The sequence below is a fragment of the Devosia rhodophyticola genome (assembly GCF_028816475.1).
Taxonomy (GTDB): domain Bacteria; phylum Pseudomonadota; class Alphaproteobacteria; order Rhizobiales; family Devosiaceae; genus Devosia; species Devosia rhodophyticola.
Window position 1 is genome coordinate 1,768,758 of the sequence record NZ_CP118247.1, and the last position, 56,243, is coordinate 1,825,000.

Annotated in this window: 56 protein-coding genes and 4 pseudogenes (2 of these 60 cut by a window edge); 43 read left to right on the plus strand and 17 right to left on the minus strand. The window is 57.9% G+C overall.

From position 1 onward, the window contains the following. The 3 genes in view from PSQ90_RS08695 to PSQ90_RS08705 are tightly spaced (each overlapping or abutting the next) and all read left to right on the plus strand, a layout consistent with a single transcriptional unit that may run on beyond the window. A protein-coding gene (locus tag PSQ90_RS08695; protein WP_282209950.1) for a heme ABC transporter permease crosses the window boundary here: on the plus strand, positions 1–542 show its 3' portion. The gene continues 217 nt to the left of window position 1, outside the view; the window shows 542 of its 759 coding nt (coding positions 218–759); its start codon lies off the left edge, out of view; its stop codon occupies positions 540–542. Beyond that, positions 539–706 (plus strand): heme exporter protein CcmD, encoded by a 168-nt coding sequence (ccmD, locus tag PSQ90_RS08700; RefSeq protein ID WP_282209951.1) that lies wholly within the window; start codon positions 539–541, stop codon positions 704–706. The genes PSQ90_RS08695 and ccmD overlap by 4 nt, the downstream gene beginning before the upstream one ends. Beyond that, positions 706–1,248 (plus strand): DsbE family thiol:disulfide interchange protein, encoded by a 543-nt coding sequence (locus PSQ90_RS08705; protein ID WP_282209952.1) that lies wholly within the window; start codon positions 706–708, stop codon positions 1,246–1,248. Before ccmD ends, PSQ90_RS08705 begins: the two co-directional genes overlap by 1 nt. Here the strand turns inward: PSQ90_RS08705 and PSQ90_RS08710 are convergent. Next, positions 1,245–1,442: a DUF1674 domain-containing protein gene (locus tag PSQ90_RS08710; protein ID WP_282209953.1), complete on the minus strand. Its 198-nt coding sequence runs from the start codon at positions 1,440–1,442 to the stop codon at positions 1,245–1,247. The two genes, PSQ90_RS08705 and PSQ90_RS08710, sit on opposite strands and share 4 nt — an antisense overlap. Before the next feature lie 85 nt (positions 1,443–1,527). Between PSQ90_RS08710 and htpX the strand changes: the two genes are divergently transcribed. The 8 genes and pseudogenes from htpX (at position 1,528) to leuC (ending at position 10,595) form a co-directional block, all read left to right on the plus strand. After that, a complete protein-coding gene (htpX, locus tag PSQ90_RS08715) occupies positions 1,528–2,511 on the plus strand; it encodes a zinc metalloprotease HtpX (RefSeq protein ID WP_282209954.1) in 984 nt (327 codons plus the stop codon). Between the two features lie 10 nt (positions 2,512–2,521). Continuing rightward, entirely contained in the window at positions 2,522–3,823 is a 1,302-nt protein-coding gene (locus tag PSQ90_RS08720) for an RsmB/NOP family class I SAM-dependent RNA methyltransferase (protein ID WP_282209955.1), read from the plus strand. Positions 3,824–3,939: 116 nt separating this feature from the next. After that, a complete protein-coding gene (locus PSQ90_RS08725; RefSeq protein ID WP_282209956.1) occupies positions 3,940–5,589 on the plus strand; it encodes a heparinase II/III family protein in 1,650 nt (549 codons plus the stop codon). A 107-nt stretch (positions 5,590–5,696) separates the two neighbouring features. Continuing rightward, positions 5,697–7,288 (plus strand): annotated as a pseudogene (purH, locus tag PSQ90_RS08730) (bifunctional phosphoribosylaminoimidazolecarboxamide formyltransferase/IMP cyclohydrolase). A 116-nt stretch (positions 7,289–7,404) separates the two neighbouring features. Then, positions 7,405–7,833, plus strand: a complete 429-nt coding sequence (locus PSQ90_RS08735) for a YciI family protein (RefSeq protein ID WP_282209957.1) — start codon at positions 7,405–7,407, stop codon at positions 7,831–7,833. Between the two features lie 18 nt (positions 7,834–7,851). Next, entirely contained in the window at positions 7,852–8,865 is a 1,014-nt protein-coding gene (locus PSQ90_RS08740) for an RNA polymerase sigma factor (protein ID WP_328517491.1), read from the plus strand. Next, positions 8,834–9,121 (plus strand): hypothetical protein, encoded by a 288-nt coding sequence (locus tag PSQ90_RS17035; RefSeq protein ID WP_328517492.1) that lies wholly within the window; start codon positions 8,834–8,836, stop codon positions 9,119–9,121. Before PSQ90_RS08740 ends, PSQ90_RS17035 begins: the two co-directional genes overlap by 32 nt. A 67-nt stretch (positions 9,122–9,188) precedes the next feature. Then, entirely contained in the window at positions 9,189–10,595 is a 1,407-nt protein-coding gene (leuC, locus tag PSQ90_RS08745; protein WP_282209958.1) for a 3-isopropylmalate dehydratase large subunit, read from the plus strand. Between the two features lie 42 nt (positions 10,596–10,637). On the opposite strand, the gene PSQ90_RS08750 is transcribed toward leuC, so the two are convergent. Continuing rightward, positions 10,638–10,937, minus strand: a complete 300-nt coding sequence (locus tag PSQ90_RS08750; RefSeq protein ID WP_282209959.1) for a hypothetical protein — start codon at positions 10,935–10,937, stop codon at positions 10,638–10,640. 116 nt (positions 10,938–11,053) lie between these two features. On the opposite strand from PSQ90_RS08750, the gene PSQ90_RS08755 reads away from it, so the two are divergent. Then, positions 11,054–11,818, plus strand: a complete 765-nt coding sequence (locus PSQ90_RS08755; RefSeq protein WP_282213018.1) for an SDR family NAD(P)-dependent oxidoreductase — start codon at positions 11,054–11,056, stop codon at positions 11,816–11,818. 20 nt (positions 11,819–11,838) lie between these two features. Here PSQ90_RS08755 and PSQ90_RS08760 read toward each other — a convergent pair whose 3' ends face one another. The 4 genes from PSQ90_RS08760 to deoD all read right to left on the minus strand — a co-directional run bounded on the left by PSQ90_RS08760 (position 11,839) and on the right by deoD (position 15,545). Further along, the gene (locus PSQ90_RS08760) at positions 11,839–12,114 is read right to left on the minus strand and encodes a hypothetical protein (RefSeq protein ID WP_282209960.1); all 276 of its coding nucleotides are present in this window, start codon (positions 12,112–12,114) and stop codon (positions 11,839–11,841) included. A 122-nt stretch (positions 12,115–12,236) separates the two neighbouring features. Further along, entirely contained in the window at positions 12,237–13,052 is an 816-nt protein-coding gene (locus PSQ90_RS08765) for a COG3904 family protein (protein WP_282209961.1), read from the minus strand. Next, positions 13,052–14,410 carry a hypothetical protein gene (locus PSQ90_RS08770; RefSeq protein ID WP_282209962.1) on the minus strand — a complete coding sequence of 453 codons (1,359 nt, stop codon included), beginning with the start codon at positions 14,408–14,410 and terminating at the stop codon, positions 13,052–13,054. The genes PSQ90_RS08765 and PSQ90_RS08770 overlap by 1 nt, the downstream gene beginning before the upstream one ends. Positions 14,411–14,834: 424 nt before the next feature. Continuing rightward, positions 14,835–15,545 carry a purine-nucleoside phosphorylase gene (gene deoD / locus PSQ90_RS08775; protein WP_282209963.1) on the minus strand — a complete coding sequence of 237 codons (711 nt, stop codon included), beginning with the start codon at positions 15,543–15,545 and terminating at the stop codon, positions 14,835–14,837. 129 nt (positions 15,546–15,674) lie between these two features. Here deoD and argC point away from each other — a divergent pair, with 129 nt between their 5' ends. From argC to leuB, 3 genes are all read left to right on the plus strand, one after another. After that, a complete protein-coding gene (gene argC / locus PSQ90_RS08780; protein WP_282209964.1) occupies positions 15,675–16,625 on the plus strand; it encodes an N-acetyl-gamma-glutamyl-phosphate reductase in 951 nt (316 codons plus the stop codon). Positions 16,626–16,709: 84 nt separating this feature from the next. Continuing rightward, positions 16,710–17,315: a 3-isopropylmalate dehydratase small subunit gene (gene leuD / locus PSQ90_RS08785; protein WP_282209965.1), complete on the plus strand. Its 606-nt coding sequence runs from the start codon at positions 16,710–16,712 to the stop codon at positions 17,313–17,315. A 186-nt stretch (positions 17,316–17,501) separates the two neighbouring features. Beyond that, entirely contained in the window at positions 17,502–18,599 is a 1,098-nt protein-coding gene (gene leuB / locus PSQ90_RS08790; RefSeq protein WP_407648104.1) for a 3-isopropylmalate dehydrogenase, read from the plus strand. Between the two features lie 48 nt (positions 18,600–18,647). On the opposite strand, the gene PSQ90_RS08795 is transcribed toward leuB, so the two are convergent. Continuing rightward, on the minus strand, positions 18,648–18,854 hold the full coding sequence (locus tag PSQ90_RS08795) for a DUF1737 domain-containing protein (RefSeq protein ID WP_282209966.1): 207 nt from the start codon (positions 18,852–18,854) through the stop codon (positions 18,648–18,650). Between the two features lie 74 nt (positions 18,855–18,928). On the opposite strand from PSQ90_RS08795, the pseudogene PSQ90_RS08800 reads away from it, so the two are divergent. Further along, positions 18,929–19,571 (plus strand): annotated as a pseudogene (locus tag PSQ90_RS08800) (carbonic anhydrase). A 372-nt stretch (positions 19,572–19,943) separates the two neighbouring features. Continuing rightward, entirely contained in the window at positions 19,944–20,183 is a 240-nt protein-coding gene (locus PSQ90_RS08805; RefSeq protein ID WP_282209967.1) for an EF-hand domain-containing protein, read from the plus strand. A 43-nt stretch (positions 20,184–20,226) separates the two neighbouring features. On the opposite strand, the gene PSQ90_RS08810 is transcribed toward PSQ90_RS08805, so the two are convergent. The 3 genes from PSQ90_RS08810 to PSQ90_RS08820 form a co-directional block, all read right to left on the minus strand. Next, positions 20,227–21,111 (minus strand): EamA family transporter, encoded by an 885-nt coding sequence (locus PSQ90_RS08810; RefSeq protein ID WP_282209968.1) that lies wholly within the window; start codon positions 21,109–21,111, stop codon positions 20,227–20,229. Next, positions 21,111–21,995 (minus strand): EamA family transporter, encoded by an 885-nt coding sequence (locus PSQ90_RS08815; protein WP_282209969.1) that lies wholly within the window; start codon positions 21,993–21,995, stop codon positions 21,111–21,113. Before PSQ90_RS08815 ends, PSQ90_RS08810 begins: the two co-directional genes overlap by 1 nt. 102 nt (positions 21,996–22,097) lie before the next feature. Beyond that, on the minus strand, positions 22,098–23,138 hold the full coding sequence (locus tag PSQ90_RS08820; RefSeq protein WP_282209970.1) for an aspartate-semialdehyde dehydrogenase: 1,041 nt from the start codon (positions 23,136–23,138) through the stop codon (positions 22,098–22,100). Positions 23,139–23,523: 385 nt separating this feature from the next. On the opposite strand from PSQ90_RS08820, the gene PSQ90_RS08825 reads away from it, so the two are divergent. Continuing rightward, complete coding sequence (locus tag PSQ90_RS08825) at positions 23,524–24,702, plus strand: BaiN/RdsA family NAD(P)/FAD-dependent oxidoreductase (protein ID WP_282209971.1); 1,179 nt, start codon at positions 23,524–23,526, stop codon at positions 24,700–24,702. Here PSQ90_RS08825 and PSQ90_RS08830 read toward each other — a convergent pair. The 3 genes from PSQ90_RS08830 to PSQ90_RS08840 form a co-directional block, all read right to left on the minus strand. Beyond that, the gene (locus PSQ90_RS08830) at positions 24,699–25,262 is read right to left on the minus strand and encodes an acyloxyacyl hydrolase (protein WP_282209972.1); all 564 of its coding nucleotides are present in this window, start codon (positions 25,260–25,262) and stop codon (positions 24,699–24,701) included. The two genes, PSQ90_RS08825 and PSQ90_RS08830, sit on opposite strands and share 4 nt — an antisense overlap. A gap of 92 nt (positions 25,263–25,354) precedes the next feature. Further along, positions 25,355–25,942, minus strand: a complete 588-nt coding sequence (locus PSQ90_RS08835; RefSeq protein ID WP_282209973.1) for an acyloxyacyl hydrolase — start codon at positions 25,940–25,942, stop codon at positions 25,355–25,357. 143 nt (positions 25,943–26,085) lie between these two features. Beyond that, on the minus strand, positions 26,086–26,640 hold the full coding sequence (locus PSQ90_RS08840) for a fasciclin domain-containing protein (RefSeq protein WP_282209974.1): 555 nt from the start codon (positions 26,638–26,640) through the stop codon (positions 26,086–26,088). A 155-nt stretch (positions 26,641–26,795) separates the two neighbouring features. Here PSQ90_RS08840 and PSQ90_RS08845 point away from each other — a divergent pair, with 155 nt between their 5' ends. Continuing rightward, entirely contained in the window at positions 26,796–27,809 is a 1,014-nt protein-coding gene (locus PSQ90_RS08845) for an LLM class flavin-dependent oxidoreductase (protein ID WP_282209975.1), read from the plus strand. Here PSQ90_RS08845 and PSQ90_RS08850 read toward each other — a convergent pair. Then, complete coding sequence (locus tag PSQ90_RS08850) at positions 27,806–28,390, minus strand: NUDIX domain-containing protein (RefSeq protein ID WP_282209976.1); 585 nt, start codon at positions 28,388–28,390, stop codon at positions 27,806–27,808. The genes PSQ90_RS08845 and PSQ90_RS08850 overlap by 4 nt on opposite strands. A 199-nt stretch (positions 28,391–28,589) precedes the next feature. Between PSQ90_RS08850 and sdhC the strand changes: the two genes are divergently transcribed. The 18 genes and pseudogenes from sdhC to lpdA all read left to right on the plus strand — a co-directional run bounded on the left by sdhC (position 28,590) and on the right by lpdA (position 46,013). Next, positions 28,590–28,976 carry a succinate dehydrogenase, cytochrome b556 subunit gene (sdhC, locus tag PSQ90_RS08855; protein WP_282209977.1) on the plus strand — a complete coding sequence of 129 codons (387 nt, stop codon included), beginning with the start codon at positions 28,590–28,592 and terminating at the stop codon, positions 28,974–28,976. Further along, positions 28,976–29,371 carry a succinate dehydrogenase, hydrophobic membrane anchor protein gene (gene sdhD / locus PSQ90_RS08860; RefSeq protein WP_282209978.1) on the plus strand — a complete coding sequence of 132 codons (396 nt, stop codon included), beginning with the start codon at positions 28,976–28,978 and terminating at the stop codon, positions 29,369–29,371. Before sdhC ends, sdhD begins: the two co-directional genes overlap by 1 nt. A gap of 6 nt (positions 29,372–29,377) precedes the next feature. Next, positions 29,378–31,189, plus strand: coding sequence for a succinate dehydrogenase flavoprotein subunit (gene sdhA, locus PSQ90_RS08865; RefSeq protein ID WP_282209979.1), 1,812 nt, complete (start codon positions 29,378–29,380; stop codon positions 31,187–31,189). Next, the gene (locus PSQ90_RS08870) at positions 31,189–31,620 is read left to right on the plus strand and encodes a DUF3052 domain-containing protein (protein ID WP_282209980.1); all 432 of its coding nucleotides are present in this window, start codon (positions 31,189–31,191) and stop codon (positions 31,618–31,620) included. The genes sdhA and PSQ90_RS08870 overlap by 1 nt, the downstream gene beginning before the upstream one ends. Continuing rightward, positions 31,617–31,922: a hypothetical protein gene (locus PSQ90_RS08875; protein ID WP_282209981.1), complete on the plus strand. Its 306-nt coding sequence runs from the start codon at positions 31,617–31,619 to the stop codon at positions 31,920–31,922. The genes PSQ90_RS08870 and PSQ90_RS08875 overlap by 4 nt, the downstream gene beginning before the upstream one ends. A gap of 24 nt (positions 31,923–31,946) precedes the next feature. Continuing rightward, the gene (locus PSQ90_RS08880; protein ID WP_282209982.1) at positions 31,947–32,729 is read left to right on the plus strand and encodes a succinate dehydrogenase iron-sulfur subunit; all 783 of its coding nucleotides are present in this window, start codon (positions 31,947–31,949) and stop codon (positions 32,727–32,729) included. A 41-nt stretch (positions 32,730–32,770) separates the two neighbouring features. Further along, positions 32,771–32,992: a hypothetical protein gene (locus PSQ90_RS08885; protein WP_282209983.1), complete on the plus strand. Its 222-nt coding sequence runs from the start codon at positions 32,771–32,773 to the stop codon at positions 32,990–32,992. Positions 32,993–33,170: 178 nt separating this feature from the next. Further along, a complete protein-coding gene (locus tag PSQ90_RS08890) occupies positions 33,171–33,755 on the plus strand; it encodes an AprI/Inh family metalloprotease inhibitor (protein WP_282209984.1) in 585 nt (194 codons plus the stop codon). A gap of 54 nt (positions 33,756–33,809) precedes the next feature. Further along, positions 33,810–34,961 carry a cell division protein ZapE gene (zapE, locus tag PSQ90_RS08895; protein WP_282209985.1) on the plus strand — a complete coding sequence of 384 codons (1,152 nt, stop codon included), beginning with the start codon at positions 33,810–33,812 and terminating at the stop codon, positions 34,959–34,961. 120 nt (positions 34,962–35,081) lie between these two features. Beyond that, positions 35,082–36,044: a malate dehydrogenase gene (gene mdh / locus PSQ90_RS08900; protein ID WP_282209986.1), complete on the plus strand. Its 963-nt coding sequence runs from the start codon at positions 35,082–35,084 to the stop codon at positions 36,042–36,044. Between the two features lie 149 nt (positions 36,045–36,193). Further along, positions 36,194–37,389 (plus strand): annotated as a pseudogene (gene sucC, locus PSQ90_RS08905) (ADP-forming succinate--CoA ligase subunit beta). A 40-nt stretch (positions 37,390–37,429) separates the two neighbouring features. Next, positions 37,430–38,338, plus strand: coding sequence for a succinate--CoA ligase subunit alpha (gene sucD / locus PSQ90_RS08910; RefSeq protein WP_282209987.1), 909 nt, complete (start codon positions 37,430–37,432; stop codon positions 38,336–38,338). Positions 38,339–38,556: 218 nt separating this feature from the next. Further along, positions 38,557–41,553, plus strand: a complete 2,997-nt coding sequence (locus PSQ90_RS08915) for a 2-oxoglutarate dehydrogenase E1 component (RefSeq protein WP_282209988.1) — start codon at positions 38,557–38,559, stop codon at positions 41,551–41,553. A 25-nt stretch (positions 41,554–41,578) separates the two neighbouring features. After that, a complete protein-coding gene (odhB, locus tag PSQ90_RS08920) occupies positions 41,579–42,844 on the plus strand; it encodes a 2-oxoglutarate dehydrogenase complex dihydrolipoyllysine-residue succinyltransferase (protein WP_282209989.1) in 1,266 nt (421 codons plus the stop codon). Positions 42,845–43,072: 228 nt separating this feature from the next. Continuing rightward, a complete protein-coding gene (locus PSQ90_RS08925) occupies positions 43,073–43,522 on the plus strand; it encodes a hypothetical protein (RefSeq protein ID WP_282209990.1) in 450 nt (149 codons plus the stop codon). Positions 43,523–43,560: 38 nt separating this feature from the next. After that, complete coding sequence (locus tag PSQ90_RS08930; RefSeq protein ID WP_282209991.1) at positions 43,561–43,950, plus strand: MAPEG family protein; 390 nt, start codon at positions 43,561–43,563, stop codon at positions 43,948–43,950. Beyond that, entirely contained in the window at positions 43,950–44,582 is a 633-nt protein-coding gene (locus PSQ90_RS08935) for a LysE family translocator (protein WP_282209992.1), read from the plus strand. The genes PSQ90_RS08930 and PSQ90_RS08935 overlap by 1 nt, the downstream gene beginning before the upstream one ends. A 21-nt stretch (positions 44,583–44,603) precedes the next feature. Next, on the plus strand, positions 44,604–46,013 hold the full coding sequence (gene lpdA / locus PSQ90_RS08940) for a dihydrolipoyl dehydrogenase (protein WP_282209993.1): 1,410 nt from the start codon (positions 44,604–44,606) through the stop codon (positions 46,011–46,013). Positions 46,014–46,092: 79 nt separating this feature from the next. On the opposite strand, the gene PSQ90_RS08945 is transcribed toward lpdA, so the two are convergent. From PSQ90_RS08945 to PSQ90_RS08955, 3 genes and pseudogenes are all read right to left on the minus strand, one after another. Next, positions 46,093–47,031 carry a hypothetical protein gene (locus PSQ90_RS08945; protein WP_282209994.1) on the minus strand — a complete coding sequence of 313 codons (939 nt, stop codon included), beginning with the start codon at positions 47,029–47,031 and terminating at the stop codon, positions 46,093–46,095. 273 nt (positions 47,032–47,304) lie between these two features. Next, positions 47,305–48,255 carry a DMT family transporter gene (locus PSQ90_RS08950; protein ID WP_282209995.1) on the minus strand — a complete coding sequence of 317 codons (951 nt, stop codon included), beginning with the start codon at positions 48,253–48,255 and terminating at the stop codon, positions 47,305–47,307. Positions 48,256–48,474: 219 nt separating this feature from the next. Further along, positions 48,475–49,402, minus strand: a pseudogene (locus PSQ90_RS08955) (tyrosine recombinase XerC). A 124-nt stretch (positions 49,403–49,526) separates the two neighbouring features. Between PSQ90_RS08955 and PSQ90_RS08960 the strand changes: the two are divergent. The 6 genes from PSQ90_RS08960 to atpD all read left to right on the plus strand — a co-directional run. Next, positions 49,527–50,513: an omptin family outer membrane protease gene (locus PSQ90_RS08960; protein WP_282209996.1), complete on the plus strand. Its 987-nt coding sequence runs from the start codon at positions 49,527–49,529 to the stop codon at positions 50,511–50,513. 64 nt (positions 50,514–50,577) lie between these two features. Next, entirely contained in the window at positions 50,578–52,746 is a 2,169-nt protein-coding gene (locus PSQ90_RS08965) for a primosomal protein N' (protein WP_282209997.1), read from the plus strand. A 223-nt stretch (positions 52,747–52,969) separates the two neighbouring features. Continuing rightward, complete coding sequence (locus PSQ90_RS08970; protein ID WP_282209998.1) at positions 52,970–53,512, plus strand: F0F1 ATP synthase subunit delta; 543 nt, start codon at positions 52,970–52,972, stop codon at positions 53,510–53,512. Beyond that, positions 53,512–55,047, plus strand: coding sequence for a F0F1 ATP synthase subunit alpha (gene atpA / locus PSQ90_RS08975; protein WP_282209999.1), 1,536 nt, complete (start codon positions 53,512–53,514; stop codon positions 55,045–55,047). The genes PSQ90_RS08970 and atpA overlap by 1 nt, the downstream gene beginning before the upstream one ends. Before the next feature lie 23 nt (positions 55,048–55,070). Beyond that, the gene (locus PSQ90_RS08980) at positions 55,071–55,949 is read left to right on the plus strand and encodes a F0F1 ATP synthase subunit gamma (protein ID WP_282210000.1); all 879 of its coding nucleotides are present in this window, start codon (positions 55,071–55,073) and stop codon (positions 55,947–55,949) included. Between the two features lie 15 nt (positions 55,950–55,964). Next, positions 55,965–56,243 carry the 5' portion of a F0F1 ATP synthase subunit beta gene (gene atpD, locus PSQ90_RS08985; protein WP_282210001.1) on the plus strand. It continues 1,161 nt past the right edge of the window, so only the first 279 of its 1,440 coding nucleotides appear in the window; its start codon is at positions 55,965–55,967; its stop codon lies off the right edge, out of view.

Consider the following 56,243-nt stretch of genomic DNA (forward strand, 5'->3'; position numbering starts at 1 on the left):
TGAGCCAATTTGTCTATGTGATCATGGCGGTTTCAGCGCTTGGCACCCTGGTGTGGCGCCATCCGCTGGCCGATGTTTCGATGAAGGCTGCCGCCCCATTGGGCGCGGTTTTCACAGCACTCGCCCTCTATACCGGTGCGCTCTGGGGGCGACCCACCTGGGGTACGTTCTGGGAGTGGGACGGGCGCATGACCTCGACCCTCGTTCTGCTGCTTATTTATCTGGGCATTATCGCGCTGTGGCGGGCATTTGATGATCAGTTGCGCGCCGCGCGGGTTATTGCGGTCTTTACGCTCGTCGGGGCGGTCAATATTCCGATCATCAAGTTTTCGGTGGATTGGTGGAGCACGCTGCACCAGCCTGCCAGCGTGTTCCGCCCAGATGGTCCGACGATTCCACCGTCCATTCTGATCCCGTTGTTCCTTATGTTTTTTGCCTTCACCTTTTTGTTTCTGGTGCTGCACCTCAAGGCCATGCATACCGAGATCCGGCGCCGCAAAGCGATGGGGCTGGAACGGCGCGCTGCGGGAGCTTTGGCATGATCGATCTGGGACCTCATGCGGTATTTATCATCTGGGCCTATGTCGGGTCGGCGATTGCGGTTGCCGGATTGGTCGGGGCGGTATTGCTTGATGCGCGGCGTGTATCAAGGCGGCTGACAACACTTGAAACGCAAGGCGTGCGCCGCCGGTCGGATAATCATTGATGCGTTATGTATTTTTCGGCCTGCCGCTTTTGCTGCTGGCGGCGTTGTTGAGCGTTTTTGCCTTTTCGATCAACCGTGATCCGAACCTGGTGCGCTCGGTCTTGATCGACAAGCCCGCACCCCAATTCGACATGCCGGCGGTGGCTGGTCTGGGGGTGACCGGCTTTGATACCCAAAGCCTTGTTGGCGAGGTGACTGTGGTCAATGTGTTTGCCAGCTGGTGCGTTCCCTGCCGCGAGGAACATCCGGTGCTTACCGCGCTCAAGGATGTGTCCGGGGTCCGACTCTTTGGCATCAATCAGGCTGACAAGCCCGAAAATGCGGTGGCATTTCTTGAAGAACTGGGCAATCCCTATGATCGGGTCGGGGCTGACGAAAACCGACGTGTTTCGATTGACTGGGGCGTCTATGGAGTGCCCGAAACCTTTATCGTGGATGCGCGCGGGGTCATTGCCTTCAAGCACGTCGGCCCAATGACGGGGGCGGATGTTGAAAAGGAAATTCTGCCCGCGATCAAGCGTGCTCGCGCCGTCAAACCCTAAAAGTCGCTGGTCAGGCCCTTGATTTCCCAATCACCATAACGAGCAGGCTCCAGACCGCCACGACCACCGGTCTCGGGCGGCAATTGGGCCAACTGTCGGTCCAGTTCGGTACGGCGCGCCTCGGCTTCGGCCAAAGCGCGTTTGGCGGCAGGTGTCAGAGTTTTCGTCAGTGCTTGTGTGGGCGTTTCGGGCATTGCAATCTTCTCATTCAGCCGGGCATCTTGCGCCGAACCTGTCGGCTCCCAACATATTGGGCAAAGATTGGCAGGATCAAGCAAGATGTTCAACGCACTTCGTACCGGGGTTCTGTTGGCGGCGCTGACTGCGCTGTTCATGGCCGTGGGCTATTTCATTGGCGGTACCGGCGGCATGGTCATGGCGTTTGGATTTGCGCTGGTAACCAACGCCATTGGCTACTGGAATTCGGACAAACTGGTTTTGCGCATGCAAAATGCCGTGCCGGTGGCGCAGAGTCGAGCGCCCGAACTATATGAAATGGTTGACACGCTCTCCCAACGCGCGGGCATTCCAACCCCGGCGGTCTATCTGATCGAAACCGATCAGCCCAACGCTTTTGCCACCGGCCGGGATCCCCAACATGGCGCGGTCGCTGTGTCGGCGGGCCTGCTCAAACACCTTGAAACCCGCGAAGTCGCGGCGGTTATCGCCCATGAACTGGGCCATATCCGCAATCGCGATACGCTGACGATGACGATCACGGCTACGTTTGCCGGTGCTATATCTATGCTGGCCCAATTTGGCCTGTTCTTTGGCGGTGGCAATCGGCGCGACAATCCGCTGGGCGGCATGGGCGCGCTGCTCATGGTGTTCCTGGCCCCGGTCGCAGCCATGCTGGTGCAGATGGCGGTCAGCCGGACCCGCGAGTATGAGGCCGACAAGGCGGGGGCCGAAATATCGGGCGATCCGCTGGCGCTGGCCTCGGCCCTGCGCAAAATCGCGGGCCTTGCCGGGCGACAGGTCAATGTTGCCGCCGAGCGCAATCCGGCGATGGCGCACATGTACATCATCAACCCGCTGAGCGGGCAGCGCATGGATAATCTGTTTTCCACTCATCCCGACACCGCCAATCGCATTGAAGCGCTGACAAACCTTGCGAGTGCGATGCAGGTGAACCATAAGAGCCCGACAAGTGCTTCGCGTTCGGGCACGGTGCGGGCAGCGCCGGGTCAGGGTGGAAGCTGGCGCGTACCACAAATACGACGCGAAGATGAGGATGGCGACAGTCGCGGTCCCTGGGGATGAGTGAAAGCTTTTGACGGCAAAGAAAGAACCAGCAGGCCTGAGCCTGCGCCTCGTGGCGGCTTCGCGGTTGCGTGCTGTGTTGAGTGGCGACAATTTTGTGGCGCTGGGCGCAAACGATATTGCCGATAGCCGCGACCGCGCAACCGCCAATCGGCTGATCACGATGGCGCTGCGGCGGCATGGGCAAATCAACTTCATAATGCACGCGCTACTCGACAAGGGGCTACCGGGCAAGAGCGGCAGCTTTGAAGCGGTGTTGCGCCTATCGCTGGCCCAGCTCGTTTATCTGCCTGATCTGGGTGCCCACAGCGCGCTGTTTTTGGCCGTTGAAGCGCTCAAGCGTGACAAGAAGGCCCAGCATCTGACCGGATTGATGAATGCTGTGCTGCGCCGGGCGCAGGCCAATTCGGCCAAGTACTGGTCGCTGTCCGATGATTTATTGATCCCCGAAACGTTCGGCGATACCTGGGTGGATGCCTACGGCGAGGCAGCTATACCTGCATTTACCGATGCTCTGATTGCCGGCGCCCCGCTTGATCTGACGCTTAAGGACAATGACCCCGACCTGATTGCGGCGCTGGGTGCGGTTCCATTGATGGACGATAGTGTTCGGGTCGAAACACGGGATCGGCCGGTTGAAGGATTGCCCGGCTATGCAGAAGGTCGCTGGTGGGTGCAGGACGCAGCCTCAGCGCTCCCTGCACGTCTCATGGGACTGGAAAAGGGCGCCCGGGTGCTTGATCTGTGCGCTGCGCCCGGTGGCAAGACGGCGCAATTGATCAAGGCCGGCTACCAGGTCACCGCGCTTGATGCAGACGCCAAGCGCATGGAGCGCCTCAAGATCAATTTGACCCGGCTGGACTACGAGGCCGAAACAGTGACAGCGGACGCCGCTACATTTGCGCCCGAATCCGGGTTTGACGGGGTGTTGCTGGATGCGCCGTGTTCAGCAACCGGAACCTTTCGGCGGCACCCCGAGGTTATCTGGCATCGGATGGCGAGTGACATCGCCGGACGGGTCAGCGTGCAACGCGCGTTATTGATTAACGCGTTTCGTTGTCTCAATCAGGGTGGGGTGCTGCTATATTGTGTGTGTTCGCTGGAGCCGGAGGAGGGCGAGGCACAGGTTGAATGGGCACTTCAGCATTTGCCCGACCTAAAGCTTTTGCCGATTGGCCCGGACGAAATCGGTGGTGATCTGGCGGGAGCGGTTTCGCCCGATGGCCTGCTGCGTACGCATCCTGGAATGGCGCCGGGTAGACAACCGGGTGGCATGGATGGATTTTTTGTGGCCCGCTTCGGGCGACACTGAGTGAATGTTTTTCGATGCAGTGCATCGCCCAGGAATGCAGTTAGTCCAGTTGAGTTGAGTGGTTCATTGAACGGTTTGCAATTGCCAGTGTTGACAGCCAAAGCGGCTGGGGGCGTATGATGCTGGACGCATGGCAATTTGCCGTGGGGCGGCTCGCTAACGGCTTGGCTGACCGCATTGTCACCCTGCCAATGCTGCGCTGGACGTGGACCGGCACCGCCGATACCGGCTACGACAGCAATCTGCCCGAATATCGTCCCAGTGATCGCGATGCTGTGCGCGACATGATGGCAGGGCGCTATCTGTTGGCATCCAGGCTGGTGGAAACAGGGGGCGTTTCGCCCTTCGGGATAGAAACCGAGCATGTTGACTGGCGTATCAACCTGCAGGGGTTTTCGTGGCTGCGCCATTTTCGCGACGTGCGCGACGCTGGCGAGCGCGGATTTGCTCGTATGCTGGTGCTCGATTGGATCGGGCGCTCGGGTGAATTTGAGCGCGAAACCTGGGCACCGGGGGTTTGCGCCCAACGGGTTTTGAATTGGCTGCGTCATCTCAATTTGCTGCTTGAGGGAGCCAATGCCGAACAAAGTCGCACCATCATGCGCTCGCTTGGGACCCAGATCCAGAGCCTCAAGGTGCGGTGCAAACTGATCAACGATCCGGTTGATCGATTGCTGGCCTGCATCGCGGTTCTGGGCGCGTCGCTTTGCGATCAGGAAACCTCGGATCACATCGAAGCGGCCGCGTTGCGGCTGGATGCGGTGCTGGCCGCCCAGATTGACAGCGATGGCCTGCATCTCGCGCGCAGTCCCCGCGTCCAGCTGCTGTTGCTGGCCGAGCTTGCCAGCGTGCGTTCGGGCCTCTCAAATTTTAACAGTGACTGGGGCCATCGACTTGGCAATCAGGTTGAAAAAATGCACCAGGCGCTCGATGCCCTGACATTGGGCAGCGGTGAGCCGGTTTATGCCAACGGCACCGGGCAATTGCCGCACGACGTATTGATCGCCGTGCAGGCGAGCGGCGTACCCCAGAAGCAAGTCAGTCGCCTGTTGAGTGGATTTGGTGTGTTACGTGATGGCGAAGCCGTGGTCATTGCCGATGGCGGACAGGTGCCGCCGCCTGAGTTTGCCCGCGAAGCCCATGCTGGTGCCCTTTCGTTCGAATTCAGCCATGGTACCGAGCAGATTATTGGCAATTGTGGCCCCGCACCCGCCGATTTGCCCGACAGCAAATTGTTGTTTCGTCGCGGCGTGGCTCATTCGGCGCCCACTATCAATGCCCAAAGTGCGACGCGTATTCGCGAAAAAGGCCCATTGGCCGAAATACCCCATCAGACGGGCGCTGGGCCCGGCCTGACGCTCAATAGCGCCGATCAGCTGTTGAGCCTGGTTCAAAATGGCTATGCGGCTCGCTTCGGGGTGTCGCTGGAGCGGCGCATAACTCTCTTGTCGAGCGGGACCACCCTTGTGGGTCAGGATCGGATGATCCGGGCGGGCAAAGCGCCAGTTTCAGGCGTGATCACGGCCCGGTTCCATCTTGCACCCGGCGTCATGGTGCGCCGTATCGGCAATGAAGGCATCGTGCGGCTGGTGCTGCCAAATGGCGCGGTTTGGAGTTTTTTGTGGGAGGGGGCGGACCTTCGCGTCGAGGAAAGCGTCCGGCAATCGTCCTATGTCGGATTTCACCGCACGCAGCAGTTGGTGCTCGAGGCCGATGTCGAAGTGGGCGATGAAATTGCCTGGATCGTGACGCTGGAACAGTCCTGAAATGCGATCAATTGGGCTTACGCCGCGCAAAATGGCGCAGGGGCGTTGCCCGCAGGCCCCTATCTGGCTTATAGCGCCCCCATCAATTCAAATCGGGAAGCGCGTTCATGAACCACAGCAAGACAGTCAAGGTCGGGCGGGCCCTGCTATCGGTGTTTGACAAGGCCGGCATGGTGGACTTTGCCAAGGGGCTGTCGGCGGCCGGGGTCGATCTGGTGTCAACGGGCGGCACGCATCGCCTGATCGCCGACGCAGGGCTGACGGTGCGCGAAATTTCGGAACTGACCGGCTTTCCCGAAATGATGGATGGCCGGGTCAAGACCCTGCATCCAAAGGTGCATGGCGGGCTTTTGGCGGTCCGGGACAATGCCGAGCACAAGGCGGCCATGGACGCCCACGAAATCGGCGGTATCGAGCTGGTTGCTGTCAATCTTTATCCGTTTGAGGAAACTGTCGCCAAGGGCGCCGATTACGACACCATTATCGAGAACATCGATATTGGCGGGCCTGCCATGATCCGCTCGGCCGCCAAAAATCATGCCTATGTCACCGTTGTTGTCGATCCGACTGACTATCCGGCGATCCTTGCGGCAATTGCTGAAACCGGCGGTGTGCCGTTTGATATGCGCCAGCGGCTTGCGGCCAAAGCCTATGCACGGACCGCTGCCTATGATGGGGCAATTTCGAGCTGGTTTGCCAAGGCCATCAATTATCCCGAAATTCCCTATCGCAGTTTTTCGGGGCAATTGGCAGAAGTCATGCGCTATGGCGAAAATCCGCATCAATGGGCCGGTTTTTATACCACGGGGGATGCGCGGCCCGGCGTGGCCAGCGCCAAAAAGGTGCAAGGCAAGACGCTTTCCTACAACAATATCAACGATACGGACGCCGCGTTCGAATTGGTGAGTGAATTTGATCCGGTCAAAACGGCAGCGGTGGCGATCATCAAGCATGCCAATCCATGCGGTGTTGCGGTTGCCGATACGATTATCGACGCCTATCGCATGGCGTTGCGCACCGATCCGGTCAGTGCCTTTGGCGGCATAGTGGCGATCAACCGCGAGATTGATGCGGCGACTGCCACTGAGATCGTCAAGGTATTTACCGAAGTGATCGTGGCACCATCGGCTACCTCTGAGGCAATCGAGATCATTGCCGCCAAGAAAAACCTGCGGCTACTGCTGACGGGGGGCTCGCTGATCCGAAAGCCGACGGGTTGACGGTGCGTTCGGTTTCGGGCGGACTGTTGGTGCAGACACGCGACAATACCAGTGTCGATGACTGCGACCTCAAGGTTGTGACCAGAAAACAGCCCAGTGCCGCTGAACTAACCGATATGAAATTGGCGGCAAAGGTGGCTAAGCACGTCAAATCCAACGCGATAATTTACGTCAAAGATGGGGCAACAGTTGGGATTGGCGCGGGGCAGATGAGCCGAGTTGATTCGGCCCGCGTGGCGCACCGAAAGTCCATCGACGCCGCTCAGGCCGCCGGGATCGAGGGGGCGTTGACCCGAGGGTCGGTCGTCGCCTCAGATGCTTTTTTTCCATTTGCTGATGGACTTGAAGCATTGGTTGAAGCGGGCGCGACGGCGGTCGTGCAGCCGGGTGGATCTATGCGCGATCAGGAAGTGATTGATGCGGCGGATGCGGCCGGCATTGCCATGATTTTTACCGGTATGCGCCATTTCCGCCATTAATTTGTCCGCCGGACAATTTATTTTGTCTGGCGTGTCGATCCAGCTACCATTGGTTCGTCGTGTTGGTATTCGGGCAGGTCATGGGGACCGGCCCGGTACAACAGGGGAGCATCCAAATGCGTTTCATGATTATCGTCAAGGCCAATGCAGACAGCGAAGCTGGAGTCATGCCTTCATCCGAAGCCATCGCCAGAATGGGCGTGTTCAACGAGAAAATGATTGAGGCCGGGGTGATGCTGGCCGGCGATGGGCTGCATCCATCCTCCAGGGGCGCGCGGATAAAATCGGAAAACGGCAAGGTTGTCGTCACCGATGGGCCGTTCAGTGAAACCAAGGAATTGATCGCTGGATTCTGGATGATCCAGACCAAATCCTACGAAGAGGCGCTGGAATGGTGCAAGCGGATCCCATTCGATGCAGGGATGGAAGTAGAGTTGCGCAAGGCGTTCGAAGCATCTGACTTTGTTTCAGATAGCATTACCGAGGAACATCTCGCCAAGGAACAGGAATTCCGGGACGCGCAAAAGCCCATCTCCAATGGCTAACGCCTGCATATTGATTTGATGAACGGCGACAATATCAGCCGCGCCATTGAAACGGTCTGGCGCATGGAAGCGCCCAGATTGGTGGCGGGGCTGGTGCGCATGGTGCGCGATATCAGCCTGGCGGAGGAGTTGGCGCAGGAAGCACTGGTTGGCGCTTTGCAGTCGTGGCCGAAATCGGGCGTGCCGGATAATCCGGGCGCATGGCTGATGACCAGCGCCAAGCGCTGCGCCATCGACTATTTTCGGCACAATGCCATGGTTGCCCGCAAGCTGCCAGAAATTGCGCATGCGACACCCACCGACGCTTCGGCGGCACCGGATCCTGAAGCCTTGCTCGATGCAGGGTCAGGCGATGACTTATTGAACCTGATGTTTGTGGCCTGTCATCCAGCATTGTCGCCCGAAGCGCAGTCGGCGCTGACCCTGCGTTTGATTGGGGGATTGAGCACCAATGAAATTGCACGCGCCTTTTTGGTAAGCGAAGCCACCATGGCGCAGCGGATCGTACGCGCCAAGAGAACACTGGCCGAGGCGGGCGAACGGTTCGCATTTCCAAACAGTGCCGAGCGGCAGGCGCGGCTGGGTTCAGTGCTGGGTGTCCTCTATCTGATCTTTAACGAAGGGTATTCGGCGACCACCGGGCAGGACTGGATGCGACCACAATTGTGCGAGGAAGCCATGCGCATGGGCCGGATATTGGCGCAAATGGTACCCGATCAATCCGAAGTACACGGGCTGGTTGCCTTGATGGAACTGCAGGCGTCCCGGTTCGCGGCCCGCCATGGTGCTGATGGCACGCCGATCCTGCTGGCTGAGCAAAATCGCGCCCGCTGGGATCGAACTTTGATCGGGCGGGGGCTTGCGGGCGTTGATCGGGCACGGGCCGAGTCGCTGCACCCTGGTTCCTACAGTTTGCAGGCCGCCATTGCCGCCTGTCACGCGCGGGCCGCTCTGTCCTGCGGAAACCGACTGGAACGAGATTGCCCGACTTTACGGCCAATTGGCACAAATCAATCCCGGCCCCGTTATTGAACTCAATCGCGGGGTGGCGATCGCGCAGGCGCATGGCGCAAAGGCGGGACTTGACCATCTCGAGCACCATGTCGATGCCGAAGCATTGGCGCATTATCCGCTATTTGCCGCGGCGCGTGGGGAGTTGCTCGAACGGCTAGGCCGGGATGGGGAAGCATCGGCATGCTTTGCGAGGGCTGCGGCTCTGACGCAAAATCAAGTCGAAAAAGCGCTGATGCAGAAGCGGGCCGAACGATTGGCTGGCGCAAAATCTTGACCCTCGCAGGCGCTGGGATTAGAACGGCTCCAGAAATCTTTCCCAAGCTTTGCTGGACACACATTACATGACCAAGGCGCGCACGCTTTACGACAAGATCTGGGACGACCATCTGGTTCAGAACAACGAAGATGGCACCTCGCTGCTCTATATTGATCGGCATCTGGTCCATGAAGTGACAAGCCCACAGGCATTCGAAGGCCTGCGCCTCAACAAGCGCCGTGTTCGCCATCCAGAACGCACGCTGGCGGTGGTTGATCACAATGTGCCGACGTCTGACCGCAGCGCCGGAATCGATGATCCTGAAAGCAAATTACAGGTCGATACGCTGGCCGAGAACGCCCGCGAGTTCGGTGTCGAATATTTCGACGAGTTGGACAAGCGGCAGGGCATTGTGCACATCGTCGGTCCCGAGCAGGGATTCACCCTACCGGGCATGACTATTGTATGTGGCGATAGCCATACCTCGACACACGGCGCTTTTGGCGCGCTGGCCCATGGCATCGGCACGTCCGAGGTCGAACATGTGCTGGCCACGCAGACTCTGATCCAGCAAAAGGCCAAGAACATGCTGGTGCGGGTGGATGGCAAGCTGCCGCCCCATGTTACCGCCAAGGATATCATTTTGGCGATCATTGGCGAGATCGGCACGGCGGGCGGCAATGGTCACGTGATTGAATTTGCTGGCGAAGCCATCGAAGCGCTGTCGATGGAAGGCCGGATGACGGTGTGCAACATGACTATCGAAGGGGGCGCGCGCGCCGGATTGATCGCGCCGGATCAAACAACCTACGACTATGTCGAAGGCCGCAATCGCGCGCCGTCAGGCACGGCTTGGGACATGGCGCTTGATTATTGGAAAACGCTTTATACCGACGACGGCGCCCATTACGACAAGGTCGTGGTACTCGACGCGGCCAATTTGCCGCCTATCGTTTCCTGGGGCTCTTCGCCTGAAGACGTGATTGCGGTCACGGGCGAAGTGCCCAATCCCGATGATATTGCTGATGAAAACAAACGTGCTTCCAAGTGGCGGGCCCTCGAATATATGGGTTTGAAGCCCGGCACCAGGATCACCGACATCACGGTGGACCGGGTGTTCCTGGGGTCGTGCACCAATGGGCGGATCGAGGATCTGCGCGTTGCCGCGGCCGCGGTCAAGGGCAAGAAGGTTCATGGCAATGTGTCAGCCATGGTCGTACCCGGCTCCGGGTTAGTCAAGGAACAGGCAGAGGCCGAAGGTCTGGATGTGATATTCAAGGACGCCGGGTTCGACTGGCGTGAGCCGGGCTGCTCGATGTGCCTGGCCATGAATGCCGACAAGCTCAAGCCGAAGGAGCGTTGCGCCTCGACCTCAAACCGCAATTTTGAAGGCCGTCAGGGCTTTAAGGGCCGCACCCATCTGGTGTCGCCCGAAATGGCGGTGGCGGCAGCCGTTACCGGCCATTTCGTTGACATTCGTGACTGGCAGTAAGTTGATGCTCTCGGGAGCGCTCGTGGCGCTCCCGAAGCCCGGCTAATCGCGGGGCACAAATTCAAATTCGGCTTCATTGCCACCCGATGGATCATCGGAAACACGCAGCCACAGATTATTCTCATCAAGCGCTGCAAACCAATCATCCCAACTGACCAACTGAAACCCACCGATCCGGTCGGGGCCCTGATTATGGTCGGAATTTAGCGCCTCCTGGCCGAATGTCAGTTGCAGGATGGTGCGCGTGTCCGAGCCATCAGGCACTTCCATCAGCATCGGGTTGCCGCCGCGTGCCGAAGTCCATTGGCGAATGTCGTCGTGGGAGGTGAGGATTTTTGGCATTGGGCGCTCCTGGTGGTGTTGCAGGACAAGTCGGGGCGGGGAAGATGGTTCCTCTGCGTGCCAAACCATTGCGCCTTCTCGTGAATGGGCTAATGTCTGATCGCTGGGAGGCAATGATGATTTTTGACCTATTTCGATTGGATGGCAAGTCGGCTCTGGTGACCGGGGGGACCCGTGGCATTGGTCTTGGCATCGCCAAGGCGCTGGGTGACGCAGGCGCGCGGCTTGTTATCGCCTCACGTCAGGAAAACCAAGCGGCGCTGACCGAACTGCGCGACGCGGGCTACAACGTCGACTATATCAATGCCGACATGAGTGATCCGGACGCGCCGGCCAAACTGATTGCCGACACGCTGGCTCTGGTCGGTCGATTGGACATTCTGGTCAACAATGCCGGGGTCGCCCAGCATGGCGACACTGAAACATTTTCAACCGACACGTACCGCCGTCTGATGTCGATCAATCTGGATTCGGTATTTTATACCTGCCGGGCTGCGTTGACGCCGATGCGGCAGCAAAAAGGCGGCGTTATTCTCAATATTGGCTCGATATCGGGCTATATTTCAAACATTCCCCAGCGCCAGGCCGCCTACAACGCCAGCAAGGCTGCGGTTCACATGCTGACCAAAAGCCTTGCCAGCGACTATGCCGAGGAAAATATCCGCGTCAACGCGATTGCGCCCGGCTATATTTCGACTGCCATGACGGCGGGTGGCTTTGCCAATGAGGAATGGGCGCCAATCTGGACCGATATGACGCCAATGCGTCGACCGGGCACGCCCCAGGACATTGGTGCGGCCGCACTTTATTTATGCTCTGACGCGTCCAGTTATGTCACCGGTGAGGTGTTGGTGATCGACGGGGGCTACACGACACGCTAGCCCCGCCGATCTGATTGCACTTAGTGCGACTGTGGCATCTCTCTTGCGGCCTCGCGCCGCTGTACCAGTTCACAGTCCTCAGTACTGCTGGCAGAAACCTTAAGGGCCAATTGCTGGCGATCCAGTTCTGCCAACCAGGCGGTCCATGAAACCGGGCTCATGCCGTCGTCCTGATCCTGATCGGTAGCGGCGTCATGACGGCGTTTGTCAAAACTCAGGCACAGGCGGGACTTAACATCGCCAAAATTGTCGCGAACCCGGGAAATTGCCGGGATTCCCTTTTGTCGCAGACCCAATTCCGAATGTCCTGATGCCTGACAAGCGTGTGACTATCTTTCATAGTTGGCCTCCCCGCCATTTAGTGAACAATTGGTGAATCAACGGTCCCGACTTGGCGCGGGTTCCGTCCGCAACGCAATTAGTGAACGATCTTTGTGACCAGTTTCAGGCTTTCGAGCTCCTTTGTGGATAAATAATACAATCGATCAGGCGGCGTCTCGAGCGCGTGCAACCATAGGGCTGGATCAACGCCGGACGATGACAGATATCTGGAAATTCGGGCAGTCGTGGTCTGGGCGTCAGACATTGCAAGCCCTGCCGTGCGACTGAGCCGCTGCGGATCGGTTGAAATGGCTGCGGCATAGATCTGGTGAACGCCAATGGCGGCTTTATCCGAGGCAATGCGTTCAAGGCCTCCAGCCAATATCAATGGGCAGGAAGAGGCGCAAAATGCTCCAGCCGCAACCTCGGTTGCGAAGCCTTTTTCCCTTATCAGGGCGCCAATTGCCAGTGCATCCATCACCGAGCCTCCCGGCGAATCAATGCTTACAGTTTGGACATATTCGCCCCGCGCCGCAATCTCGTTGGCAAACCGGGTTTCCGAACCCGGTTCAATGGTGCCGGTCAGACGCAATATACCCCCCGGTTCCAGTGAGATGGCTAGGGGCGCCTGCAGTAGGGCAGGGTCGGTGGTAACCGCCGGGACGGGGGACTGCGCTGGTCCGTCTGGGTTGAACGGGGGCAGGATCGTTTGGGTTGGTGCCAGCAACGCCGTATCCGCGGCGGTCAATTCGCGATAGTCGACATAAAGTACCGAAATTGTACCGAACAGCAGCACAAAGAAAGCCGCACGCATGATGGCGCCGTCGTCGAAACTGCCAATCCAGACAGGGATGCGGCGATAGAACGGACCGTCGCGATTGCTATTGCGCGCGTTGGCGGAGGTTGCCACCATCAAGTGCGGCCCGGACCATCGCCGCGTTGGCGTTTGGCGGCATCAATCGGGGTGACGCTACCGGTATCCGGAGGTGTCTGCTCGTCGTCGGGCGCCTGTTCTGGATCCATATTTGCCTCGGCCAATACTTCAGGCGTTTCAGCAATGACCGTTGACGGCAGCACAACCCCGGCATCCTGCATCTGGCGATAGAGGGCCATGGCGCGGATCATTTCGGCGGCGGTGATATTTTCGGCCTCGGCCAGTGATTCGGCATCGCGTCGCAGGGCATCATTGACGATCATCAGCACGAGAACCAGCACGACAGGAAGCAAGTCGATTGAAATGGCGCCGGCCCACGAAGGAATAAAGTCGGTCCAATAGCGGATCACCGCTTCGGCGCTGGAGAGGGGCACGAAGCGGCGCTGACCGACCTTGGGCTGGGCAAGAATTTCATTGGCAGCCGCAGACAGCGCCGCAGACTGGGCCGCAACCGAAGCGCGCACCGTTTCCATCACTTGATCCTGACGATTGGCAAGATCCGGATTTTGTCCGTTGGCGACGGGGGCAATAAAGCCCGCCGACAGGTCAGCCGAGGCGCGTTGTACCGAGGCCGCGACTCCGGTTTGCTGCAAAGCCGCGATCAGTGCGGTCAATTGTACCGCCTCGGCCTGAAACTGATCCGAGCGCGGCTCGATGGCGCCGGGCGTCGACACTAGTTCCCGCATCGAGGCGAGGCGTTCCGAGCCCTGCGCGAAAATGCCGGCAACCTCATCGCGGCTTGAGGTGATGGTTGAGCCCAGTTCAGTCATTTGGGCTGACATCTGGGTGAGCAATTGTACGACGCTTCCTGATCCAATTGATCCGGTCAGCGCGCCACTTTCGCGCTCGTCCGCCGCCAGGCGCGAAAAGCGCTCGGCTGCCCGTTGCACGTCTGGCAGCAGCGATTGGCTGGCCAGGGCACTGGCGTGGGCGTTGTCGAGATCTTCGGCATAGCCCTGCAGCGTTACGGCCATATGCTGTTCCAGCGCAGCGGAACCGGCCAGTGCGGCAGCATTGAGCCAGGAGGACATGGCAATGATCATCATGGCGCCAATGGCCATGGTAATAAACAGCGATATGCGCTGGACACCACTGACCACCAGCGGGATGAACCGCATCATGAAGGTCCAGAAGGCATAGATGGCGACCGATACGGCAGCCGAATAGATGATGGCGGCAAAGAAGACAAACGTGGCGCTGCCATCCAGCAGGCCACGCACACCAAGATAGGTATAGACCCCTGACGCCAGCGCCAGAACCGCCAATGCAAACCGCGTCATCGTCTCGACGCCCTTGACGGTTTCGTTGAGGCGATAGGCATTGTTCTTGAGCTGCATTGCAAACCTCGTGGCACTGGGCCGAAAATCTGAAGCCAAGTTAACACGCTGATGGCGGCAGGAAATAGACCTTATTCCCGACGATCCGACACGTTTGCGCTATTACACCCGCCCGTTTTCGAGCGGACAGGATTGAGCCGTAATGCGCTCCGTTTCTATGAACGGCGTGGACTGCTGCGATCGCGTGCGTCGAGCGAAATATCCAACGCCTGCCGCCACTAGGCGGGGCTCAGCATTGCCGATCGCGAGAGCTGCTGGCAGAGATGGGAAAGGGCAACGACAAATCCGACGATGCTCAAGAATTCCTGCATGCGCGCATCAGCGCGTTGCGGCCACCATTGCCAATTCGGTGCGTTTGTTGGTCCTGCTGTGTTCAGTCCGCAATGGCCAACCGTCGCCGGCGGACCGACTGGTCCCAAAATAATCAGCCGCCAACTGCGACGTCGAGTGCCAGCGTTACCATATCGTTGAGCGAGGTCTGGCGCTGGTCAGCGTCAATCTCTTCATGGGTAATCAGGCAGTCGGTCATGGTGCAGATGGTCAGCGCCCTGACGCCAAAACGGGCCGCGAGGGTATAGAGCGCAGCAGCTTCCATTTCGACGCCGATAACGCCGTGATCTGGCAATTTATCATAACCGGCCATGCCGTCGGGGTGGTAGAAAATGTCGGACGACAACATGTTGCCGGCATGAAAGCGCAGACCTGCCGCTTCGGCCTTTTCCGCGGCGGACCGCAATAGGCCAAAGTCGGCAATGGGCGCGAAATTGAAGGCGCCAAAACGCCCCTTGACGATGCTGCTATCGGTCGATGCACCCTGTGCCAGAATAATGTCGCGCACTTTTACATCCTTGTTGAGCCCACCGCAGGTGCCAACACGAATCAGGGATTTGACCCCATAGCTGTTGATCAGTTCATGCACGTAAATGGCCAACGAAGGCTGGCCCATGCCTGATGCCTGCACCGAAACAGGCTCGCCCTTCCATGTGCCGGTGTAGCCAAGGCAATTGCGTACCGAATTGACCAGTTTTGGGGCCTCGAAAAAGGTTTCGGCAATCCATTTCGCCCGCAAGGGGTCGCCCGGCAAGAGTACGGTTTCGGCATAGTCGCCCGGCTTGGCGTGGTTGTGCGGTGTCATGGTTGGCCCTTGTCTGGTCTGGTTGCCCGACACTGCCATTGCGCTTGGGGCAGGGCAAGGGTGCGCGTTGCGGCCTTGACCTTGCCAAGGTTGACGTTCATTTAGCCATTGGACCGCAGGAGAACTATAATGGGCGCGAAGATCTTCATTGATGGCGAGGCAGGCACCACTGGTTTGCAAATTCGCGACCGGCTGGCTGGACGCAGCGATATCGAGATCCTGTCGATCCCGCAGGACAAGCGCAAGGATATTGATACGCGCGCCGAACTGCTCAATGCAGCTGATGTCGCCATTTTGTGCCTGCCCGATGATGCGGCCAGGGAGAGCGTGTCGCTGATCAGTAATGGCACCACCCGCGTCATTGATGCCTCAACCGCCTATCGGGTTGACCCGAACTGGGTCTATGGTTTTGCCGAGATGGACAAGGGGCAAAGCCAGGCAATTGCTGAGGCCAGGCGCGTTTCCAATCCCGGCTGCTATCCGCAGGGACCGATCATTATGGTGCGGCCGCTGATCGAGGCGGGGTTATTGCCGCCCAGCTTTGCGCTGACGGTCAACGCCATTTCGGGCTATAGTGGCGGTGGCAGGCAGATGATTGCCGAATATGAAGCGGCTGGAGATAATGCCAGCCATTTCATGCCTTATGGACTGACCTTCAATCACAAGCATGTGCCTGAAATGACCGCCTATACCAAGTTGACGGGCGCGCCCCTGTTCGTGCCGTCGGTGGGCGACTATGCGCAGGGCATGGTCACCTGTGTGCCGTTGCAGCTGGGCATGCTCGGCACGGTACCGACGGGGGAAGATGTTCACGCCGCGATTGGCGGGCATCTGGCGGGACTGACGGACAGTTTTGTCTCACTGGCCTCTTATGAAGCGTTGGCGAAAAGCCCCGAACTCGACCCGCAGCGCTACAATAATACCAACAAGATGGTACTGCATGTGTTTGCCAACGACGCCCAGGCGCAAGTGTTGCTGGTCGCTGTTTATGACAATCTGGGCAAGGGCGCGTCGGGCGCGGCCGTACAGAATCTCAATCTGATGCTGGGGGTCGACGTGCACACCGGGCTGGCCGACTAGCCGATCTGGACGTATTTGGCCATTCCAGACTTGACCGAAACCCCGCTGTTGCGCCATTACAGCGCCAACAGACAAGGATGCATCATGGACAAGTTTACGACATTGACCGGGGTCGCGGCACCGCTGCCGATCATCAATATCGACACCGACATGATTATTCCCAAGCAATATCTCAAGACCATCAAGCGCACCGGGCTGGGTACGGCGCTGTTTTCAGAGATGCGCTACAATGACGATGGCAGCGAAAATGCCGATTTCGTCCTCAACAAGCCAGCCTATCGACAGGCCAAGATCATTGTTGCAGGCGACAATTTCGGCTGCGGTTCGAGTCGTGAGCACGCCCCCTGGGCGCTTTTGGATTTTGGTGTCCGCTGCGTGATCTCAACCAGCTTTGCCGACATTTTTTACAACAACTGCTTCAAGAACGGCATTTTGCCACTCGTCGTTACGCCAGAGCAGTTGGCGATGCTGCTGGATGATGCCGAGCGGGGTTCAAACGCCACGATCACTGTCGATCTCGAAGCCCAGACGATCAAGGGGCCGGACGGTGGCGAGTTGCATTTTGATATTGATCCATCTCGCAAGCAGACCCTGCTTGAAGGGCTGGACGATATTGCGGGGACATTGAAATCGGACCCAACCATTTCGGGATTTGAAGCCAAGATGAGCGAAAGTCGCCCCTGGCTTTAAGGGCAGCGGCCAGAACGCCCCAGCGTATAGTGCAATTTGTATCCACAGGGCTGCCGTTCGGTCGGTGTTGGAGAACAATCGCCAAATCGGTTCGAGTTTGGTCGTGGAAATGATCAAATCAGACCTGAAAATAGAAATCGACGTGGCGACGCGCGAAGGCGTCGCCAACAGTTAAGGAAAATTCTGATGTCCCAGTCCCTGTTCCTGCTTCCCGGCGATGGCATCGGCACCGAAATCATGGCCGAGGTCGAAAAGCTGATCGCTTGGACCAATGAGACGGGCCTGACCGATTTTATCATTGATCGTGGATTGGCTGGCGGCGTCGCTTATGATGCCCATGGTGTTGCCATCACCGATGGCGATGTGACCAAGGCGCTGGCAGCCGATGCGGTACTGTTCGGCGCGGTTGGGGGTCCTAAATGGGATGATGTGCCCTATGATCAGCGGCCCGAGGCGGCCCTTTTGCGCCTGCGCAAAGAATTGGCGGTATTTGCCAATCTACGCCCGGCGATCTGCTATCCGGCGTTGGCCGATTCCTCGTCGCTGAAGCGCGAATTGGTCGAGGGGCTCGATATCCTGATCGTGCGCGAATTGACCGGTGGGGTCTATTTTGGCGAACCCAAGACGATTACGGAATTGGGGAATGGCCAAAAGCGCGCCATCGATACCCAGGTCTATGAGAGCTACGAAATCGACCGGATCGCACGCGTTGCTTTTGATCTGGCGCGTACGCGTGGTTCGCGTGTGCATTCAGCCGACAAGAAAAATGTGATGAAGTCGGGCGTCCTGTGGGACGAAGTGGTCAAGGGCGTGGCCAAGGACTATCCCGATGTGGCGCTTGAACATATTCTGGCCGACAATGCTGCCATGCAGTTGGTGCGCACCCCCAAGCAATTCGACGTCATGGTCACCGACAATCTGTTTGGCGATATTCTGTCTGATGTTGCCGCGATGCTGACCGGGTCGCTGGGCATGCTGCCCTCCGCCTCGCTGGGTTCGCCGGATCCGGTAACCGGCAAGCGCAAGGCATTTTACGAGCCCGTCCATGGCTCTGCCCCCGACATCATGGGCAAAGGCATTGCCAATCCTATCGCCATGATCGCAAGCTTTGCCATGGCGTTGCGTTATTCGTTCAATATGCTCGAGTTGGCCGATCGGGTCGAAAACGCCATCGCCGACGTGCTCGAGGACGGTTTGCGCACGGCTGACATTGCCCAGGGCGATGACAGGGTCATTGGAACCCAGGAAATGGGCGCCGCCATTCTGGCCAAACTCAAGGCCTAGCAACACTATTTTCTGCGGCTCGGCGTGAGTCGGGCCGCAGGTCAATGGCTAGTAGTCGACCAGCTTCGTGTCAGGATCGTAGGGCTGATTGGACGCAATCCTTGTTACCGCCTGACCACAACGCATTTTCCTGGAGTGGGCGTCATAGGCATAGGTTGGGTTGCCGTGCAGTGCCCAGCCTTCAGAAAGGGCCTTGGTCACCTTGTGGCAAAAGCCCACGTCGTCTTCCCCGGTCAGTAAACGATAGATCAGCATGATGCATTCCCCCAATGTTGCAGACGCATAACAGCGCAGTTGATCTTGTCTGCTCTTAGCGCTAATCGAATTACATGCACAACTTTCCATCGCATCTACTCTCGGGCTACTCCAACTTCATGGCCGGGCGCTATGAACGTGAAGAGGGGCGTTACAAAGAACTGGCCAGTCATGGGCAAAGCCCCACGACGATGATTATCGCGTGCTGCGATAGTCGTTCGGCACCCGAAACCATTTTCGACGCAGGGCCCGGCGAATTGTTCGTACTGCGTAATGTGGCAAACCTCGTGCCCACCTATCAGCCAGATCTCGGCCCAGCACGGCACCTCGGCGGCGATTGAGTTCGCGGTCAAAGCGCTCAACATCGAAAATGTCGTCATCATGGGACATGGCCGCTGCGGTGGCATTCGCGCGGCGCTCGATCCGAATGCGGCACCGTTGGATGCTGGTGACTTCATTGGCAAATGGATGGCGATGCTGGGGCCGGTTTCGGCACAGGTCAGCGACAACAAGCTGATGACCCAGAGTGAGCGCCAGACCGCGCTGGAGCGCATTTCGATCCGTAACTCCATCACCAATTTGCGCACCTTCCCCTATGTACGTGCGCTTGAGGATGAGGGAAAGCTGGCGGTACATGGCGCCTGGTTCGATATTTCGACCGGCGAGCTCTGGATCATGGATGGTGACAGCGGCGATTTCGTACGCCCTGAGGCGTGAAGTAATTCAGGTTCTATTGACCAAGTGGGTCAAAGCGGGTCGCCGTAGCAATTAATCACGGGTTCGTGATCAAGGATATAGTGCTTCCATTGCGCCCCGATTCCCGCCGCCGCATGGTTGAACCTGCACGTTACCATTTCTGCCACAATCGCGGTCGCAGTATTTCCCTGTTGCTGGTTAGATTCAAAAAAACCTTATATTTCGGTAGTTTAGCCGCCTCAATATAGCCCTGATATTTCCCCGGGCCCGTCCATATTGCGGCGTTGAGGCACCACAAAGTCCGGTTAGCTATTGTTGCACGGGCCGCAGCAAGTGGCGCGTCGGCACCGGGATGACCCGGCGCTGCTATTCTCCCAATCTGGAGCACTTCTTATGAAAAAGATCATCCTCTCCTCGATCGTTGTTCTTGGCCTTTCCACAGCAGCCTTTGCCCAGGCCGGCACCGACATCACGGCTCTTGATACCGATGGCAATGGTGAGTTGAGCCTTGCTGAAGTGCAGGCAACCATGCCTGACGTGACTGCCGAGCAGTTTGCTGCCGCCGATTTGGACGCCAATGGTGAACTGTCCGCCACCGAATATGCGACCCTGACCGAAGCGCCAGCTCAATAAGCGTTTCGTTCCGTTGGAGGGCCGCCCGCGACAGGGTGGCCTTTCACGCCCCAGGCGCTAGCGGCATATGCCGCGCCTTGGCCCGCAACAGGGTCACCATCAATCCCGACAATACCAGCAAACCGCCCACAATTTCGGGCGGTTTTATTTGCTCGCCCAGAACGAGATAACCCGAGATTATACCGGTAATGGGCACCAACAAAGTAAAAGGGGCCACGACGGAGGCTGGATGCTGGCCGAGCAGCCAACTCCAGATCGAGGCACCGAGCAGGGTTGCCGGATAGGCCAGAAAAGCAATCAGCGTGGCGTCGCTCCAGTCAAACTGGCTTATTGCCGTTCCAATCGCTGCCGGACCCTCGATAAGAAACGACAGGCAGAGCAACGGAATTGGCGCCACCAGCACCCCCCAAACCGTATAGGACAGGGCGTTGACCTTCCCCACTTTCTTGGTGATCACATTGGCAAGCCCCCAGGAGAAGGCTGCCAGAAGCGTCATCACCAGCGGCAGCCATGATGCGCCGCCCAGACGATCAGCGGCAATGACAGCAATGCCGGAAAACGCAATGACCGCGCCGATGATCTGAAAACGGCCAGGGCGCTCTCCCAGGATCAGGAAGGCCAACCCCATGGTGAAAAACGCCTGTACCTGCAACACCAGCGAGGCCAGGCCTGCTGGCATGCCCCAAGCCATCGCCAAATTGAGAAAACCATAGAGCGCTACCCCGAACGCAAGACCGAAACCGACAACATAGGGCCAGGGGGCATTGGGCGGTTTGATGAGCAAGACGGCGGGGATGGCCGCCAGCAGAAACCGCAATGCGGCGGCCAGCAAGGGTGGCAGCGCATCGACGCTTAGTTTGATGACGACAAAATTGAAGCCCCAGATGGCGACCACCATCAGCGCCAATGCAATATGGCGTATCGGCATCAGCTGATCGTCACGGCCCGGCGCTTGTTCAGCAAGCGCGGGCCAAAGACATTGATCACCAGACCGACAAAAATCATGGCGCTGCCAATGAATTCGGCACGGCTGAAGGTTTCGCCCAGAAATATATAGGCGGCGGCAAAGCCGACAATCGGCACCAATAGCGAAAACGGCGCGACGGTGCTGGCCGGGTGACGGCCAAAAAGAATGGCCCAGCCGCCATAGCCCATCAGGGTTGATCCATAAGCAATAAATAAAACCGAGCCTAGCGCCAGTGGGCTTAATTGGGTAACGGCGACAAAGTCCTGAGGACCGTTAAAAATCATGGCCAACACCAGCATCGGGATGGGGGGGATCAGGGCAGCCCAAACGACGAACCCCAGCATGTCGACCTTTCCGGCGCGCTTGCTGATGATATTGGAAATGCTCCAGAAGGTGGAGGCGATTAAAGTCATGATCAATGGGATCATCACGGCGCTGCCGATATAGTCGGCGCCAATTGCTGCCAATCCTGCCAGCGCCAACAGCGCCCCACCAATCTGCAATTTGTTGGGGCGATCACCGAGCAGGAGAATGGCAAGGCCAGTGGTGATGAAAACCTGCAATTGCATGACAAGGCTGGCCAACCCCGCAGGCATGCCCATCTCCATGGCGGAAAACAGAAAGCTGAACTGCAGCACGCCCACGGTGGTGCCATAAATGATCAGAAGTCGCCAACTGACGGCGGGGCGCGGGATGAAGAATATGGCGGGTAAAACGCAGCCGATATAGCGCAGAGCCGTCAGCATGAACGGCGAAATCTCGGCGACGCTCCACTTCATGGCCACGAAATTGAAGCCCCAGACCAAAATGACGAACAGGGCCAGGGCGATATCGCGGATGGGCATCGGACGCTTTCGGGAGCTGAATTGCCGGGCCCCATGCACGGAAGGGACGGCGGATCAATAAACTGGCGGCGGACATTAATGCCCGCCGCGTAGGATAGCCGCTCAGGCGGCCTTTTTGCTTATCAGATTGCGTTCGATCAGGGTCTCAGCGATCTGGATGGCATTGAGCGCTGCGCCTTTGCGCAGGTTGTCCGACACAATCCAGATGGCCAGGCCGTTTTCGACAGTATTGTCTTCGCGGATGCGCGAAACGAAAGTGTCATATTCGCCAACGCATTCTACCGGGGTCGCATAACCGCCCGTCTCACGCTTGTCGATTACCGAAATGCCGGGTGCGTCGCGCAGGGCGTCGCGTGCTTCATCAGGCGAGATGGAGTTTTCAAACTCGATATTGACCGCTTCGGCATGACCCACAAATACCGGCACCCGTACGGCGGTGCAGGTCACCTTGATCTTGGGATCGAGAATTTTCTTGGTTTCGGCCAGAACCTTCCACTCTTCCTTGGTGTAGCCGTCCTCCATGAACACATCGATGTGCGGGATGACGTTGAAGGCGATTTGCTTGGGGAACTTGCCGGGGGTCGCACTATCGTTGACGAAAATGCCCTTGGTCTGGTTCCAAAGCTCGTCAACGCCTTCCTTGCCGGCGCCCGAAACCGACTGATAGGTCGACACTACGATGCGTTTGATTTTGGCCAGATCATGCAGCGGCTTGAGCGCGACAACCAGTTGGGCGGTCGAACAATTGGGATTGGCAATGATATTTTGCCGATTGGTGCGCACCATATAGGCATCAAGCGTTGCCCCGTTTACCTCGGGCACGATCAGGGGCACGTCGGAATGATAACGCCAGAAACTGGAATTATCGATAACCATGATGCCCATGGCACCCAGCTTGGGCGCCCACTTCCTGGAGATATCGGATCCGGCCGACATGATGGCGAAATCAACGCCGGTAAAATCAAAATTATCAAGGTTCTTGGCCTTGAGAACCTTATCACCAAAGCTGAGCTCGCGACCCGTTGAGCGGGACGAGGCCAAGGCGATGACTTCATTGGCCGGGAACTTGCGCTCGGCCAGAATATTGAGAACTTCCCGGCCCACATTGCCTGTGGCACCGATTACTGCGACGCGATAGCCCATATTGGAACTCCAGTCCCTTACCAGTTTCCGCTCCCGCGCGATCCTTGTGATCGCGGCCCATCCGGGTTCAACCTCTCCCCGTCGGGAGACGACCCGGGGAAAAGCGTCAGGTGGTTTTGGTAGTTTTGGTGGTAGGCGCAGGTTCACGCCACTGGGCGTTGAGCCCGGTGCTTGCCAGTTCGGCGATGGTGAACAGATTGCGCATGATATTTCTGCTGATTGAAAGCCACGCCTTTCTACGCGCAACAGCTCAAAAGTCAATGAAATTGGCTTCACATTAGCGCTCAAACACGCACGTCGGCCGATCCAGCCTCACCAAGTGTTGGCATGGCAGGCCGATTGGATTAGAGCAGGGCCTTGTTTCATCCTGATCGGCCCGGCATTCATGGCGCACTATGACGTAATCATTCTTGGCGCCGGTGCTGCTGGCATGATGGCCGCCATTGAGGCGGGTAAACGCGGGCGTTCGGTCATGGTGGTGGATCACGCCAAATTTCCGGGCGAAAAGATCCGGATTTCGGGCGGCGGGCGCTGCAACTTTACCAATACCAACACTCAGCGAGATCGCTTTTTATCACACAACCCGCGCTTTGCCCTGTCGGCTCTGTCGCGATACACGCCGACCGATTTCATCGCCATGGTCAAACGGCATGGCATTGCCTTTCACGAAAAAACTCTCGGCCAGCTGTTTTGTGACAGCAACGCCCAGCAAATTATTTCGATGTTGACCACCGAAATGCGTGCGGTTGGCGTCAAGCTGGCGCTCTCCACCAGCGTTGTTTCAGTCAACAAGACCGTCAATGGATTTGGGGTAGCCCTGTCCGACAGCAATGCCACCTGCGACAGCCTGATCGTGGCCACCGGCGGCAAGTCGATTCCCAAAATGGGTGCCACCAGCTTTGGTTATCAGATGGCCAGCCAATTTGGCCTGCGGCTGGTTGAAACCCGTCCGGCTTTGGTGCCGCTGACCTTTGAAGAAGGGGCGTTGGAGCGGCTGAAACCGCTGGCGGGGATCGCAACGGACGTAACAGTCAGCCATGGCAAGACGCGGTTTGACGAGGCACTGCTGTTTACCCATCGCGGTCTTTCAGGGCCGGCGATCCTGCAGATTTCATCGTTCTGGCGCGAAGGCGACGAAATTTGCATCGACCTTTTGCCGGACAGCGACGTCATGGCGTTGCTGCGCGAGGCGCGGGCGAAATCTCCAAAGCTGCAGATACAGACCGTCGTCAGTGCGTGGTTACCCAAAAAGCTGGCGCAGCTCTTGGGCGAAGATCTGGAAATGCCCGGGATGATCGGGGATTTTTCCGACAAGAAGCTGGCCGTGGTCGCCGATGCTTTGACCAGTTGGACGCTCAAGCCGGTGGGGTCTGAGGGCTATCGCACAGCCGAAGTAACCCTGGGAGGCGTTGACACGCGCGATCTGGACGCCAAGACCATGGCGGCACGGGCGGTGCCGGGCCTATATTTCATCGGCGAAGTGGTCGATGTGACAGGCTGGCTGGGGGGCTATAATTTTCAGTGGGCGTGGGCCTCGGGTTGGGCTGCGGGGCAGGTCGCCTAGAATCGAAACCCGATGCGAAGGCCGACATTGGTCACCCCGTCGTTGGGCGTGCCGCACAGTCCGCCGTCGCTATAGTGCTCGACCGTGCCGATGATCGAGGCACCGGGCAGAACATTGACACCGACACTGGCGGCGGCGCGCGCCACCGCTACGCAACCAAACCGTGGCGGCGCCGGTGTTGTGCTGGTGGCGAAGGGGGTGCCGTGGGCAGCACCGCCCAGACTTGCTTCGATAAAAACCGGTAGCAGAGGCAGTTGGGCAGTCAGGCTCAGACCGGCGTAGGCAAAACTATCCTCACCCTTGAAATTGAGCGTGGCACCAATGTGCGGACGCAATTCTGCAACAACCAGAATGTTGGACAGATCGCCCAGCGAAAACAGCAGTTCGACATTGGCGTCGCTGATGCGCTGCGGATCGAGTAGGGCATTGGTGCCGTTGCCAACATCGTGGGACAGGATACCGGTACGCACTTCGGGTAGGATGTCGACCTGCGCATGCGCCATGCCCAGCCCGGCCGAGAGCCAGACCAGAACCACCAATATTCGCGCCGCCAGGCCCATTTGCATTCCCTTTTGTTGAGGGGAAAACCATGGACGTGGTGAGAACTTGGTTCAAGAAGTGCTTAAAATTGCACTTAACCGGGGGTTACCACTTAAAATTTATGGCCGAAACGAACGCCGACATTGGATAGACCGGCATTGGCGCTGCACAATTCCCAATTGGATGTGTGCTCATACTGGAGCGAGGCGGTAACTTTGTCGGAAATGTTCCAGCCCAGCCCATAGCGCTCGTAGAAATTGACGCGGCAGCCAAAATTCTTGCGGCCAGCCGGGGCCCCGGTCAGATAGCCATTGTGGGCCGCCGCCCCAAAGCTACCCTCAAGAAACAGCGGCGTGTCAAACAGCGGCAACTGCCAGGTCAAGCTCAAATGGGCGATGCTGTCCTGTCCGGCAAAATTGATGGTGGTGCCGATTTCGGGACGCGGTGAGCCGATCCAGCGAAAGACATCAACGTCCGGCGAAACGAACAGCACATCAAAGCTGAGGTCATTGACGTGGCCGAGGTCAAAATTCTGAATATCGGAGGGCAGCAAGGCATAATGAGCGTTGTGGGCCGCAAAGCCGATACGCAATTCATCCACCACACCGCTAAGCGGATTGGGATCGAGCAAGTCCTGCGCCAACGCCGGAGTTGCCAGCGACAGTGCGCCGATGATTGCCAGTCCAAATTTGCTTATCAAAGTGCCAGCCAATCCATACGCATGTGCTCAATGGTACTAACCTCAAGTCTTGATGCCGAGTCAATGCTCGGGGCATCAATCATGCTGACATGAAAAAGCCCCCGCCGTTGGGGCGAGGGCTCAAGTATGGCGTGTCGCCCAGCTTACTTGGGGAGCAGAACCTTATTGACGACATGGATGACGCCATTGGACTGGTTGACGTCGGAAATGGTGATCTTGGCAGCGTTGCCGCTTTCATCAACGACATAAAGGACCGAGCCAAGCTTGGTGAACTGCAGGCGGTCGCCCGACAGCGTCTTGAGCGTAAAGCCCTTGGGGTTGGCTTCCGCTTTGGCCAAAAGATCAGCGTCCGAATATTTGCCGGAAATGACGTGGGCGGTCAGGATTTTGGTCAGCATGCCCTTGTTTTCGGGCTTCAGCAATGTGTCGACCGTACCAGCGGGCAGCGCAGCGAAGGCCTCATTGGTGGGCGCAAAAACGGTGAACGGGCCGGGGCCGGAAAGGGCATCAACCAGGCCCGCGGCTTTGACCGCTGCGACCAGGGTTGTGTGGTCCTTGGAATTGACGGCATTTTCGATGATGTTCATGTTGTCAAACATTGGTGCACCACCGACGCGAACCGACATTTGCGCCATGGCTGCAGTGCTGGTTGTGGCTAAGAGGGCGGCGACGGCGATGGCCTTGATGGAAATGTGCATTGGTTCTCTCCCTGAGATCTCATGTTGAAGTCAGCTGGAGGTACGAGCACTCATCACATTAAGTTTCACTGGCTGAAATTTTTTGGTGCGGCGATTTCATCGGTAGTTGACGATAATGACTTGACCTTTGGCACCAAAGTGACGATCTGCGCGCCATGACCCAATTAATTCCGCTTTCCCTGCAAGACCTCGCCCCCGTTTCCGAAGGCACCAGCACTGAGTCCGCATTGCAGCAAACCGTGGCGTTGGCGCAGTTGGCCGACCACCTTGGCTATGAGCGCGTCTGGTATGCCGAGCATCACGGCATGCCCTCGATTGCTTCTTCGTCGCCAGAAGTGCTCATTGCCAGCGCGGCGGCGCGCACCAGGGCCATTCATGTTGGCTCGGGCGGAGTGATGCTCCCCAATCATGTTCCGCTCAGGGTGGTTGAGACCTATAGAACTCTTGCCGGGCTTTATCCGAACCGGATTGATCTGGGCATCGGTCGCGCCGGGGGCAGCGACGGGCGGACACTCCAGGCACTTCGCTCCTACGGCGGCGAGCATTTTTCCGAGCAGTTGGGCGAAATGCTGGCGTTTGACAATGATGATTTTGGGCCTGAACATCCATTTTCACGGGTGCAGGTAACGCCGTCGGGTGTACAATTGCCGCCGATCTGGCTGTTGGGTTCGTCCGGCGCCAGCGCTAGCGCTGCGGGCAGTCTGGGCGCGGGCTATGCCTTTGCGGCCCATTTCAGTCATGCCCCGGCAGCGCCTGCGTTCGAAGCCTATCGCTATGCGTTTCGGGCCAATGCACTTTTTCCAAAGCCTCACGCCATGTTGTGCGTTTCAGTTGTATGTGCGCCGACCGACGAAGAAGCGCAGTTCCTGTCGGGTTCACAGGCGCTTAACTGGGCCTTGTTTCACTCGGGACAGATCCGCAGGCTGGTATCGCCCGAAGCGGCTGCCGCCCACGAATACAGCCAGAAAGAGCGCGACATCATCACCCAGCAAAGCGCCCTGTGGATCATTGGCAGCCCTGAGACGGTGCGCGAAAAGATCATGGCCAAAGTGGCCGAAACCGGCGCTGACGAAGTGATGATCACCACTACCATGCATAGTTATGAGTTGCGCCAGCGCTCCTATCGCCTGTTGGCCGACGCGTTTGGACTGACGTCAAGGGTGTTTTAGTTCAGAAGTTCTGGCCGGTTAAGCGCTGCCCACTGCAACAGCATGATGGTCTTGGCGTCGATGATGTCGCCAGACTGGATCATTTCCAGCGCCTCGGCAAAGCCCAGTTCGACAATTTCGATGTCCTCGCCCTCCTCAGCCAGTCCGCCGCCGGTACCCTCTTGCGTCTGATCATCATAGTGGCCAACAAACAGCGACAGTTTTTCGGTCAATGAGCCAGGGCTCATATAAGCATCATAAAGATGGACAACCCCGGTCGGGCGGTGGCCGGTTTCCTCGATGGCCTCGCGAATGATGGCGCTGGTGGGATCATCATCATCGAGCAGGCCCGCGCATGCTTCGAGCATCCATCCCGAATCACCCGAAGCATGGACCGGATAGCGGAACTGGCGTGTCAGCAGCACGTGAGCAGTTGCCGGATTTATCAGCAGCATGGCAGCGGCGTGGCCGTGGTCATATGATCTGCGGCTGTGATGCTGCCACTTGCCGTCGCGGCGAAGAATATCATATTCGGCCCGGGTCAGTGTTGCCCAGGCTTTCGACAGGGTCTCAACCGCAAGGTTTTTTATGCGTTGCGCCATTCAAATACCGTCCAGTCGCTTGTGTAGCGGGTGTATGGGCAAGTTTGGCACGCAATTCCAGCCCCAATCATTGGCCCTCTGATGCCAAAGTTTATGGCTTTTGCGTGTTTTGTGGCTTTGACGTGAGCGCTTGCCGGGTCTAGAAGTCTCGAACAATTCCAAACTGCAGCGGCCTGTTGCCGCGTGACAGCGAGGCCACATGGCAGTCCGACCCCGTCCTTTATCCCCGCATCTTCAAATCTATCGCTGGACCATTACCATGGCGATGTCGATATTTCATCGCGCCACCGGCATTGCACTTTATGCCGGTACGTTACTGCTGGTGATCTGGCTGGCGGCGGCTGCGATTGGCGAGGGGGCATTTGCCAGCGTCAATGCCCTTTACGGGAGTTGGTTCGGCCAGCTTGTGTTGTTCGGCTACACTTGGGCATTGTTTCATCACATGCTGGGTGGGCTGCGCCATTTCCTCTGGGACAATATCATCGGCATGGAGCCGGGTGAGCGCGAAAAGCTGGCCTGGGCCAATCTGATCGTCTCGATCGTGCTGACGCTCCTGGTGTGGCTAATCTTTGTGTGGGTAGGGTAATGCGCGAAAAAGTAATAACCACTCAGACTATCGCCGATCCAAAAACCAGCTATGGCGACGGCAAGGCCGCTTCGCGCCATTTCATTGCCCAGCGCTGGACCGGGGCGGTCAATGTGCTGCTTGTAGGCTTTCTGGTTTGGATGGTGGTGCGGCTGGCGGGGGCCGACCGGGCCGAAATGATCAGCGTCGTTGGTAATCCGATTGCTGGCATCATTCTGGCGGTGCTGCTGGTGGTGGCGTTGGTGCACATGCGCATCGGCATGGTCGAGATCGTTGAGGATTATGTTCAGGATCCGCGCACCAATCGCTTGAGCCTGATGCTCAATACCCTGTTTTGCCTCGGGGTCGGGCTGATCGGGGTTATCGCAATATTGAAACTGGTAATCTGGGGTTAGCGGGCAATGGCATCTGCATACGAAATCATCGACCACGAATTCGATGTGGTGGTTGTTGGTGCCGGCGGCGCTGGCCTTCGCGCGACGCTTGGCATGGCCGAGCAGGGTTTTAATACCGCCTGCATCACCAAGGTTTTCCCGACGCGCTCACATACGGTCGCGGCACAGGGCGGTATTGCCGCCTCGCTCTCCAATATGGGCCCCGATAATTGGCAGTGGCATATGTACGATACTGTCAAGGGATCGGACTGGCTTGGCGACAATGACGCCATGGAATATCTGGCCCGTCAGGCACCAGCCGCCATTTATGAGCTTGAACATTACGGGGTGCCGTTTTCGCGCACCGAAGAAGGCAATATCTATCAACGCCCATTTGGCGGGCACATGACCGAATTTGGCGATGGCCCGCCGGTGCAGCGCACCTGTGCTGCGGCGGACCGGACTGGCCACGCAATCCTGCACACGCTTTATGGCCAGTCGTTGCGCAACAATGCGCAGTTCTTCATCGAATATTTCGCGCTCGATTTGATCATGGGCGATGATGGTGCCTGTGAGGGCGTGATTGCCTGGAAGCTCGATGATGGCACGATGCATCGCTTCCGCGCCAAGAGCACGGTTCTGGCAACCGGCGGCTATGGTCGCTCATTCTTTTCGGCGACTTCGGCCCACACTTGCACCGGTGATGGCAATGGCATGGTAGCCCGCGCTGGTCTGCCGCTTCAGGACATGGAATTTGTCCAGTTCCACCCCACCGGCATCTATGGTGCTGGCGTTCTGATTACCGAGGGCGCGCGCGGAGAAGGCGGGTATCTGACCAATTCCGAAGGCGAACGCTTTATGGAGCGCTATGCGCCCAATGCCAAGGATCTGGCCAGCCGTGACGTGGTTAGCCGCTGTATGACGCTGGAAATTCGCGAAGGGCGCGGCGTTGGTCCTAAAAAGGATCATATATTTCTGCATCTGGATCATCTGGATCCAAAAGTGCTGCATCAGCGCCTGCCGGGGATTACCGAATCGGCCAAGATTTTTGCTGGCGTCGATCTGACGCGCGAGCCGATCCCGGTGCTGCCGACGGTCCATTACAATATGGGCGGTATTCCTGCCAATTATCATGGCGAAGTGCTCAACCCGACCGATGCTGAACCGGACCGGATCGTGCCGGGTCTGATGGCTGTGGGCGAAGCGGCGTGTGCTTCGGTGCATGGCGCCAATCGACTGGGTTCCAATTCGTTGACCGATCTTGTGGTCTTTGGCCGCGCCGCCGCGTTGCGCGCCGGGGAAGTCATTGATCGTTCCGCGCCAATTCCAGCGATCAACAAAGCGCAGGACGACAAGATCATGGCGCGGTTTGATCGTTTGCGGAACGCCAACGGTTCCAAACCGACGGCTGAGTTGCGCGATGCAATGCAGCACACGATGCAGGAAGACGCCGCCGTTTTCCGCACCGGGGAAACGCTGCAGTCGGGCGTCGCGCGGATGAGCGAAATTTATGGGCGACTGCCCGACGTCAAGGTGACCGACCGGTCGCTGATCTGGAATACCGATTTGGTGGAAACGCTGGAACTGGAAAACCTGATGGCTAATGCCATGGTCACAGTGGTTTCGGCCGAAGCGCGGCACGAAAGCCGTGGTGCCCACGCCCGCGAGGACTTCCCCGACCGCGATGATGTGGCGTGGCGCAAGCATTCGTTAAGCTGGATCGATGATGCGGGCAAGGTGCGACTGGGTTATCGGCCAGTCCATGTTGATCCCCTGACCCCGCACAGCGATGGCGGCATCGACCTCAAGAAGATTGCGCCGAAAGTGCGCGTTTACTGATGGGATCGAGCGCCGGATATTCTGGCACGCCGCTGGCACAAAAGCTGGGGCTCAGGGATGGGCAGCGCGTGCTGTTCATTGATCTGCCAACGGCGCAGCGTGAACTGATCGGATCGCGCAATTTTCTGGACGTTGCGCAGATCGAGGTTGATCAGTTCGGGCGTGACTGGTCCGGTTTTGATGTCATAGTTCTGTTCACGTCGGCGCGCGCCGTGCTCGAAAAGCTGGCCCGGCCGATGATGGATGCCATTGCGCGCAATGGCATGGTCTGGATTTCATGGCCCAAAAAGGCAGCAAAGATTGCTACCGACATTACCGAAGACGTCATTCGTTCTGTGGTTTTGCCGTTGGGTCTGGTCGACGTCAAAGTCTGCGCTGTTGACGATGTGTGGTCGGGATTAAAATTGATGATCCGCAAGGAGCTGCGATGAAACCGGGGGGTTGGTCGGTAATGGCACTAGGGGGCCTTGTGGCCAGTTTTCTGGTGCTCCCGGTTTTGGCGGCGCCGCCAAGTGCAGCGCAAAAGACTGAATTTCATTCGGTCTGCATGGGCATTGCCCATAATGAAACACTGTGCAGTTGCAAGGCAGAAGCAACGCCCCGCCTGATCGACAGCGATTTCATGGCGGTGGTTATTGCCTCAATGAAGGGCAAGACGCTCGATCCGAAATATGCCGTGGCCTACAATACCTACGTCGCCAAATCGAACCAGATCTGCAAGCCGAACTACTAAGCTTTAGAATAAGGAACGCCGGATATGGTTGAGCTGCTGCTCCCAAAAAATTCTCGCCCCGCCAAAGGCAAGACATGGCCAAAACCTGCGGGCGCCAAGTCGCTGCGCGAATATCACATCTATCGCTATGATCCGGACAGCGATGCCAATCCGCGGATCGACACCTATTTCGTTGATACCAGCGATTGCGGGCCGATGATTCTGGACGGGTTGTTGTGGATCAAGAACAAAGTCGATCCGACCCTGACGCTGCGCCGCTCCTGCCGCGAGGGCATCTGTGGATCGTGCTCGATGAATATCAATGGGCTCAATACCTTGGCCTGCACCAAGGGCATGGATGACTCGACCGGCGCGATCAAGATCTATCCCTTGCCGCACATGCCGGTGGTCAAGGATTTAGTGCCGGATCTTTCCAATTTTTATGCCCAGCACCGCGCCATCGAGCCATGGCTGCAAACGACTTCGGAAACACCCAAGACCGAGTGGAAACAATCAATCGAGGAGCGGAGCAAACTGGACGGGCTCTATGAGTGTATCCTGTGCGCCTGTTGCTCGACGTCGTGCCCGAGCTATTGGTGGAATGGGGAAAAATATCTTGGTCCGGCGGCACTGCTGCAGGCCTATCGCTGGCTGATCGACAGTCGTGACGAAACCACGCAGGCCCGGCTCGATGATCTTGAAGACCCCTTCAAACTCTATCGCTGCCACACGATCATGAATTGTGCCAAGGTGTGCCCCAAGGGCCTCAATCCGGCCAAAGCCATTGCCGAGATCAAGAAGATGATGGTCGAACGCAAGGTCGCCTGATAGTTTTAAGCGCAATGCCGTGATCAACCGAGGGTGCCGTCATGTTTGAGATCATCGCCCAGGTTGAGGACCCGTCGATGGCGCGGGTGCTGATCACCGCCCTTCGCGCCCACGGCTTTCATCCGCTCGAGAGTGGCGATGGCGGCCTGCCCGGCGTTGGTGCTGTCTTCGGCAAAGGCGGGGTGCCAATTCAGGTTCCCGAAGAAGAAGTGCGCGACGCACGGATGCTCGCCGATGATCTATTACGCGAAATGTTGGGCTGACTGGCCAACAAGCCAATGATTGATTGCAACAATTCTGCGTTCCAGACATTGCACCCCCACGGTTGCCACAATACTATAGTTGATAGTTCACTCGATTGCGGCGATTGAACCGGGACGGGGCTTTGGCTATAAACCCCGACGTTTATTTTTTGTTAAGCCTTATGGCAGGAGCACGCCAATGACGGATTGGACACGCGGATCATTCTCCGTTGCAGGATTTGCGGCGATGGCGGTAGTGTTGGCAGGATGCTCGACGGCCCAGCCCCCGGTCAATACTTTGCCAGCGCCACAGCGCTTGCCAGCGGTCGCCAATTCAACCGTTGCAACGCAGTCCCTGCCGGCGATTGGCACAAGTGCGGCTCCCGCACCGGGATTGTCGGGCCAGCCGGTACTGGGCGGGGTTTCAACCACCCCCACGCAGACAGCGAGCGCCAATGACAGTTCATTTGTCAGCCTTGATCCGCTGGCTGCAAGTTCGGGTGGCGTTAGCGCTGGTCCGGAAGGCGTTTGGACCGTGGTTTCCGGTGTTTCGCGTTGTCGGCTCAATCTGCCGATGACCACCAAGACCGGCACCAGCAAATTCCGGGCGTCTGCACCGGGTTGCGCCATGCCGGGTCTGACTAATGTTGCGTCCTGGCAGCAGGTGGGTAATCAGGTCCAGATATTTGACGAAAACAATAATATGGTCGCAGCAGTTGCCCAGAACGGTGGCGGTTATATCGGCACCACATCGGGTGGCCAGGGAATTTCAATGACCCGTTAAAGTCGGACTGCTAAGGAGGGGCATTCGTGCCCCTTTTTTGTGCAGCGCTTCCTGATGATTTCCGAACCTTTGACAGTTCCCGGCGACGGACTGGTCAGCGTGGCCTATGCCGCCCTGATCGAGCGTGGGGCCCTGCACCGTGATCCAGCCCAACTCGAAGCTGCCGGATTGCTCGACGACATTGCGCGGGCGCTTGAAAAAAATCCGCGGAACGTGGGGTTTCTGGCACGCTTGTTTGATGCGCCTGCCAAGGTGACGGGTGCGTATCTGCATGGTGATGTCGGGCGCGGCAAGACCATGCTGATGGATCTGTTCTATTCGAGCGTTGCCGAGCCTCGCAAGCGGCGCGTGCATTTTCACCAGTTCATGGACGAGATCCATGTCGGCATTGCGCAGTTTCGCAAAAAAGCCAAGGCACGAGGCGATGACAGCGACCCGATAGCGGCCGTCGTGAAGCCGATCATCAAGACATCGCGGCTGTTATGCCTTGACGAATTTCATGTGCACGACATCACTAATGCCATGCTTTTGCAGCGCCTGTTCGAGCAATTGTTTGCCAATGGTGTTGTGCTGGTGGCGACGTCCAACGTCGCGCCGGACGGCCTCTACAAGGATGGTCTGAACCGGCACTTGTTCCTGCCGTTCATCGAACTGCTCAAGGCCAATACAACAGTGGCGGCGCTCCCGGCGGCGCGCGACTATCGGCGTGAAAAATTTGTCGGTCAGAAAGTTTACGCCATTGGCGAGGGCGACGCCGCGCGGGCGCGGATGGACAAGCTCTGGACACGGGTGACGGGTGGCGTCGAGGCCAGGCCCACCAGCGTTGAAAGTCTTGGACGACAAATTCACGTGCCGCTGGCGGCAATGGGTGCGGCGCGATTTGATTTTGCCGATCTTTGCGAAAAGCCTTTGGGGGTGCGTGACTATGTGCGCCTGGCCCATGCGTTTGACACCATCCTGATTGATGATGTGCCCCAGTTCAGCCGGGTGCGCACCGATGCGGCCAAGCGGTTTATCCTTTTGATCGACAACCTTTATGATCGTGGCGTCAAGCTGGGTGCCAGTTTTGCGGTGCCGATCGAGGCGTTGGGGCAGGATGACAAGACCCGTTTCGAATTTGCCCGCACGGCGTCGCGATTGATGGAAATGAGTTCTGATGAATATCTGGCGCAGGCGCTGCGTGACACGGGGCCGCCGGAGGCATGATATTTCGGCAAGCCCCCATGACCAATCGGGTATGCGCTTTAGACGAACGGTTCACTTGCCTCATTAAAGGTCAGGGCGTAAGAAACTGGCCAAATTCAACATAGTCGGAGATGGATGCTTATGGCGCGCAAAAAGATTGCTCTCATCGGATCTGGACAGATCGGTGGAACTCTGGCCCATCTAGCGGCCCTCAAGGACCTCGGCGATGTCGTTCTGTTCGACATTGTTGACGGGGTGCCGCAGGGCAAAGCGCTGGATTTGAGCCAGTCTGCACCAGTCGAAGGGTTCGACGGCAAGATTACCGGCACGTCCGAATACAAGGATCTGGCGGGCGCCGATGTGATCATCGTTACAGCGGGCGTTCCCCGCAAGCCCGGCATGAGTCGCGATGATCTGCTCGAAATCAACCTCAAGGTCATGGGCCAGGTTGGTGCCGGCATCGCCAAATATGCGCCGAACGCCTTCGTTATCTGCATTACCAACCCGCTCGATGCAATGGTCTGGGCGCTGCAGAAATTCTCTGGCCTGCCGTCCAACAAGGTAATCGGCATGGCCGGCGTGCTCGACAGCTCGCGCTTCTGCCATTTCATTGCCGACGAGCTCAATGTGTCGATTGAAGACGTCAACGCGTTCGTTATGGGTGGGCACGGCGACACCATGGTGCCATTGCCGCGCTATTCGACAGTTGCCGGCATTCCGTTGACTGATATCGTCAAGATGGGCTGGATGAGTAAGGACAAGCTCGACGAGATCATCCAGCGCACCCGCGATGGCGGTGCTGAAATCGTTGGTTTGCTCAAGACTGGATCGGCGTTTTATGCGCCCGCCGCCTCGGCCATTTCGATGGCGGAAAGCTATCTCAAGGACAAAAAGCGGGTGTTGCCTGCTGCAGCGTTCCTTTCGGGTGAATATGGGGTCAGGGACACTTATGTCGGCGTGCCGGTAGTGATCGGCGCCGATGGGGTCGAAAAAGTCATCGAAATCTCACTCAACTCTGCTGAACAGAAGGCGTTTGATAAGTCAGTGTCGGCGGTTGAGGGGTTGATCGAGGCGTGCAAGAAAATAGCGCCGGCGCTGGCCTAGCACATAAATAAAGCCGCCCTCGGAAACGGGGCGGCTTTTGACTAAAGGGGCACGCACATTGCGAAGCCTCGCACAATCAAATTTACCCCGGTCCATCATGCGGCTGGGTGCCAGAGCACTCAAATGAGTGCCGCACGGAAGGGCTAGACATGAATATCCACGAACATCAGGCCAAGGCGCTGCTTAAATCGTTTGGCGCCCCGGTTGCCGAAGGCGTTGCGATCTATTCCGCCGACGAGGCGGCGGACGCTGCCAGGTCACTGCCGGGACCGCTCTATGTGGTCAAGAGCCAGATCCACGCCGGGGGGCGCGGCAAGGGCAAGTTCAAGGAATTGGGTGCCGAGGCCAAGGGCGGCGTGCGCCTGGCCAAGAGCATTGATGATGTCGTGGCCCATGCCAGGGAAATGCTGGGCAATACGCTGGTGACCAAGCAGACCGGCCCGGCTGGCAAGCAGGTCAATCGCCTCTATATCGAAGATGGCGCCGACATTGCGCGCGAGCTTTACCTTTCGCTGTTGGTGGATCGCACCACCGGGCGTGTCGCTTTCGTCGTTTCGACCGAGGGGGGCATGGATATCGAGGCGGTTGCCGAGGAAACCCCTGACAAGATCATTTCGCTTTCGATTGACCCCGATGCCGGGGTGACTGCGTCCGATGTCAAAACCCTTTCCGACGCGCTGGCACTGACCGGTGAGGCGCGCAACGATGCGACCAAGCTTTTCCCAGTTCTCTATAAGGCCTTCACCGAAACCGACATGAGTCTGTTGGAAGTTAATCCGCTGATCGTCATGGATAATGGCCGGTTGCGGGTGCTCGATGCCAAGGTGTCGTTCGACAATAATGCGGCGTTCCGTCATGCCGATCTGGCCCCGCTGCGCGACATGAGCGAAGAAGACGAGAAAGAAATCGAAGCGTCAAAATTCGACCTCGCTTACGTGGCGCTCGATGGCAATATCGGCTGCATGGTCAATGGTGCGGGGCTGGCGATGTCGACCATGGACATCATCAAGCTTTATGGCGCAGAACCCGCCAACTTTCTCGACGTTGGCGGTGGCGCGACGACGGAAAAAGTTACAGCCGCCTTCAAGATCATTACGGCCGATCCAGCGGTTGAAGGCATTCTGGTCAATATCTTTGGCGGCATCATGCGCTGCGACGTGATTGCGGAGGGTGTGATTGCGGCGGTCAAGGAAGTCGGTCTCAAGGTGCCGCTAGTGGTGCGCCTTGAAGGTACCCGCGTCAAAGAGGGCAAAGAAATCCTCGACAAGTCCGGCCTTAACGTGATTTCGGCCGACGATCTGGATGACGCTGCACAAAAATCGTGACAGCCGTCAAGAACGCCTGATCGTCCATTTCCTTTCGGCAAGCCAAATCAGAGGCCTTCCATGTCCATTCTCGTCAATAAAGATACCAAAGTTCTTGTCCAGGGGCTGACCGGCAAGACCGGCACGTTCCACACCGAACAGGCGCTGGCCTATTATGGCACCCAGATGGTGGGTGGCACTCATCCCAAAAAGGGTGGCCAGACCTGGACTAGCGGGCTCGACGGTTCCGCTTCCCTGCCAATTTTTACAACCGTTGCCGAAGGGCGCGACAAGACTGGCGCCAATGCCTCGGTGATCTATGTGCCACCAGCCGGCGCTGCCGCTGCCATTCTTGAAGCTATCGAGGCCGAGATCGAGTTGATCGTGTGCATCACCGAGGGTGTGCCGGTGCTCGATATGGTCAAGGTCAAGCGGGCCTTGGAAAAGTCCAACTCGCGGCTATTGGGGCCGAATTGCCCCGGTGTTCTGACCCCGGAAGAATGCAAGATCGGCATCATGCCGGGTTCGATCTTTTCCAAGGGCTCGGTGGGTATTGTTTCGCGGTCGGGCACGCTTACCTATGAAGCAGTGTTTCAGACCACCAACGAGGGTTTGGGCCAGACCACGGCCGTCGGCATTGGCGGCGACCCGGTCAAGGGCACCGAATTTATCGATATGCTGGAAATGTTTTTGGCCGACGATGCAACGAAATCTATCATCATGATCGGTGAAATCGGCGGTTCGGCTGAAGAAGATGCAGCCCAGTTCCTGATCGATGAAGCCAAGAAGGGTCGCAAAAAGCCGATGGCCGGGTTCATTGCGGGCCTGACCGCGCCCAAGGGGCGCACAATGGGTCATGCTGGCGCCGTAATTTCAGGCGGTAAGGGCGGAGCCGAAGACAAGATCGCAGCGATGGAAGCAGCAGGGATCAAAGTTTCAAAGTCGCCTGCGCGTATCGGCAAGACCCTGACCGAAGTGCTCAAGGGTTAAACTTTGGTAGCTGGGGTTTTGGGTATGGGGCTATGGTACGCCAAAACTGCGGCGGCGATCACGATTGAGCGATAAGCGGCGCCTTGCGAGGCGCCGCGGGATTTAACAGGATACTAAGGATAACCAACCATTATTGATCAACTTTGATGGTGACATGTGCGGCTGGCGATGCCAGCCCGATGAAAAGGATGGCGGGGCGTGCGCCTCGTAACAAAGCGATGACACGACAGGAAAAGAACGACTCGTTCTTGCTGACCTCGTTCCTCTATGGTGGGAACGCCGACTACATCGAACAGCTTTATTCGCAGTTCAAAACTGATCCGGCCAGCGTCGATCCGACCTGGTCATCGTTTTTTTCCCGGCTTGATGATAGCGCCGATGATGCGCAAAAGAGCGCAGAGGGTGCCTCATGGGCGCGCAGCGATTGGCCCCTGAGTGCCAATGGCGAGTTGGTTTCAGCGCTTGATGGCGATTGGGGCGATATCGCGGTCAAGACCGAAAAGGCTCTGACCAAAAAAGCCGAAGCGGTTGGTGCCCCGGCAGCGGAAGCCGGCGACGTCCTTCAGGCAACGCGCGATTCAATTCGTGCCATCATGATGATCCGTGCCTATCGCATGCGCGGGCATCTTCATGCCGATCTTGACCCGCTCAAGCTCAAGGCCGATGAGCCAGCACCAGAGCTTGATCCGGCGACCTACGGGTTTACCGACGCCGATTACAGCCGCAAGATCTTCATCGATAATTATCTTGGGCTCGAATACGCCACCCTGCCTGAAATGCTTGAAATCCTACGCCGCACCTATTGCGGCACGGTCGGCATTGAATTCATGCACATTTCCGATCCTGAGGCCAAGCAGTGGTTGCAGGAGCGGATCGAGGGGCCGGACAAGGAAATCACCTTTACCCCTGAGGGTAAGAAGGCAATTTTGACCAAGCTGGTCGAATCCGAGGGTTTTGAGAAATTTCTCGACGTCAAATATACCGGCACCAAGCGGTTCGGGCTTGATGGTTCGGAAGCGCTGATCCCTGCGCTTGAGCAGATCGTCAAGCGCGGTGGCGCGCTGGGGGTCAAGGATATCGTGCTGGGCATGGCCCACCGCGGGCGCCTTAATGTCTTGACCCAGGTGATGGCCAAGCCGCATCGGGCGCTATTTCATGAATTCAAGGGCGGCGCATTTTATCCCGAAGACGTGGAGGGTTCGGGCGATGTTAAATATCACCTTGGCGCATCATCAGACCGCGAGTTCGATGGCAACAAGGTGCATCTGTCGCTGACCGCCAACCCCAGCCATCTCGAAATCGTTGATCCGGTGGTTCTGGGCAAGTCCCGCGCCAAGCAGGATCAACACATTGCCCCCAATGGCAAGCTGGTCAATCTCGATGTAGTCAAACCCGACCGTTCGATGGTGCTGCCGCTGCTCATTCATGGCGATGCGGCATTTGCGGGGCAAGGCGTAATCGCTGAATGTCTGGGCCTGTCGGGCCTGAAAGGACATCGCACCGGCGGGTCGGTGCATTTTGTCATCAACAACCAGATCGGGTTTACGACGAGCCCGATGTATTCGCGTTCGTCGCCCTATCCCACCGATGTTGCCAAGATGATCGAGGCGCCGGTGTTTCACGTTAATGGCGATGATCCCGAAGCTGTGGTGTTTGCCACCAAGGTGGCGGTGGAATTCCGCCAGCGTTTTGGGCGACCTGTTGTCATCGACATGTTCTGCTATCGCCGATTTGGCCATAATGAAGGCGATGAGCCATCATTCACCCAGCCGCTGATGTACGCCAAAATCCGGGCACACCAGACAACGCTGCAGATTTATTCGGAAAAGCTGGTTGCCGAAGGGGTGATGAGCGAAGCCGAGATTGATCAGGTCAAGGCTGACTGGCGCGCCAATCTCGAAAACGAATTCGAGGCGGGTCAGGATTATCGTCCCAACAAGGCTGATTGGCTCGATGGCCAGTGGAAGGATTTCAAACCGGCCGAACAGGAAGGGCCGCGTCGCGGCGCTTCAGGCGTGCCGGTTGATCGACTTTCAGAAGTTGGCGCGCTGCTGACCAAGGTTCCGGCAGAATTTCACGTCCACAAGACGGTCAAACGGTTCCTTGATCACCGGTTGAGTGCCATCCAGGCGGGCGAGAATATTGACTGGGCGACCGCCGAAGCCTTGGCATTCGGCACCTTGGTTACCGAAGGGCACCCCGTGCGCCTGAGTGGTCAGGATGTGGAACGCGGCACCTTCAGCCAGCGCCATTCGGTACTCAATGATCAGGAAAACGATTCAACCTACACCCCGCTCAACAAGCTGGCCGAAGATCAGGCACGCTTCGAGGTCATCAATTCGATGCTCTCGGAAGAAGCGGTGCTGGGCTTTGAATATGGCTATTCGCTTGCCGAACCGCGCGCCCTGACCATCTGGGAAGCCCAGTTCGGCGATTTCGTCAACGGCGCACAGGTGGTGATTGACCAGTTCATCTCCTCTGGTGAGCGTAAATGGTTCCGCATGTCGGGCCTTGTGATGCTGTTGCCGCATGGCTATGAAGGACAGGGTCCAGAGCATTCCTCGGCTCGGCCCGAACGCTTCCTGCAATTGTGTGCTGAAGACAATATGCAGGTCGCCAATTGCACCACCCCGGCCAACTATTTCCATATTCTGCGTCGGCAGGTGACTCGCGATTTCCGCAAGCCGTTGATCCTGATGACGCCGAAATCGCTGCTGCGCCACAAGCGGGCCGTTTCTGGTCTGGACGAAATGGGCGTTGAATCATGCTTCCATCGTCTGTTGTGGGATGATGCCGAGGCACCGGGCGCCGCCAAGACCAATATCAAACTGGTAGGCGACGACCAGATCCGCCGTGTCATCCTGTGCACCGGCAAGGTCTATTACGATCTGCTGGAGGATCGCGAAAAACGCGGCGTCAATGATGTCTATCTGTTGCGTGTCGAGCAGCTTTATCCGTTCCCGGCAAAGGCTGTGCTTGATGAACTCAATCGCTTCAAGAACGCCGAGATCGTCTGGTGTCAGGAAGAGCCAAAGAACATGGGTGCCTGGGCCTTTATCCAGCCCTATATTGAATGGGTCCTGGACCAGATGGGCCGGACAAATCAGCGGGTACGCTATGTGGGGCGTCCGGCTTCGGCCTCAACGGCAACCGGGTTGATGCGCACGCATCTGGCCCAACTCGCCGCCTTCCTTGAAGACGCCTTCGCCAAATAGGCACGACCAACAAAGGGTTATTACTATGTCGACAGAAATCCGTGTGCCAACGCTGGGCGAAAGCGTTACCGAGGCAACCATCGGTCAGTGGTACAAAAAGGTTGGTGACAGCGTCGCCATTGATGAGCCACTGGTTGAACTGGAAACCGACAAGGTGACCATCGAAGTGCCTGCCCCATCGGCCGGGGTGCTCGAAGCCATTGCCGCCCAGCCCGGCGATACCGTCGATGTGGGTGCGCTTTTGGGGGCCATTGGCGCTGGTTCTGGTGGAGCTGAAGCGCCCAAGCCTGAAACGGTCGCTGAAAAGGCGGAAGTGCCGGCCTCCAATGCTGCAGGGCCCGAGCCCGTTGCACCGACAAAGGCCGAGCCTGCACCCGCCCCATCGGCGCAAAAGTTGATCAAGGAAAACAACATCGAGGCCACATCGGTGGAAGGTTCGGGCAAGCATGGGCAGGTCCTCAAGGAGGATGTACTGGCAGCCATGAGCCGTCCAGCACCCGCCGCCGCTCCTAGCGCGCAGACTTCGGCTGAATCGAGCAAGCCCGCCGCCGTGGCAGCGCCCACGCGTAGCCCCAGTGTTGCCGGTGATGATGAGCGCGAAGAGCGGGTCCGCATGACCCGGCTGCGCCAGACAATTGCGCGCCGTCTCAAGGATGCCCAGAACACCGCCGCCATGCTGACCACCTTCAACGAGGTGGACATGGCCCCAGTCATGGCCCTGCGCGCCACCTACAAGGAAATGTTCGAGAAAAAGCACGGCGTAAAGCTGGGCTTCATGGGCTTTTTCACCAAGGCGGTGGTTCACGCGCTCAAGGAAATCCCCTCGGTCAATGCCGAGATTGATGGCGATGATCTGATCTACAAGAAATATGCCCACATCGGGGTTGCCGTTGGTACCGACAAGGGCCTGGTGGTTCCCGTGGTGCGGGATGCTGACCAGATGAGCATTGCCGAGATTGAAAAATCGATCAATGGTCTGGGCCGCAAGGCCCGCGACGGGCAATTGTCGATGGCCGATATGCAGGGCGGCACCTTCACCATTTCCAATGGCGGGGTTTATGGTTCGCTGATGTCGACGCCGATCCTGAATGCGCCGCAGTCGGGAATTCTGGGCATGCACAAGATCCAGGAGCGCCCGGTTGTCGTCAATGGTGAGATCGTTGTGCGGCCGATGATGTATCTGGCCCTCAGCTACGATCATCGCATCGTTGATGGCAAGGAAGCGGTTACTTTCCTTGTGCGGGTCAAGGAAAGCCTTGAGGCACCCGAGCGCCTGGTACTCGATCTCTAAAAACTGCTTAACCCGGCATCAACCGGCTCCAGATATTTAGGCGCGGGTCTGTTCTCATACAGGCCCGCGTTTTGCGTATGGTGGTCAAAAGGGTAGGCTGGGCGTCCGGCACACGCGGCTGTGAGTGGATCAGCCACAGCTTTGCCCGATTTGGCCCGTTCAACCGCCCGTGTCCAAAATCAATCTGTTCGCCATTTATGGCGGGCAACAAAAGACTGGAGAGACTGCGTGAAAACTATCGGGTTGAGCATTGCGGCGCTGGTTGTTGGTTTGTGCGGCAGTGTCGTGGCCCAGGAAAGCGACGATCCCGCGCTCTTGGGAGAATTGCTGGGTTTTCACGGCACGGAAACTATCGTTTTGGTCATGACCACGCATTGCTATGAAACCACCGGCCTTGATTCCAGCTTCAAGAGCGCGGCGGAAAACTGGTACTTGCGCAATGTCGGTTTTCTGGAACTGGCTGACCGGGTCATTGACCGGTTGGGCGGGCAAACCCCGGCCGAAGCGGAAGCTGCGCGCAATTACAGCGGCGCCCAGATCATGAGCGCCTATAATCAGGCCGAGGACAAGGACGGCTTTTGCAGGGGTTTTCTGGGACAGGTCGAGGACGGTAAGCTCGATATCGACCAGCAGCTGCCGCAAATCCTCAAGCAGGCGCAGGCCATCGCCAGCGAGTAAATGGTTGCACGGGTCCGCCAATATGGTCAGATGCGGCCATGAGTTTTACCCTTACATTATTGGCCTGGAGCACGACGCTGATCGCGGGGTATGTGCTGATTCAATCGCTGGCCTACCAGCTCGATGTTGGCGTTACTCATGGCGCTGGTCCGCGCGATAATGAGCGGCCATTGGGCAAAATGGCTGGGCGATCACGCCGCGCACTTGACAATCTGGGCCAAACCTATGCGGTTTTTGTCGCGCTGAGCCTGGCGTTGGAGCTTTCGGGGCGTGCCGATGGCCTCAGTTTTTGGGGCGGACAGCTATACTTTTGGGCCCGCTGGGTCTATTTGCCATCGTACCTGATCGGGGTGCCCTATGTCCGGAGCCTCTGCTGGCTGGTATCGGTTTTGGGGTTGGCCCTGATGTTTTTCGCGGTGGTGATCTAGTGGCGTTTCCATGGATTGAATTTGCCGGGTTGATGCTGGCCTTTGGGGTTGGCGCTATCATTCCGGGCGCAGATTTTGCCATGGTGCTGCGCCAGTCGATTGCGCAGGGACGCCGTCCGGCGCTGTTTACCGCAGCGGGCGTTGCCAGCGCCATTCTTGTTCACGGCAGTTATACCTTGCTCGGGGTGGGTGTCATCGTTGCCCAATCGCTGCTGGTCTTTAATATTTTGAAGTGGGTGGGAGCGGCTTATCTGGTGTGGCTGGCCATCGCAGCGCTGAGGGCGCCGCCGCCCCAACCGCCCACAGATCTGCTCGCGGGCCCGCGCTCGCATGGCGATCGGTCCGCGTTTGTGCTGGGGTTTTTGACCAATTTGCTCAATCCCAAGGCCATTCTGTTTTTTCTGGCGCTGTTTACGTCGCTGGTTTCGGCTCATACCAGCCTTGAGATCAAGGCGTTCTACGTTGGCTGCATGAGCCTCATGCTATTTGCCTGGTTCGCATTGGTCGCTGTCTTCTTTACAACGCCAAGGGTGCGACAGGGATTTTTCCGGTTGGGACGGTGGTTTAATCGGATAAGCGGGATTACATTCATCGTGCTGGCGGTTCGAGTGGCTGTCGCGCAGCGGCATTAATTTGTTTTGGGGCAAGAAATCATGGCAGACGCGTTCGACCTCGTGGTAATCGGCTCGGGCCCGGGCGGATATGTGGCGGCAATCAGGGCCGCCCAACTGGGGCTCAAGGTTGCCGTGGTTGAAAAATGGCCAACGCTTGGCGGCACCTGCCTCAACATCGGCTGTATTCCGTCCAAGGCCTTGTTGCATGCCTCGGAAATGTTTGAAGAGGCTGGTCACGGTTTCAAGGCGCTGGGCATCGATATTCCCAATCCTGGCCTTAACCTGCCGCAGATGATGAAGCATAAGAGCGAAACCGTTGCTTCCAACGTTGGCGGTGTCGATTATCTGTTCAAGAAAAACAAGATTACGACCCTGCGCGGCATCGGCTCGATCGCGGCACCAGGCAAGGTTTTGGTGACGCCGCAAAGCGGGCCGACACAGGAAGTCGCGACCAAGAATATCATCATTGCATCGGGTTCGGTTGCGGCAACCCTGCCGGGCATTCAAATTGACGAAAAGCAGATAGTAACTTCGACTGGTGCGTTGACGCTGGACAAGGTCCCGGCAAAGCTTGTGGTCATTGGTGCCGGTGTTATCGGGCTGGAGTTGGGCTCGGTCTGGGCCCGCCTGGGTTCACAAGTCACGGTCGTTGAATATCTGGATCGCATCCTGCCCGGCATGGACAGTGAGGTAGCGCGCCAGTTCCAGCGCATGCTGCAAAAACAGGGCATGGAATTCAAGCTCTCGACCAAGGTTTCGGCCATCGAAAAGACCGAAAATGGCGGGCTCAAACTCAAAGTGGAAGCGGCCAAGGGCGGCGAAACCGAAGTTCTCGATGCCGACGTGGCCCTGGTTGCCATCGGGCGCAAACCCTATACCGACGGTTTGGGGCTCGATATTGTTGGCGTTGCGCTCGACGAGCGTGGCCGTGTGCGGGTTGATGCCCAATACCGCACCTCGGTTGAAGGCGTTTACGCCATTGGCGATGTGATCGCCGGCCCAATGTTGGCCCACAAGGCCGAGGATGAGGGCATTGCGGTTGCAGAAATTCTGGTCGGTCAGGCCGGACACGTCAATTATGCGGCAATGCCTGCGGTGGTCTACACCAACCCTGAAATTGCTTCGGTCGGCAAGACAGAGGATGAACTCAAGGCTGAGGGGATCGATTACAAGATCGGCAAATTCCCCTTTACCGCCAATGGGAGGGCCAAGGCGATGCTGGCGACGCAGGGTTTTGTCAAAATCCTGGCTGATGTGGAAACAGATCGCGTTCTGGGCGCTCATATTGTGGGCAAGAACGCTGGCGAGATGATCCACGAACTGGTGGTACTGATGGAATTCTCAGGTGCTGCCGAGGATCTGGCGCGCACGACCCACGCTCATCCAACCCTTTCCGAAGCTGTGCGCGAAGCATCGTTATCGCTGGGCGATGGAGCTATTCACATCTAGCACCGGGCTCTGTCCGGTCTATTTGAGATATTGGGAGGCGGATCGTTGCAGCGATCCGCCTCTTTTTATTGCTGTCCCGTCAGGGCGTGGCGGCAGCAGTACCGGCTTCAAAGGCAGCTCGGCAGTCATTGGCGTCGTGCCACTGATTTTCGTAGCTGAGATCACCGGCAACGCCGGGGCCTTCAAAGCGTGGATCATCGCACTCGTCGTCATTGGCATAGCTTGAGGTATTGTCACCAAAATCAATGCCGCTGGCCTTGGCATCGAAGGGTGCCTTGCTCTGGTAGGTTGCTTGATAGACCGCGCGCGGCCAAACCATCCCCTCGCTCATTGTTGCCGCACAATCCGTCGCATCGGCCAACATGTCGGCGGGCAGCAGTTTCTTGTCGGTGCCTGGTCCCTCAAAGCGCGGATCATCGCATTGGTTGTCGTTGGCATATCGTGAGTTGTCGGTGCCCATGGCAAATCCGGCGATGGGCGTGGTATCGCGCATGACCACGGTGCCTGCGCTAAAGGCGGCCCGGCAATCGGCCGCATCGTGCAGTGCATCAACAATGGCCGGATCGTCCGACAGGCCAGCGCCTTCAAAGCGCGGGTCGTCACATTCATTGTCATTGGGGTAGGCCCCGGCATCGTCACCAAATTTGACCTCGCCGATCGTTGGCTGAACGAAAGGTGGTGGCGGCACAGCTGAGGCCTTGAGCGTGGCGGTACCCGCTTCGACTGCCGCGCGACAGTCGGTTGCGTCATGCAACGTGTCGATTTCCTCGGCCGACTCGATGGCGGCGCTGCCTTCAAAGCGCGGGTCGTCGCAATCGCCGTCATAGGGGTATTGGCCCAGATCGTCGCCAAAATCAATGCCCTGGGTTCCCGAGACATCGGGCGTTGTTGTTGCAGGTTCCGGGGCGGCCTCGGGCACGTCTGAGTCGTCGCGCAGGGTGATCGTGCCCGCCTCGAACGCCGTTTTGCAGTCCGTTGCATCCTTGCCAATATCGACATCTTCCAATTCGGCGGCCATGGCCGAGCCGATAAAGCGCGGATCATCGCACTCGGTGTCGTTGGCCCATTGACCGGTGTCGTCGCCAAAATCGATTGCGTTGATCGCATCTGTTGCGGGGCGGTTGTTCCCGCGTCAGTCTGGGCAAGGGCGGGACTGGCGGCAAGGCAAAGCAGCAACCCCAGGATCGTGCCGTTACGCAAGTGGCTGGTAATGTTCATTAGTTCTCTCCCGGGGGCATGCCTCAATGAGGCGTACCCTACAACGGCTTTGATAGTGTCAAAAGCCCTTTGATCAGACTAAGTCGCGCGCCGTTCGCTCGGCGCGACTGAACATTACGGACCCCAGGATGACCAGCAGGGTGCCGACGACGTGGAAGGGGGTAAAGGGTTCAGACAGGATAATCACGGCCAGCGCGATGGTAAATATTGGCCCGAATGTTGCCATGGACGATGTGGCCCGCGCGCCGATACGTTGAATGGCATTATTGAGCAGGAACGAGGGCAGCACTGTGCAGATGAGACCAAGACACAGGCCGTAAATCCAGACTTGAGGCGGCATTTGGGCAAAGGAATCAACACCATAGAGAACGGTATTCTGGCCAAGGGCGGCGATGGCTGCGGTTGTCATGCCGATGCACGTGAATAATCCTGCGCCAATCCTGCTCATCTGCGCCTTGGCCAGATGCTGGTAAAAAGCAAAGGTCACAGCTGATCCCAGCACCAGCGCCGTGCCGGTCACCAACCCATCGGGGGCAACCGTCAGGTTCCAGCCAAAGATGACAAGCAGGCCTGCGTACGAAATCGCCATTGCCGGGACAACCCGCCAGATCATCCGGTCGCCAAAAAACCAGACCCCGAACAGCAGCACGAAGAATGGGTAAGTAAACAGCACCAACCGCTCATATTGGGCCGAGAGAAAATTGAGACCGGCGAAATCGAGGTAGCTGGCAACATAATATCCCAACAATCCAACCGCCATGCTCAAGAGCACATTGGTCGGGGTCAGGCGTGCCCGGGACGACGAATCGCGCCAGATCATTGTCATGAATATGCCGATATAGAATGGCATGGCGACCAGCATGCGTAGCGCCAGCAGGGTTTCTGTGCTGACCCCATAGGCATAGGCAAGCTTGATGAAAATGCCCTTGGTGGAAAAGAGTACGGCACCCCCGATGGCCAGCGCATAGCCAGTCAAATCAATAGGGGCGGGCACAATTGGGGCAGCGGCGGTAACGGTAGGCATGGAACTGGTCCTTATAGGCCTGCCATCAGTTCACCGGAGGCGCCTGATGGCGGGCCGGTGAAATCGAATTCGCTTTGGATGTCAGCGCTCGTCCCGGACCCTTTGGGTGCCAAGAATCAAAAGACGGGTAATGAGAATGACGGGCGCGTTCATGGCACCATTGCTACATGCCGGGCATTGTCCGGTAAAGAGTATTTGTTCGCATACTTAATAACTGGTCTAGGCGCGCGGATGGGCCAGGCGGTAGCTTTCAAGCAACCGATCGGTATCAACTGCAGTGTAGATCTGGGTGGTGGACAGCGAGGCGTGGCCCAGCAATTCCTGGATGGCGCGCAAATCGCCACCTCGCCCCAGCAAGTGGGTGGCAAACGAGTGGCGCAAGGCATGTGGCGTTGCTGATGGGGAGGCCAAGCGCTGAGCGCAATTGCACCACGCGCATCTGGATCAAACGCGGCGAAAGCACGCCACCCCTGACGCCGCGAAACAGCGGATCATCCGGCCAGAGCTTGAACGGGCATAGTTTAAGATAGGTTTCGATGCTGGCGCGTACGCCCTCGATCAGTGGTACCAGGCGCACCTTGCCGCCCTTGCCGGTCACGCGCAAGGAATTGCCTTCAAGATCGCTGCGGGTGACGGCCAACGCCTCGGCAATACGCAGCCCGGCGCCGTAGCATAGTGCCAGTGCGGCCATATCGCGCGCCGCAACCCAGGGGCGTTCCTCCATTTCGGCAGTCGTGGCGATAGTGCTTTTGGCCTCGGCGACTGTCAGCGCCTTGGGCAGGGAACGAGCCATTTTTGGCGTCCGGATGGTATTGAGCGCCTCGGTCGACACTACCCCGTCGCGCTCAAGATACCTGAAGAAGGACTTGAGGGCCGAAAGCGCGCGCGCCAGGGAGCGGGAGCCCAGGCTCTGCTCGCGCCGGACGGCCATGAAGGCGCGAATGTCGGCGCCACGCAGCGTTCTGAGCGTTTCGAGGCCAACAGTGCCACCGCAATGGGCGGAAAGGAAATTGAGGAATTGGCCCAGATCCCGGCTGTAGGCTTCGAGGGTATTTTCGGACAATCGCTTGACCGAACCCAGTTCGCGCTGCCAATTGGCGATATGGATTTTGACAGTGGTGTCGGTGGCAAAGGCGGTGTCGCTCATTTTCCTATTCTAGCGGCGTCGGCGTTAGCAAAGTGTGACATGATGTTAACGCGGCAATCGCACATGGTTAACCCCGATTTAACACAAAACGCCGAAATTAGGGCTAGAGCATGTGGAGCCTCCTATGACCAATCGGATAGCCCTATCGACACTGATATTGATGGCCATGTCGCAGACAGCACTGGCCCAGTTTGACGATGGGTTCGGCTCCGACAGCTTTTTCGGTCCTGATGGAGCGCCCGGCGCACAATATATCAGTCCCGATGAAACCGTGCGCGCCGACATTGGGGTTGGCGCGATGTTTCTTGAGGGCAATGAGTATGTCTATTCCGGGGACTATCGGGTTAGTCGACTAAACTGGCAGAGCCGGGCACCCGTCTTGCGCGGCAGCATCGACGTTAATCTGGCCAGCCGGTTTAGCGTGCGTGCCGAAGGCAGCGCCGCCGGTTTTGGCACCAGCTACATGGAAGACTATGACTGGCTGGGCGGCTCGGATGCCGAGGCGAACTGGACGCATCGCTCCCAACATGACGATACACGGCTCGACCATTATTTCTCGGGCAGTCTGGCGCTGGGCTATGAGTTGTTCAATGATGGAAAATCCAACGTGCGCTTCCTGGCCGGTGGCGAATATACCGACGTCAAATGGTCCGCCTATGGTGGTTCCTATATCTATAGTACGACAACTCTTCGCGACACGATGGGCGTCTTCCCCGCCGGTTCGCCCGCGATCGCTTACCGCCAGCAGTTTCCGGAGATTTTTGCCGGATTTGATGGCGATGTGCAGTTTGACAATGTACGCTGGGGCGGCATGATGCGCGGCGGGCTGACGGTCTATTCGCGCGCGACCGATGATCACTGGATGCGCAATATCAATTTTGTTGACACGCTCAAAGTTGCGCCTTCGTTCGCGCTGGGAACCGATATCGGTTACAAACTGGGCCAGAACGCAGAATTGTTTCTGGCCGCCCGCTATGACCAGATCATGGAACAGCGCGGCGACACGGTAAGTACTGATACGACAACGGGCACCGCTACAACCTTTCGCGATGGTGGCGCTGGTCAGTTGCAGAGCCTGACGTTGACCGGCGGGCTCAAGGGAAAATTCTGAACGGCGTGACTGGCCGAATCGCATAAGCGCCCTATTTAATGTGTCTGGAACAGAACAGGCACAAATGGATCAGACACCAGACATTGTTGCAGTGATGGTCGGGGTTGCCGTTGAGGGACCCTATAGCTATCGCGTGCCGGAGGGCATGCGGGTTGAGCGTGGCTCGATTGTTTTGGTACCGCTAGGGCCGCGTCCAACACTCGGCGTTGTCTGGGGCGCGCCGAAGGACCAATTCGCCCATAATCGGCTCAAGGACATCTCGCGGGTGTTTGATGTGCCAGCGCTCAGCGAGGAATTGCTGTCGCTGGTGGACTGGGTGTCGCGTTACACGCTGGCTGCGCCGGGCATGGTGTTACGCGCAGTTTTGCGCTCGCATGAGGCGCTGGAGCCGGTGCGCCCGCTGACCGTTTTTCGCGCCACCGCGTATGAGCCTGAAAAGCTCACAGCCGCGCGGTTGCGGGTGCTCGATACACTCAATGATGGGCAGGCCTGGGCCAAGGCCGCGCTGGTCGGTGCGGCCGGGGTTTCAGCATCTGTGATTGAGGGGCTGGAAAAGGCAGGGGCGCTGGAGCGGCTCGAAGTGCCGCCGCCACCGGTTGTGATGCCACCTGATCCCGATACCGACGTTGCCACGCTCAATGCCGAGCAACAGCAGGCGCTTGATGATATTCGTGCGCTTGATCCGCATGCGTTTGGCGTGGCGTTGCTCGACGGGGTAACTGGTGGTGGCAAGACCGAAGTGTTTTTTGAAGCGGTGGCCGATACGCTGCGAGCGGGCCGTCAGGCATTGATTCTGTTGCCCGAGATTGCGCTGACCCACACGTTTCTTGCCCGCTTTACCAAACGGTTCGGCACAAAACCGGCGGAGTGGCATTCAGACATGACCCCGGTTCAGCGCGGTCGCGTCTGGCGCGGCGTACTTGAAGGCAATGTGCGTGCCGTCGTTGGTGCCCGGTCGGCTTTATTCCTGCCGTTTCGCGAATTGGGCATGCTCGTGCTCGATGAAGAGCATGATGGCGCCTACAAACAATCGGACGGCATCACCTATCACGCCCGCGACATGGCGGTGGTGCGCGCCAATCTGGCCAAGGCGCGGGTCATTCTGGCGTCGGCAACGCCATCGGTGGAAACGCGCAATAATGCCAATGCGGCGCGCTATAGTCACATCATGCTCAATGCCAGATTTGCCGAGGCGGCCATGCCTGACATTGCTGCTATCGACATGCGTGAGGAAGGGCCGGCAAAGGGCGAATGGATCGCGCCGCGCTTGGCGCGGGAAATTTTTGGCACGCTGGATCGTGGTGAGCAGGCGCTGCTGTTTCTTAACCGACGCGGCTACGCCCCGCTGACATTGTGTCGGCAGTGCGGGCATCAATATCAATGTCCCGACTGTTCGGCCTGGCTGGTCGAGCATCGGTTTCGGGGTGTGTTGGCCTGTCACCATTGTGGGCATGAACAGAAAATACCCAAGGATTGCGGGGCGTGTGGGGCAGTCGATGCGTTGGTTGCAGTCGGGCCCGGGATCGAACGCATCGCCGAAGAGGCGGCAGCGCGCTTTCCCGACGCCCGTCGGGTTATTCTGTCGTCGGACATGGGCAGCAATGCCCATTTGCGCGACCGCTTTTCGGAGGTGGAAAAAGGCGATTATGATTTGATCATTGGCACGCAACTGGTCGCCAAGGGCCATCATTTTGAAAAGCTGACGCTGGTGGGGGTCCTTGATGCAGATCTGGGGCTTGCCCACGGTGATCCACGGGCGGCGGAAAAAACCTTCCAGATATTGACGCAGGTCGCGGGGCGCGCCGGGCGGGCATCGCGGGCTGGTCGAGCGCTGCTGCAGACTTATCATCCTGATCATCCGGTGATGCGGGCCATGGTGACGGGGGACCGGGAAGCCTTTTATGCCCATGAACTAGCGGCGCGCGAAGCGGGCGGGATGCCCCCTTTCGGACGGCTGGCCGCACTGATCGTTTCGGCCAGCGAGCATGACGTGGCTATGGGGCACGCCAAAAAACTGCTGGCGGCGGCTCCGATGGCCGACGGTGTGCGATTATTCGGCCCGGCAGATGCGCCTGTGGCCATGGTGCGCGGTCGGCACCGCGTGCGGTTGCTGGCCCAGAGCGGCAAGGGGTTTGACCTGTCGGGCTATGTGCGGTTCTGGCTGGCCTCGACAGAGCGGGTTAGTGGCAATTTGCGGGTGCAGGTGGACATCGATCCGCAAAGCTTCATGTGAGGTTTTCCCTGCGACACTTTTCCGGCCATGAATCGGCGCGGCAAGCCTTGCAAGGCTCGCTGTGGCTGTGGTAGAGCGTGCGCAACATCTGCGGGGTCTCCGGACGGCCTCGTTGCAAGAATAATTTCAAGCGTCAGCAACCGCCCGGCTCTTTCGTACTTTGAGGCGGGTTTAGCAGGCAAGCAACCAAGAGGGTGATGCGGCATTGGCAGCGCAGAATTCAGTGCTTGTACAGATCGCGCGACCATATGCGTCCGCTCTGTTCGATCTCGCCCAGAGCGAGAATCAACTGGCCTCAGTTGAAACCGGTCTTTCCGACATTTCCCGCCTGATCGGGGAAAGCGATGACTTCTCCCGCTTTCTCGGCTCGCCCGTTATCACGGGCGATGTGAAGGCTTCGGCAATTGATGCGATCCTTTCCAAGGCGCAAACCAATCCGCTGGTCGCCAACTTTGTGCGTCTCGTGGCGCAAAAGGGACGGCTTTTTGCACTTGAGCAGATCATTGCCGCTTTTCGCGCGCTGGCTGCGGCCGACCGTGGCGAAGTATCAGCTGATGTGACGTCGGCAACCGCTTTGAACGATGAGCAGGTTTCGGCGCTGGCCGAGGCACTCAAGGCCAAGATCGGCAAGACTGTCACGCTTAACCAATTTGTTGATCCATCCTTGATCGGCGGCCTTCAGGTGAAGGTCGGTTCGCAGATGATCGACAGCTCGCTTAAATCGAAATTGACCGCGATGAAGATCGCCATGAAAGAGGTCGGGTAATGGATATCAAAGCTGCGGAAATTTCCGCGATCCTTAAGGACCAGATCAAGAATTTTGGTCAGGAAGCCCAGGTTTCCGAAGTCGGCCAGGTTCTGTCTGTCGGTGACGGTATTGCCCGAGTTTATGGGCTTGATGCTGTGCAGGCCGGTGAGCTGGTTGAATTTCCCGGCGGCATCATGGGCATGGCGCTGAACCTTGAAGCCGACAATGTCGGTGTGGTTATTTTTGGTAATGACCGTTCGATCAAGGAAGGCGACGTCGTCAAGCGCACCGGCTCGATCGTGGATACGCCGATCGGCAAAGGCCTTTTGGGTCGTGTTGTTGATGGTCTGGGCAATCCAATCGATGGCAAGGGGCCAATCGAGCACACCGAACGCAGCCGCGTTGACGTCAAGGCCCCAGGAATTCTGCCACGCAAGTCGGTGCATGAGCCGATGTCGACTGGCCTTAAAGCCATTGATGCGCTCATTCCAATTGGTCGCGGCCAGCGCGAACTGATCATCGGTGACCGTCAGACCGGCAAGACCGCTGTTATTCTTGACACTTTCCTCAATCAGAAGCCGGCGCACGCCGCCAATGCCTCGGAAACTGAAAAGCTTTACTGCATCTACGTGGCTATCGGTCAGAAGCGTTCGACCGTCGCCCAGTTTGTGCGTCAGCTCGAAGAATCAGGTGCCATGGAATATTCGGTCGTGGTTGCCGCAACCGCATCTGACCCGGCGCCGCTCCAGTACATTGCGCCGTTTACCGGCTGTGCGATTGGCGAGTATTTCCGCGACAATGGCATGCATGCCGTTATCGCTTATGACGATTTGACCAAGCAGGCCGTGGCCTACCGTCAGATGTCGTTGCTGCTGCGCCGTCCGCCCGGTCGCGAAGCCTATCCCGGCGATGTTTTCTATCTGCATTCACGCCTGCTCGAGCGCGCTGCCAAGCTCAACGAAGACCATGGTCTTGGTTCGCTGACAGCCTTGCCGGTTATTGAAACGCAGGCAAACGATGTTTCGGCCTATATTCCAACCAATGTGATCTCGATCACTGACGGCCAGATCTTCCTTGAAACCAATCTGTTCTTCCAGGGTATCCGCCCGGCTGTGAACGTTGGTATTTCGGTGTCCCGCGTGGGCTCGGCCGCCCAGATCAAGGCGATGAAGCAGGTTGCCGGTTCGCTCAAGGGTGAATTGAGCCAGTATCGCGAAATGGCCGCTTTTGCCCAGTTCGGCTCCGATCTTGACGCTTCGACCCAGCGTTTGCTGAACCGTGGTGCGCGTCTGACCGAATTGCTGAAGCAGCCACAGTTTTCCCCGCTCAAAATCGAAGAGCAGGTTGCGGTTATCTATGCCGGTGCCAATGGCTATCTCGATGATTTGCCGGTTGACAAGGTTACCGATTTTGAGGCGACGGTTCTGTCCAACATGCGTGGCAAACACGCCGATCTGTTGGCTGCCATTGCCAAGGAAAAGGCCCTGTCGGACGATCTGCGCAGCCAGCTCAAGGCGGCACTCGATTCCATCAAGAAGACCTACGCGGCTTAAGCGTTTTACGGAAGTAGAGGCCGATGCCTTCGCTAAAAGACCTTAAAAACCGGATCTCCTCGGTCAAATCGACTCAGAAGATCACCAAGGCCATGCAGATGGTGGCCGCCGCCAAGTTGCGGCGGGCACAGGAAGCGGCTCAAGCAGCACGTCCCTATGCCGAGCGCATGGATCGGGTGCTGGCCAGTCTGGGCGCCGCATACGAAGGGCGGGCCGATGCGCCCACCCTTTTGGGTGGCACAGGCAAGGACCAGACCCATTTGCTGATCGTTGCTACCGGCGAGCGTGGTTTGGCGGGTGGCTTTAACTCGTCAATCGCGCGGATGGCGCGCGATCACGCAGTCAAGCTTCTGGCTCAGGGCAAGACGGTCAAGATCATGACTGTGGGCCGCAAGGGCAACGATGTGCTCAAGCGTACTCATGGCAGCAATATCATTGATTTCGTCACCTTCCGTGAAGTCAAGCAGGTTGGTTTCAGCCATGCCGCGCAGATCGGCGAAAAGGTATTGACGATGTTCAATGCCGGCGAGTTCGATGTCGCGACGCTGTTCTTTTCGCGCTTCCAGTCGGTGATTTCGCAGATTCCAACTGCTCAGCAGATCATTCCGGCCAAGTTTGAGGCTGCAGAAGCCGATGATGCGGCGAGTGTGCCTTACGAATATGAGCCGAGCGAAGAAGCTATTCTTGATGCGTTGCTGCCCCGCAGTGTGAGCGTACAGATTTTCCGGGCCCTGCTCGAAAACGGCGCTTCCTTCTATGGCGCGCAAATGTCCGCGATGGATAATGCGACGCGTAACGCCGGCGAAATGATCGGAAAGCTGCAGCTGAGCTACAATCGCCAGCGCCAGGCCCAGATCACCAAAGAACTCATTGAAATCATTTCGGGCGCGGAAGCGCTCTAACACGAGGACCTTCAAATGGCAGAGAAAAAGGCCGGCCGCATTTCGCAGGTCATTGGTGCCGTTGTTGACGTAACGTTTGACGGCCACTTGCCCGCAATTCTGAATGCGCTTGAGACCACCAATAACGGCAATCGCCTGGTGCTCGAAGTTGCCCAGCATCTTGGCGAGAACACTGTTCGCACCATTGCCATGGACACGACCGAGGGTCTGGTTCGCGGTGGTGAAGTGATTGATACCGGCTCGGCTATTTCGGTGCCGGTGGGTGAAGAAACGCTTGGTCGTATCATGAATGTG

What these genes read in the sequence shown, in the direction of transcription:
- sdhD (WP_282209978.1), top strand. Translation starts at nt 28,976, where the DNA reads ATGCGCGAAAAAGTAATAACCACTCAGACTATCGCCGATCCAAAAACC.
- lpdA (WP_282209993.1), top strand. Translation starts at nt 44,604, where the DNA reads ATGGCAGACGCGTTCGACCTCGTGGTAATCGGCTCGGGCCCGGGCGGA.
- PSQ90_RS08830 (WP_282209972.1), bottom strand. Translation starts at nt 25,262, where the DNA reads ATGGGCCTGGCGGCGCGAATATTGGTGGTTCTGGTCTGGCTCTCGGCC.
- PSQ90_RS08740 (WP_328517491.1), top strand. Translation starts at nt 7,852, where the DNA reads ATGAACGGCGACAATATCAGCCGCGCCATTGAAACGGTCTGGCGCATG.
- sdhC (WP_282209977.1), top strand. Translation starts at nt 28,590, where the DNA reads ATGGCAGTCCGACCCCGTCCTTTATCCCCGCATCTTCAAATCTATCGC.
- PSQ90_RS08820 (WP_282209970.1), bottom strand. Translation starts at nt 23,138, where the DNA reads ATGGGCTATCGCGTCGCAGTAATCGGTGCCACAGGCAATGTGGGCCGG.
- sucD (WP_282209987.1), top strand. Translation starts at nt 37,430, where the DNA reads ATGTCCATTCTCGTCAATAAAGATACCAAAGTTCTTGTCCAGGGGCTG.
- deoD (WP_282209963.1), bottom strand. Translation starts at nt 15,545, where the DNA reads ATGACACCGCACAACCACGCCAAGCCGGGCGACTATGCCGAAACCGTA.
- leuD (WP_282209965.1), top strand. Translation starts at nt 16,710, where the DNA reads ATGGACAAGTTTACGACATTGACCGGGGTCGCGGCACCGCTGCCGATC.
- PSQ90_RS08710 (WP_282209953.1), bottom strand. Translation starts at nt 1,442, where the DNA reads ATGCCCGAAACGCCCACACAAGCACTGACGAAAACTCTGACACCTGCC.
- PSQ90_RS08840 (WP_282209974.1), bottom strand. Translation starts at nt 26,640, where the DNA reads ATGCACATTTCCATCAAGGCCATCGCCGTCGCCGCCCTCTTAGCCACA.
- PSQ90_RS08725 (WP_282209956.1), top strand. Translation starts at nt 3,940, where the DNA reads ATGATGCTGGACGCATGGCAATTTGCCGTGGGGCGGCTCGCTAACGGC.
- leuC (WP_282209958.1), top strand. Translation starts at nt 9,189, where the DNA reads ATGACCAAGGCGCGCACGCTTTACGACAAGATCTGGGACGACCATCTG.
- PSQ90_RS08815 (WP_282209969.1), bottom strand. Translation starts at nt 21,995, where the DNA reads ATGCCCATCCGCGATATCGCCCTGGCCCTGTTCGTCATTTTGGTCTGG.
- PSQ90_RS08705 (WP_282209952.1), top strand. Translation starts at nt 706, where the DNA reads ATGCGTTATGTATTTTTCGGCCTGCCGCTTTTGCTGCTGGCGGCGTTG.
- PSQ90_RS08885 (WP_282209983.1), top strand. Translation starts at nt 32,771, where the DNA reads ATGTTTGAGATCATCGCCCAGGTTGAGGACCCGTCGATGGCGCGGGTG.
- PSQ90_RS08805 (WP_282209967.1), top strand. Translation starts at nt 19,944, where the DNA reads ATGAAAAAGATCATCCTCTCCTCGATCGTTGTTCTTGGCCTTTCCACA.
- PSQ90_RS08875 (WP_282209981.1), top strand. Translation starts at nt 31,617, where the DNA reads ATGAAACCGGGGGGTTGGTCGGTAATGGCACTAGGGGGCCTTGTGGCC.
- mdh (WP_282209986.1), top strand. Translation starts at nt 35,082, where the DNA reads ATGGCGCGCAAAAAGATTGCTCTCATCGGATCTGGACAGATCGGTGGA.
- PSQ90_RS08845 (WP_282209975.1), top strand. Translation starts at nt 26,796, where the DNA reads ATGACCCAATTAATTCCGCTTTCCCTGCAAGACCTCGCCCCCGTTTCC.
- PSQ90_RS08960 (WP_282209996.1), top strand. Translation starts at nt 49,527, where the DNA reads ATGACCAATCGGATAGCCCTATCGACACTGATATTGATGGCCATGTCG.
- PSQ90_RS08980 (WP_282210000.1), top strand. Translation starts at nt 55,071, where the DNA reads ATGCCTTCGCTAAAAGACCTTAAAAACCGGATCTCCTCGGTCAAATCG.
- PSQ90_RS08870 (WP_282209980.1), top strand. Translation starts at nt 31,189, where the DNA reads ATGGGATCGAGCGCCGGATATTCTGGCACGCCGCTGGCACAAAAGCTG.
- zapE (WP_282209985.1), top strand. Translation starts at nt 33,810, where the DNA reads ATGATTTCCGAACCTTTGACAGTTCCCGGCGACGGACTGGTCAGCGTG.
- PSQ90_RS08930 (WP_282209991.1), top strand. Translation starts at nt 43,561, where the DNA reads ATGAGTTTTACCCTTACATTATTGGCCTGGAGCACGACGCTGATCGCG.
- PSQ90_RS08890 (WP_282209984.1), top strand. Translation starts at nt 33,171, where the DNA reads ATGACGGATTGGACACGCGGATCATTCTCCGTTGCAGGATTTGCGGCG.
- PSQ90_RS08915 (WP_282209988.1), top strand. Translation starts at nt 38,557, where the DNA reads ATGACACGACAGGAAAAGAACGACTCGTTCTTGCTGACCTCGTTCCTC.
- PSQ90_RS08765 (WP_282209961.1), bottom strand. Translation starts at nt 13,052, where the DNA reads ATGGTGGCAACCTCCGCCAACGCGCGCAATAGCAATCGCGACGGTCCG.
- atpA (WP_282209999.1), top strand. Translation starts at nt 53,512, where the DNA reads ATGGATATCAAAGCTGCGGAAATTTCCGCGATCCTTAAGGACCAGATC.
- PSQ90_RS08750 (WP_282209959.1), bottom strand. Translation starts at nt 10,937, where the DNA reads ATGCCAAAAATCCTCACCTCCCACGACGACATTCGCCAATGGACTTCG.
- PSQ90_RS08880 (WP_282209982.1), top strand. Translation starts at nt 31,947, where the DNA reads ATGGTTGAGCTGCTGCTCCCAAAAAATTCTCGCCCCGCCAAAGGCAAG.
- leuB (WP_407648104.1), top strand. Translation starts at nt 17,502, where the DNA reads ATGTCCCAGTCCCTGTTCCTGCTTCCCGGCGATGGCATCGGCACCGAA.
- argC (WP_282209964.1), top strand. Translation starts at nt 15,675, where the DNA reads ATGGGCGCGAAGATCTTCATTGATGGCGAGGCAGGCACCACTGGTTTG.
- odhB (WP_282209989.1), top strand. Translation starts at nt 41,579, where the DNA reads ATGTCGACAGAAATCCGTGTGCCAACGCTGGGCGAAAGCGTTACCGAG.
- sdhA (WP_282209979.1), top strand. Translation starts at nt 29,378, where the DNA reads ATGGCATCTGCATACGAAATCATCGACCACGAATTCGATGTGGTGGTT.
- PSQ90_RS08755 (WP_282213018.1), top strand. Translation starts at nt 11,054, where the DNA reads ATGATTTTTGACCTATTTCGATTGGATGGCAAGTCGGCTCTGGTGACC.
- PSQ90_RS08770 (WP_282209962.1), bottom strand. Translation starts at nt 14,410, where the DNA reads ATGCAGCTCAAGAACAATGCCTATCGCCTCAACGAAACCGTCAAGGGC.
- PSQ90_RS08735 (WP_282209957.1), top strand. Translation starts at nt 7,405, where the DNA reads ATGCGTTTCATGATTATCGTCAAGGCCAATGCAGACAGCGAAGCTGGA.
- PSQ90_RS08795 (WP_282209966.1), bottom strand. Translation starts at nt 18,854, where the DNA reads ATGCTGATCTATCGTTTACTGACCGGGGAAGACGACGTGGGCTTTTGC.
- PSQ90_RS08950 (WP_282209995.1), bottom strand. Translation starts at nt 48,255, where the DNA reads ATGCCTACCGTTACCGCCGCTGCCCCAATTGTGCCCGCCCCTATTGAT.
- PSQ90_RS08810 (WP_282209968.1), bottom strand. Translation starts at nt 21,111, where the DNA reads ATGCCGATACGCCATATTGCATTGGCGCTGATGGTGGTCGCCATCTGG.
- htpX (WP_282209954.1), top strand. Translation starts at nt 1,528, where the DNA reads ATGTTCAACGCACTTCGTACCGGGGTTCTGTTGGCGGCGCTGACTGCG.
- PSQ90_RS08825 (WP_282209971.1), top strand. Translation starts at nt 23,524, where the DNA reads ATGGCGCACTATGACGTAATCATTCTTGGCGCCGGTGCTGCTGGCATG.
- PSQ90_RS08945 (WP_282209994.1), bottom strand. Translation starts at nt 47,031, where the DNA reads ATGGCCGCCGAATTGGAAGATGTCGATATTGGCAAGGATGCAACGGAC.
- PSQ90_RS08965 (WP_282209997.1), top strand. Translation starts at nt 50,578, where the DNA reads ATGGATCAGACACCAGACATTGTTGCAGTGATGGTCGGGGTTGCCGTT.
- PSQ90_RS08850 (WP_282209976.1), bottom strand. Translation starts at nt 28,390, where the DNA reads ATGGCGCAACGCATAAAAAACCTTGCGGTTGAGACCCTGTCGAAAGCC.
- ccmD (WP_282209951.1), top strand. Translation starts at nt 539, where the DNA reads ATGATCGATCTGGGACCTCATGCGGTATTTATCATCTGGGCCTATGTC.